The sequence below is a fragment of the Plantactinospora alkalitolerans genome, from assembly GCF_015690345.1.
GTDB lineage: Bacteria > Actinomycetota > Actinomycetes > Mycobacteriales > Micromonosporaceae > Plantactinospora > Plantactinospora alkalitolerans.
Window position 1 is genome coordinate 1 of record NZ_JADPUN010000224.1, and the last position, 53,516, is coordinate 53,516.

Sequence of the window (53,516 nt, forward strand, 5' to 3'; positions counted from 1 at the left end):
GGATCTGGTCCGAGCGGCGTTCGATACGGCCGGCGATGGTGTTGACCTGGGTGGCTGTGGCGTGGGGTCGCTCGGCTGATTGGCGGGTCACGACTTTGACTCCTTGGCAGGGGTTGTGGGGGATGCGGCCGTCGGCGACGGCTTCGCGCATGAGGAGGCCGAACAGGGACATGACGCTGGCGGCGCTGCTGTCGGCGAGGTGGGTTTTCAGTTGTTTGACGAAGACCTTGACGGCTTGGCGGGTGATCTTGGTTAGGGGTGTGTCGCCGAAGCGGGGGAGGACGTGGTTGCGGAGGTGGCTGCGGTAGGCGGCCCATTTGGCGTCACCGGCGATGTGGCCGGCTTCCCAGATCTGCACCCATTCGGCGAGGGTGATTCGTCCGAGGGTGGGGTCGAGGTAGGTGGCGAGGGCCTGGTCGAGGTCGACCTGCTTACGCCGGATGTCAGCGGCCCTCTGGGTGGGGTGGACGGAGTCGGTGGCGACGGTGCCGTCGGGTAGTCGTAGCCGGACCCGGTAGTTGGTGCCTCGTTGTTCTATCCATGCCATGGGCTGCTCCCGCCTGATGTGTGGTCATCGCGGTGTGCATGGACGCTTCGCTGCGGCGGTAGTGGCAAGTCGCGGTCCCGAACGGTGGTCGTGGGTTTGCGGCGGGGTCGTCGGCCGGTGGCGGGTTGGGCGGCGTTGGTGATGATCGCGGCGAGGTCGGCGGGGGAGAAGCGCAGGTGTTTGCCAAGGAAGGTGCACGGCACCTGACGGGCGGCGGCCTTCTTTCGTAGCCAGGACTCGCGTACCTGTAGACGCTGTGCCGCCTCGGCGGGGGTGTAGAGCAGCGGCTGACTGTCCCCGCTCACGCTGACGGCCTGGTTGGGATAGCCGGAGTGTCGTGGTTGTGATGGCGTAGCCATGAAGTGGTCTCCAAGAGGTATGGATGTGATGGAACCGGGTGGGCCTCTGGGCCAGGGAGGCATGACACGACGACGGCCGACGCCCAAGGCGTCGGCCGTCGTTTGCCGATAGCAGGTGGTGCATGTGCCGGGAGGAGCGATCGTTACTTGCGGCGGGGTGAGGTTCGGTCTCCGGTCGCGTTGCACGACGGGTTGGAGCATCGGACTACGGATCAGAAGGTTAGGGGTTCGAATCCCTTCGGGCGCGCAGAGCAAGGGGAAGCCCCCTACCCAGCCGAAACGGCAGGGTTGGGAGCTTTTTCGTGTCCGCCAGAATCAGCCTTCGAGCGGGGCGTGACGCAGCCAGGACACGTAGACGATGGTGTCTCCCGAGGGGCGTAGCGCAAGCTTGCGGATGACCCACCACTGGTCCAGCCGCAGCACGGCGAGCGTTATGACCACGAGGATCGGGCAGCGATGGCGAGTCCGCGCTCCGCGGCAGTGTTCGTCAGTGCTTCACCGTTGACATAGAGCCGGTGGGAGAGGTGAGCCAACGTCGCGACGACATCGTCGATGAGCTGTTGGTTGCTGAGCGTGACCGCGAGTCTAGGGTCAGCAGGCCGAGGCCGTCGCGCTGCGGCCTACTTTCTTCACATCGACCTTTCTTCACATCGACTTTGTTGACATCGACGTTTCCGAAGATCGAGGATGATCGCAGCATGTACGTCACGTCAGGTCGTTTCAGTTGGCGCTGACGAATACGGGGGTGCGATCGTCAGTGCGAATGTTCATGTCGGCGCGGCCGGCGGAAGTCGTCGTAGCTCGTAGCCGCCGGGGTGGCCTTCCGTGACCGGGGCGCCGGCATCGATCGTCGACCTGCTCGGACGTGGGGTTGCGGGCTCCGGTCGCCTCGTCAGCGTGGCACCAGGGCGTGCGGACAGGATCCTGACCTTCGCCGACCTGGACGCAGCATCCGGCCTCGGTGCATCGGCGCTCGGAGCCGTAGGTGACCGAGCCCGGGCTGGTCGGAACGTCGTTCTCGCGTGCAACGACCCACTCGCCTTCGTCACCGCCTTCTTCAGCGCGGCGAAGAACGGTGACGTCCCGGTGCCCGGGCCGAGCAGGCCGCTGTCCAGCCAGGCCCACCTTCGGCGCCTGCTCGGCATCGTCGAAGCCTCCCGGGCGAGCATCGTGGTCACCGACGAGCCTTCCCCGACGGAGTTGCGGGAGCGCCTGGAGGGGACCGGGGTCGTTGTCGTCCCGGCGGTCGACCTGAACCACGCCACCCGCCCGTACCGGACACCCCGGCCCAACGACACCGCGTACGTGCAGTACACGTCAGGGTCGGTGGCGGCCCCGAAACCGATCATGATCCGGCAACGGCAGGCGCTCGCCCAGCTCGCCCAGGCTGCTGCGGCCTACGCGGAGGACCGGTCCAGCGTCAGCGTCAACTGGGTACCGCTGTACCACGACATGGGCCTGGTCACCAGCGTGCTTCGCCCGCTCTGGTCCGACTACACCTCCGTCGTGCTGGACCCGATGGACTTCGTTCGCGATCCGGGGTACTGGCTGGCCGAGATGACCAGGTGGCGGGCCACTCACACATCGGCACCCGACTTCGGTTACGCGCTCTGCGCGACGCGGGTCGCCGCTCCCGAGCGCTTCAATCTGACGTCGCTGCGGGTGGCGCGTAGCGCTGGCGAGATGGTTCGGGCGAGGACCATCGCGGCCTTCACGGAGGCGTTCCGCCCCTCTGGGTACGACCCGATCGCGTTCAAGCCCTCGTATGGCATGGCTGAGGCGACGTTGACCGTTACCACGTGCCCCCGGGACGAACCGCCTCGTCTGGTGCGGATCTCCCGCCGGGCCTTCCGAGACGGAGTCGTCGGCGATCCGCAGGGGGAGGACGACGTCCTGGAATTCGTGTCGAGCGGGCGTCCTCTGGCCGGCACGACGGTGACCGTCGTCGCCCCCTCCGGCGAGGTCTTGCCGGAGGGGGCGATCGGCGAGGTCGTCGTCTCAGGACCGCAGCTGGTCTCCGACGACTTCGCCACTGGTGACCTGGGCTTCCTTGTGGACGGCGAACTCGTCCTGATCGGTCGTAGCCACGAACGGTTCCAGATACATGGTGAGAACTTCTACAGCGGCGAGATCGAGACGCTGGTCACGGAGCACGAGCCGAGGGTGCGAGGGGGACGCGTCGCGGCGTTCGTCGCGTCAACGGACGGTGCCGGGCCCGCGGGTCTCGTCCTTCTCGCCGAGCTGCGCCGGGAGTATTCGACGGCGCCCGCGGAGCAGGCCGGCGCGATCGCCAAGCACATCCGCCGGGTGCTCAGCCGGGAGTTCGGTCTGAGCGTCCAACACGTCGGCTTGTTTCCCCCGAAGTCGCTACCGGTCACCACGAGCGGCAAGCTCTGTCGCGACCGGTGTCGCCTGGAGTTCGAGCGGGCCGGCGACGGTGCCTTCGCTCCGGTGACCGGTTGACCGCGGTCGGCTAGGGCCGGAGGTGGTCCAGCTTCGGCCAGGTCAGCGCGGCTGACGCCCACGTGCTGCCGGCCCCGAACGAGGTCAGCAGCACCTTCTTGCCCGGTGCCAGCAGCCCGGCCTGCATCGCGTCGGCCAGGGCCAGCGGGATCGACGCGGCAGCGGTGTTGCCGACCCGGTCGAGGTTGACGTAGCAGCGGTTCTCGGGGAGGCCCAGATTGGTGGCGACGGCGCGGAGAATACGCAGATTCGCCTGATGGCCGACGAGCAGGTCCAGTTCCGCTGAGTCCCAGCCGACCGTTCGCAGGATGTCCGACGAGGAGGCGGTCATCCGTCGTACGGCGTGCCGGAAGACCGCTCGGCCGTCCATGCGCAGGTAGTCCCGGTCGCCGTCCAGGGGAAGCGGATGACGGGATCCGCCGGCCGACTTGATGATCAGGTCGGCCTGATTTCCGTTGCTGCCCAGGTCGAACGCCAGGACCTGACCGTCGTCGCCGAACGAACCCGCCCTCAGCACTACCGCGCCGGCGCCATCACCGAACAGCGGGGCGACGACCTGGTCCTGCGGGTTCACGAGCGTGGTGAAGGTGTCTGCCGCTATGAGCAGGACGCTCTCTGCCAGACCGGAAACGATCATGGACGTGGACACGGACAGGCCGTAGACGAACCCGGAGCACACCGCGTTGACATCGAACGCCGGCACGTTGGGCAGGCCCAGTCGGGCGGCAACCGAGGGAGCGGTCGCCGGGCACGGAAAGTCTGGGGTGGTGGTGGCGAGGACCACCACGTCGACAGCCGGATGTCCGGCCATGTCGAGCGCTCGGCTCCCGGCCGACACCGCCAGATCCGAGGTCGCCGCGTCCGCGTCGTTGACGTGCCGGGCGGTGATGCCGGTCCGTGAAGTGATCCATTCGTCCGAGACGCCGAGCCGGCGCTCCAGGTCGGCGTTGGTGAGCCGGCCGGGCGGGACCCAACCTCCGATGCCCGCGAGCACCGCCGTTCGCGATGCCCGCCCTCCCCGCTGGGTGGTGAACTGCATGCTCTCTCCTGTCCGTACCCGCCGGAGCGGGCGTCCGCCCGGCCTGCGTTGATGGGCTCGGATCGCTCACCCTTCGCCGAACGACTCACCGCATGTCGGGTCGACGCCCGCCATGGCGACGAGCAGTTCCTCGAGCCGAAAGGCGAACGCCGCACTCTGCTGGCGGCTCAGATAGTGGGTGTCCACCCAGAACGACAGTTTCGCGACCGGCCAGACCTCCCACACGTGCATATAGAAGGTCATCTGTTCGGCCTCGGCGGAGTCGCACCAGCCGAACTCGGACTGGCGCAGGAGCGCCGGATAGTCGGCGGGCTCGTGGGTGACCTTCTCGTAGGGCAGGGTCGGACGGTGGTAGTTGAAGGTACGGCCCAGTTCGGGAGCGGAGGACCGACCGGAACTCACTTCCTCGATCAGCGCCGTCGCCGCTGTCGGGTCGAGTTGACCGTAACGCGCTGCGGCCAGCAAGGACGCGTGCGTACGGGCCAGGACCGTGGCATGGTCGCCGTGTAGATCCAGGTACAGGGGCACCGGCTGCGACAGGTGTCCCACCGTGGTTCGCAGCCGTGAGTGATTCCGATTCGTCACCACCACGAAGAGGCCGCTCTTGCGACCGCCGTCGTGCTCGGCCAGTGTGTGGGCGGCAGCGGTCAACAGCACCGACGAGGGCGCGACCCGGTACGTGGCCGCGACGGCTCGGGTGGCATGCGCCGTCGCGGCCGAGTTGAAGGCGGCATGCCAGAACCGCGGTGCCGTCGTCGATCGCGGCGGGGAGCGGTCCAGCGCCGGCATGGACTCCAGTTGCCGGCGCCAGAAGGACAGGGCCCGCTGTCGGGCCTCGCGACCGCGTTCGCTGCGCTCGTGCCGGCCCTCGTCCAACGGTTGCCACCCCCCGTCCTCGTCATCGGCGTGCTCACCGCGAAGTTGTCGGGAAAGTTCGTCGTGGAGTACGTGCAGACTCCACCCGTCGACTGCGGGCAGCGACGTGACCAGGACGAGGTGACCGGCTCCCGAGATCGTCCGTACGACCGCGGCGCGGACCTGAAGTTCCCGGTCACATCGGAACGGCCGCTCCCGCAGCCTCGCCGTGATCTCGCTGGTCATTACCGACAACTGGGTGTCCGAGACCAGCACGATTTCGACGTCGATCGAACCGGCGGGATGGGCGTACGCCCACAGCTGCGCGTCCCGGTCACGCTCGTAGGTGGTCCGTAGCGCCTCGTGCCGGACCACCGTCACCCGCAGGGCCGCCAGTACCTCGTCGTCGCCGACGGTGGGAGGGATGTCGACGACCAGCGGCAGATTCAGATGCGGCCCGTAGCGGAACTCGAGGTCGGCTAGGACCTGCCAGGCAGCGAGTTGGCCGCTGGGGACCATGCCGTTCCTGGCCGACGCGCCCTGGAAGGTGAGCAGCCGCGCGTCACGGAGGGGGGACACGACTATTCGCCGCCTGACAGCGCCGGGGCCAGTTCCTGCACGAGTCCCCACAGACCTCCCGGGGTCTCGGTCGCCGGGCTGTTGAGCAGGTCGTCCGGCACGACGACCTCGAACTCGTCCTCCAGTTCCGTGAGGAGAGCCACGACCCCCAGCGAGTCGAGGCCAAGCTCCGTCAGCTCCGCGTCGGGCGAGAGCGGCGAGTCGGCGGGCAGGCAGAGGTGGCGCCGGACGAGAGCCTCGAAACTGACAGGCCAATGAGACTGGTTCACTTCTGCTCCAGATGTGTGACGGGTGGGGTTCGCCGAGGACGGGTGGTCGCGAGGTCCGGCCGAGGCCGGGGGCCCTTCATGCCGGGGACACCGAACTCAGCCGGTGCGCGAGGTCTCTGAGGGTCGACGCTTCGAACACGTCGTCCAATCCGACCGGGACGCCGGTCTCGTCTGCCAACCGCTCGGCGAACAGGACCGCCGTGAGGGAGTCCGCGCCCAGGTCGAACAGGTCGTCCGTGGGTGCGACAGCGGTGTGGAAGACCGCCGCCGCGACGGTCAGAACCGTCTGCAGGTGATCTTTCTCGGGCACGTGTTCAACTCCTACGTGTCTCGTAGCCGGTGACCGGGGTCGGCCCCCGTTGCTCGGCAGTGGTCCGCCGTCGATGCGGCATCAGTCACCTACCTGTCGCGTCGGAAAGGAGAGGCCCAGGCCGGCCGGCGGCCGCTCAACCAGCGGAGTGTTGCGGGCACAGATCCGGAGCGTGCCGGCGGTGAGGCTGCCGGTCGGCGACCACTCACCCGGCCGGGCGATCCCCCACGGCACCAGACTGGCCAGCAGCAGCGGGTCGAACGGGACCCACCGGTCGTGCAACTCCAGCTCCAACCAGGTGTGTGGTACCGAGTAGGGAGTTGCCAGCAGCAGGCCGAACGACGTACGAGCCGGGACACCGGCACGTTGTGCCGCCGCGCACAGGTACCGCGCGGCTAACTCGCAGTCAGCGAGCCCCGCCCGGTCGACGAAGGCGAGATCCTTCCAGAGGGTCGGCGGAAGCAGGTGGTGGCGTACGCCGGCCATCCGGGCGAAGACCGCGCGCAGTGCGTCGGGAACCTCGACCGGCGAGTGGTGGACCCGCTGCCGTAGCAGCGCCGTCGGCCCGTGCGGAGTTCTCCCCACATTCTCGGCCAGCGACCGAACCCGGGGGTGGAACTCGTGGTCCCCCCGGCAGCGTTCACCTGCACAGGCGCACCGTGTCACCATCTTGACCTCGTACGTGGCCGGGCTTCCGGAGGCGCAGCGTTCCAGCGACCTGCGCCACCGGCGCATGGCGAGGTAGTCCGGAGACGGCAGGCGGAGTGCCACCGTTGCGCTGATCAGGTCGAGCCGCTCGAAGAGCAACTCCGTGCCGTGGCGGCGGTGCGGGAGGCCGAGCCCGGCGAGGAAGGCCAGCAGATCGGGGGTCAGCGCGTAACGCAGCGCACCGGCGGCGGGAAACGAGAAGGTGCGGAGCTGGTCGGGAATCCGACGAGCCGCATCGACCAGGTCGGCCGCGGCGGCCTGGAAGGCGGGACCACCGGAACCGTCCAGTGGTGGAGGCCGGTCGGGAGTCATGTTCGGGTCGGTGCGGGCGTCCAGTCCGGTCACGCCGCCGGTGCCCATGGGGGACCTCACCAGATGCCCTCCGCCCGTTCGACGACCGTCCCGCTGACCCCGGTGACGGCGCTCAGGTGGCACATCGGCACGTCCCCCGCCGTCACCTCGATGAGAAGCCGTTCGGCACCGAGGAGCACCTCGGCCACATCGGCCCGGGACAGGTAAGCGGTATCGACCCAGACCAGCAGGTCCACCTCGGTCAGGAAGCGCTGCGCCAGCACGAACATCCCGGGGCTCTCGTCGTCCGCGGCGGGCGTCCAGCGGAGCACCGTTCCGACGGCGAGCCCTCGCAGTGCGATCGCGTCGACGGTTGGGGTGGCGGGTGTCGGACCGGGGCTCGCGGCGAAGTCGAAGACCACCGGTAGGGTCCCCGAGGCACCGACGCAGGGGTCGTCTCCGTGGGTGAGCGCGGCCACAGCTGCCGGGTCGGGCTGGCCGTACCGGGCCGCGCGGAGCATCCGCTGGGCCGTCGTCGACACCACCTTTCCGAACGTCTCTTGGGACACGTCCAGGTACACCGGGGCGATCTGGGCGTACCGGCCAAGAGATCGCCGCGTCTGCGCCAGGTGCCGGTTGTCGGTGAGCAGGGAGACACCGATCCCGGGCTGGCCGAGCCGGAGCCCGATCATCACGGCCAGCCCGCCGAGCAGGACGGTCTGAATCGGCACGCCCCACTTCACGGCGACCTGTTGGGCCGCCTGCGCCAAGGCTGAGGAGGTGAAGTGAACTGCCCAGCGCCGCGGTGCCTCGACGACCGGGCGGTAGCGCGGTGGCGGCGTCGCCCGTACGTGGTCGAGCTGCTCACGCCAGAACGCCAGGCTGGCCGCGGCAACGGACTTGGATTGCTCGCCCGACTCGTAGGCGACCTGGTCGAGGGGCTGCCACTCCGGTGTCACCAGGTCCTCGTGGGGAACGTCGGCGTCGTTGAGCCGAGTGTGCAGCCACCGCCAGAGCTTGGTGAGGCTCCAGACGTCGGCGGCGATGTTGGACAGCCCGACCACCAGCACCGTCGGGCGTCCGTCCGACATGATCAGACCGAAGCAGATCGGCGGCGCCGAACGCAGGTCAAACTGGGTCGCCGCCAGTTCCTGCGCCAGTGCCGCGGCGGCCTGCTTGGGCGGCTGCCCGTCCGTCTGGCGCAGCCGCAGGTCGAAGGCCCCCTCGCCGAGCACCTGCTGCTCGGGCTCTCCGATCCCGTCGAGCCGGTACGTCGTCCGCAGCGTCTCGAAGCGGGTGACCGCGTCGGTGGTCACCCCGATGACCTGGTCCACCGTGTATTCCGAGCCGATGTCGACCTGCAGGGTGAGGGTCGTGCGATTCTCGTGTGGGGCGAGATCCCGGATGATGTCCCAGCACCAGCGTTGCCCCCGGGACAACGGTCCGTCTCGGACCGGAAGTCCTGCGAAACGGATGAGGAGAGACGTTCGGAGCTGGCCTGTCATGTGCAGGTCCTTTCGCGCGTGCGTCATTCAGCTGCCCGCGCTCTCGTAGCGACGTAGCCCGCGGCGGAACACCCAGATGGCGATGAACACGCAGGCCACCGCGACTGCGGGCGTGAGGAGGCCGATCGTGGCGTCGACACCATCGGCCAGGTAACTGACCGGGTAGTAGCTGGTGAAGGCGAAAGGCACGACCGTCGTCAGCACCACGCGAAGGCCGACCGGATAGATGCCCAGGGGATACCTGGCCAGCTCACCGACCTGATGCATCGCATAGGCGACCACCGGGTTGCGTCCCTGCAACCAGAAGGACGCTGCGTTGGTCGCCAGATTCATCGCGAGCTTCACCACGACGGCGCTGCCCGCCAGCAGGACGAGGATCAACCCCTGCAGCGGCGACCACTGGAGAGGGGCGTAGCACAGCGCCACGACGATCATCGCCGTGCCCAGTACGAGGTTGCCGAGTCCGTTGAAACCGACCGCTGAACTCATCAGTTGGAGGGCCACCGGATAGGGCCGGACGAGCAGGTAGTCCAACTCGCCGGAGTTCACCATCGCGGCCAGGCGCCAGGTGCCCTCGAACAGCAACGAACCAATACCCTCGGCGACGGTCACCATCGCGTACATCAGCGCGACCAGCCAGAAGGACCAACCGTCAAGGTGTGGCACCCGGGCGAAGAGGGCCGCCAGGAAGATCAGTCCCACCCCCTGGCTGAGGACTGCCGCGAAGATCATGACGAGGAAGTCGGCCTTGTACTGGGCCGCGGCGCGCAGCTGCGCACCGAGCAGTCGGACGTACAGGCGGGCGGTCCGCATCCACTCTCCGGTCATGTCAACCTCCGTGCACCGTGAGCTGACGGACCGCGGTGGCCCACGTCGCCCTGGCCAGGAGCCAGAGCAGTAGGGCCCAGACCACCTGCAACAGCAGGCCGCGCACGGCGGCGAGCCCGTGCAGGTCCCCGGCCAGGATCAGTGCCGGGGTCGAGGTGATACCCGCGAAGGGCAGGTACTCGGCCACGGTCCCGAACCACGATGGCAGGAACGACAGCGGGATCAGTGCACCGGAAAGCAGGTTGACCACCGCGACGCGGGCCCAGTTGATCCCCAGGTAATTCTGTGTCCAGAAGCAGGCGAGGCCGGTGATGTAGACGACCAGGAACTTCAGCGGTACGACCGCTGCCAGGCTCAGCACGAACAGCAGTAGGTGGACGGGGTCGGGCCAGAAGATCGTCCCGAGCAGCGTGATCACCCCGCACCACCCGAGCGCCGCCACCAGCAGCTCGATCCAGACGCCGCCGACGGTCTCGGCCAGTCGGGCCTTCTGGTAGTCGATAGGTCGGGTCAGGTCCACCGCCACCATTCCGCTCTGGATCCGGGCCGCCATCCCGAAGTCCGTGTACAGCGAGACGAGCGCGCCGCAGCTGAAGGCCACCAGCAGGTAGGACTTCATCTGTGGCCAGGTCAGACCGTTGACCTGGCCGGCACCGATGACCGCGTGCCAGATGGCCAGCAGTGCCAGCAGCTGGAAGATCAGCCCGAACATGCTGAACACGAAGGTCAGCCGGTAGGTCAGCACACTCCGGGCGGAGGCGCGCGCGAGCGCGAGGTACGGTCTCATGCGTCCACGCCCTGCGGGGGCAGCACCAGCAGCTCACCCCGGTAGACCCTCCGGACCACGTCCTCGATCTGCGGCTCCTGTAGCCGAAAGTCGACGACGTCGACCTGTCGGGTCAGCGCGTCGAGCACCTCGGTGGCTCGGTGGGCGAACCGGTCGAAGACCACCACCAGTTCCCGGGTCGAGGCGCCCTGCTCGACCTGCGCCTCCGGCAGGCCGGCCCGCAGCGCGGCCAGATCGACCGGTGCGTCGACCTGCACCGACAGCTGCCGTTGCCGGGCGTACGCGTCCTTCGCCCGACCGAGGTCGCCGTCGAAGATGATCCGTCCGTCATCGATGATGATCAAACGTCGACACACGTCCTCGATGTCACGCAGGTCGTGGCTCGTCATCAGGATCGTGGTACCGGCCGCCACCCGCTGCCGCAGGAACATCCGGACGCTGTCCTTGGCGGCGATGTCGAGCCCGATCGTCGGCTCGTCCAGATAGACGATGGCCGGCCCGTGCAGGAAGGTGGCTGCCAGGTCGGCGCGCATGCGCTGGCCGAGGGAGAGCCGCCGGGCCACCACCGGCAACAACTTGCCCAGGCCGAGCACCTCGTCGAACTCGTCGAGCCGTTCGGTGAACTGTGTCCGCGACACGCCGTACAGGTCGCGCAGCACCTCCAGCGAGTCCCGGACGGTCAGGTCCCACCACAGTTGGGAGCGTTGGCCGAACAGCACCCCGATCTGCCGGGCGTTGACGAGCCGGTCCCGGTGGGGATCCACGCCGGCCACCCGTACGGTGCCGGAGCTGGGTATCAGGATCCCGGCCAGCAGCTTCACGGTCGTGGACTTGCCGGCTCCGTTCGCCCCGACGTACGCGACCGCCTCGCCTCGGCCGATCGTGAGATCGACCGAGTTCACGGCAGCACGGTTCGTGTGGCGCGGACGTACCAGATGGCGGAGGGAGCCGCTGAGGCCCGGCGCCTTGTCGGGGCTCCGGAAGACCTTGGTGAGCCCGGCCGCGCGGATGACCGGCTCGGACGCGCTACTCATGACAGGATCGAATCGGGGCTCGCGTCCGCCGGTGACGGACGTCTGACGGTGTCGTCCTGGCTGCGCGCCGGGCGGTCCGGTCGTCCGATCGGATCCACCGGGCGCCAGCTCAGAAACCGCCGCTCTGCGAAGAACCACTTGCCGTCCTCGCGTACCTGCGGGCGGGGATGGAACATGTGCAGCAGTGGATCGTCATACCGATCCAGGGAGCCCATGAACTCGACCCGGAAGGCGAAGTCGAGATCCTCACCGCCCCAGCCCTCGAAGCGCTCGTCCATTCCCCGCACCCGCATGAACAACGGCATGCGGAGCCAGACACAGTGGCCGGGTGGCCGTCTCAGGTAGACGCCACGGACGCGATCGAGGTCGACCGCCTCGCCCAGCAGGCAGCGATGCCGGACGGCGTAGTCGGTCGAGGCAGGATCCAGGCAGAGTGCGTCCAGGTACGGCCAGTGCGCCTGGCTGCCGCGGCGGTGAAACCGATCGAGGTTGCGCCGAACGAAGTCCCGGTCGACAAGCACGTCGCTGTCCAGGATGCAAAGTATTTCGGCGTCTCCCGCCTCGGCCACCACCCCAACGTTGACCGCCCAGGACTTGTTGAACCGGCGCGTCGAGTGCACATGGAGGTAGCGGTCGACGAAGGGTCGGATGACGTCCTCGTGGCGGGCGTGGCTGTCGAGTTCCACCACGACGCACCGGTAGTTCTCCCGCGGCATGGACTGGTCGGCCAGGGCGCTCAGGCAGGCCAGCAGGTTGCGCAGCCGGGGCAGGGCCGGATCGGAGTCCCGGAAGGGAATGACCACGAGTACCTGCGCGTCGCTGGCTCCGGTCGGTGCGGGGGTGCCCTGCGCCGGAACGAGGTCCGCCGCGGCGATCGGAGCGGCCTCCACGGGCTCGTGGCCGACGTGCATGGCGAGCCGGCTGTACGCGTCGGCGCGTACCGCCGAGGCGGCCAGTTCGGGCCATGGCGGCGCACCGCCCTCAATCCGGCTGGCCACCGTGGCGGTGAGCAGGTCCAGCGTGGCGGGGGTGGCGACGCCTCCGGCGATGGCGTCCAGGCCGGCCGTGACCTCCGGGTCGCCGACCGCGCGCAGCGACTCGGCCACCGCGCAGTGGTCCTCGCGGGCGAACTCCCAGAAGACGTCCGCCGCGGTCTGCGCGAACTCGTCGTGGGCCAGCACGGCGCTGTCCACGGCGGCTCGCGCGACGACCTTCGGGTCCGCTCGCCAGCGGCGAACGGGTGCGTCGGATGCGGTCATCGTCAGGACCCCTCTCCCGTCGGGTTCGATTGAGGCACGGCGCGGAGGCGGAGCCGCTCGACGCCGACGCGCAGCTCGACGAAGCCACCCCCGGCCGGATGTGCGACCTCGATGGCGGCCAGTGAGCTGGTGACCACGCGGGCTCCGTGCGTCGCCAGTTCTGCCGTTCCGATGCCGACGCAGAAAGCCGGCGCGGCGACCGCGGCTGTCACCCCGACCACCGAATCCTCGAACACGACGGTCTGGCTGGGTCCGAGGTCGAGCAGCCGCGCCGCCAGTCGGTAGCCGTCGGGGTGCGGCTTGCCCCGGGTGACGTCGCCCCAGGCGACCAGGGCAGCGAAACATCCATCGAGCCCCAGGGCTCGTACCGCCTCGGTGGCGCGCTCCCGCGACGCCCCGGTGACCAGGACCGTCGGCACGGCAGCGGCGGCGAGCGTCCGGACGAAGGCAGCGGCTCCGCTGATCGGTACGACCGGCAGGCTGCTGTCCGCCTTGTGAACGGCCGCGAGTAGTCCATCCCGTTCCAGCGGATCGAGGCCGGGAAACAACTGCGCCACGGTGTGCTCGGCCGAACAGCCGACCACCGACGTCCGGATCTCCTCGGCGGACAGGACGCGGCCGTGCTGCCCGCAGACGTCACGCCAGAGCTGCACCACCTCTGCCTGTGTGTCGACGAGGACGCCGTCGAGGTCGAACAGGGCGGCGCGGAGCGTGGTCATCGTCCTGCCACCAGGTCGTGCCGTGCTCTCGCCGCCATGCCGCCGGCAACCATTGCGTGGAAGACGGCGGTGGCCATCACGGCAGGGTTGGCGGACCTCGCGATCAGCGTGTTGACCAGCACGGCGGATGCGCCCAGCTCCATCGCCTGGGCGACGTGGGCAGGAGAGCCCATGCCGCCTTCGAGGACCACGGGGACGGGCAGCCCGTCCAGGCACTCACGGACCGCGTCGACGTCGGCCACACCTGCGTAGCTACCGACCGGCGAGGCCAACAGCCGAATGGCGGGGCAGCCCGCGTCCGCGAGCAGGCTCGCCGTGCGGAGATCCGGCTGCACTAACGGCAGGGGAACGAAACCGTCGGCCAACAGCTCCTTCGTGGCCTGGATCGTCGACTCGGCGCAGGGCAGGTTCTGCGCGTTGCGGACGTCCAGCTTGATGATGTCCAGTCCCATCGACGCCCGTAGGCGCTGTGCGGTCTCGACGGCCGCATCGACGGACCGGGCGAACGAGGTGGTGCCCACCCAGAGATAGCTGTCCAGGTCGAGCTGGCCGTCCAGGTCGGAGAGCATCAGACTGGACCGGGTCTGTTCGAGGTCGTAGGTGGTGATGAACACGTCGGCGTGTGCTGCCCTCAACACCTCGCCGACGACCTCCGCCGAGGTGTAGAGCTCGATGCCCACGAGCAGCCGGGATTGGAACTCCCGGCTGCCGATGCGCAGCCACGGATCCCTACCGAACGTCTCGGTGACCAAGTGGTGTGTCATTGTTTCTCCCCGTCTGCTGGCCGTCGCCGGCTCCGCCGTTGTGCCGGGCACCCGGCCTCTGTCTGGCCGTGCCCGCTTCTATCCGTTGCGTCCGAGGCTCGATCGCCCGCCGCGGGTGGACGCGGCCGGGTGCGGCGCGGATGCCGCTCAGCCATCGGTGCGCCGAAGCTTGCCGCTCGCGGTGCGGACGAAGGTGCCCGACGGCCGGATCTCCAGCTCGACGTGGTGGGATCCGAGAGCTTCGACCACGGCCTGTACCTCCTGCCGCAGCGCGGAGGTACCCGAGGCCGTGCACTCGATCCGCACGACGAGCGTGTCGGTGCGGTGCCGGTGCGCCGTGGCGACGACATCGGTGACGGTGGGAAGCTCCCGCACCGCGGCTTCGACCCTGGCGTTCAGCTCGCGGTACCGGTCGTCCAAGCGGCCGAGGATGAATAGGTAGCCGTCCTCGCTCAGGTAACCGAGGTCGCCGGTCCGGACGAGGCCGGGCGTCCTGTCGAGCCGGTCCACCCGTCGCGGCCACACCTGCACCTCGCCGGGCTCGCCCGCCCGCGCCTGCTGGTCGCCGGCCGTGATCTGTACCTTCACCCCGGGCAGCGGCCGGCCCACCGATCCGGGCCTGCGGAGCCAGTCCGATGTCGAGATCTCGCTGACAATCCCGGCCGATGTCCCGTAAAACTCGTGCAGGACCGGCCCGAACAGGTCGATGGCGGACCGCTTGATGTCGGGCGGGCAGGATGCCCCGCCGTGCAGTACGACCTTGAGGCTTCGCGCCGGTGCCACCCGCCGGTCGACAAGTTCCACCAGCCGGTCCGGGCTCAGGAAGGTGCTGTCCGCCGCGTAGCGGTCCACCAGGCCCGCGAAACCGTTGACGGACCAGCTGTCCTGAGCCACGACAGCGCTGCCGGCCTGCAGTGCGTACAGGGCCGGACCCAGCGTGCCCAGGTGGGCGGTCAGGTTCGTCATCACGTGCGGGCCGTGGCGCATCCCGGCCGCATAGCGATCGAGGACGGCGACCCCCCGGTACGGGTACCACGGACGGGCGCGCCGCACCGCGGTCGGCGCCCCGGTGGTGCCGGACGTGGCGAGGACCAGGTATCCGCCGGATCTGGGCGGCGGATCGTCGCCCCGCCTGCCGTTCAGCTCGGATGTGCCGACCTGTGGCACGGCGATCCCGATGTCGCCGTCCGTTCCGTCGGCGACGTGCAGGCGCGTGTCGACCTGGCCGAGCAGCCCTCGGCCACCGTCGTTCGAGATGTGCCACGGCTCGACCGGAAAGAAGCCGAACCCGTATCGCAGGGTCGCCAACGCCAGCGCGAAGAACTCCGGGCCGACCGGCAGGCTGGTGGAGACCACCGCCCCGTCCGGGACGCCCAGGTCGCTGATTGCCGGGCCGTAGCGGTCCGCGAGGTCCACCAGTTCGCCGAAGGTCTGGCTCCGGTCGCCTCGGACGACGGCGACTCGAGCGTGATCCGCGTCGGCGGTGTGCCAGGGACTCCATGCGTACGGTCGCGCCACGCCACCCTCCCATCAATCGATTATCTTCGATGTATTGGCCTGCACTGCCCCCTTGAACGACTCCAAGGGGGCGGTGCCCGCGTTCAGTCGGGCGGATCGAGGAGCATGGTCTTCGATCCACTGCTCCGAACCAACGTCATTGTTGGAACTCCAGCCGGGGGAACAGCGCCGGTGGCTTGGTGACCGCGCGCCCAGTGAGGTCGGCCAGCCAGTCGTCCGCGTCCGGCACGGCGCGCAGACTGCCACCGAGTGCCTCGACGATGGCCTTTCCCGGAGCCGGCAGGAACGGTGTCACCAGCGCCCCCAGTTGCTGCACGGCACCGGCCAGGTGGTGCAGGGTCGTGTCCAGTTGCGCGGCGGCCGAATCGTCGCGGTCGGCGAGCTTGGCAAGCTGCCACGGAGCCCGTTCGTCCACATAGGCATTGGTCCGCCGGACCAGGTCCCAGATCCTGGCCAGTGCCTGCCGGTGGTCGTAGCCGGCCATCGCCTCGACGCTGCCGGCCCGACTGGCCGTGACCTGCTCGGCCAGTGCGGCCTCGCTTGGTCCCGCCGGCGCGGTGGGCGCCGGTATCACACCGTCCCGGTAACGCAGCGTCATGCTGGTCGCCCGACTCACCAGATTCCCGAGTCCGTTCGCGAGATCGGAGTTGTACCTCGCGACCAGCCGCTCCTCGCTGAAGTCGCCGTCGGTGAAGGGCGCGAAGTCGGCGAGGAGGAAGTACCGGACGGCGTCGACGCCGTACCGGGCGACCAGGTCCGCCGGGTCCACCACGTTGCCGAGGGTCTTGCTGAGTTTCTGCCCGCCGGCCGTGATGTATCCGTGCACCATCACGTCGCTGGGGATCGGCAGGCCGGCGGACATCAGCATGGCAGGCCAGTACACGGCGTGGAACCGAACGACACCCTTGCCCACCACGTGCACGCGTCGCCGGGCGCCGGCCCAGTAACGCTCGTACTCCACCGAGCCCCGAGTCCAGCCGAGGGCATTGATGTAGTTCGTCAGGGCGTCGATCCACACGTACATCACCTGGTCCGGATCGCCCGGCACCGGGATCCCCCAGCCGCGTGCCCGTGCGTTCGACCGCGAGATGCTGATGTCCTCCAGGCCGCCGCGCACGAAGCTGACCACCTCGTTGAGTCGGGTGGGCGGCACCACTCGAAGCGCACCGGACTCCAGCGCCGCGAGCAGTGGCTCCTGGTATCGCGAGAGCCGGAAGAAGTAGTTGTTCTCTCTGACCAGCTCCGGTGCGACGAGATGCTCCGGGCATTTTCCGCCCACCAGTTCACCGGGACTGTAGAACTGTTCGCAACCTACGCAGTACAGCCCTTCGTACTCCTTGGCGTAGATGTCTCCCTGAGCTGCCATGCGCTCCCAGATCAGTCGGGCGCCGTCAAGGTGGTCCTTGTCGACGCTCGTCCGGATGAAATGGGAGGGGCTAATTCCGAGGGCATCTATCATCTCCTCGAAATAGATCACGTTCCGGTCCACGAGATCTCTCGTGCTGATGCCCTCCCGCTCGGCCGCGAGAACATTCTTCAGGCTGTTCTCGTCCGAGCCGGTTAGGAAGAAGACGTCGGTTCCGTTCGCGGCCATGTGTCGGGAGAATGCGTCGGTCTGCACATATTCCAACGCATGCCCCAGGTGTGGGTGAGCATTGACGTACGGGATTGTCGTCGAAATAAAGGCGCTGTCGGTCATCTACTCCACTCTTCCCTTCCGGTTCGCAACGCCCACGATACCCTTCAGGACGGTCGGTTCACGGACGCCGTCGACCGACACCAAGGCGACGTCTTCCTCTCCGCAGATCGCCCGAAAGCGGGGATCAGTCAGAGCAGCCAGATCAGACAACCGGTAGTCGACAGCCCACTTGTACCTTCGGGATCCGCGGTGGCAGAGCGACCGCAGCTCAGGCCGGTCCAGCGCGGGATGGGCCACGATTAGGTGATCGCCCTCGGGAAGGCTCCGTACGTGACGGACGAGCTCCTCCGTCTTGGTCTCCGGCGAACGGGGCGTCAGGTGCCACAGTGAGTCCAATGCCAGCATCCGGCCAGGCCCAGGAATCGGATCCCGGCAGGCGAGCTCGAACTCGGCAGCTACCTGCGACAGCGCCTGGGTGTCTAAGACGCCGATGTGCGAGTCCAGGTGCGTGACCGGCACTCCCCAGTCCAACGCGGCGACGATCTGCGCCCGCAGTTCACTGACGACCTCGCTCCGTCGTGCCGTGCGGGCCAGTTCGGCCAGCCCCGGCTGCAGTCCACCGTCCTCATCGCACAGCGAAGCCGCTGGCGTGAGCGGCCGCCACCGCACCGACTCCCACTCACACATCAGTGCCAGATGTACGCCGAGCGGCAGTCCCGCCTCGACGGCCACCCGTATCCCGCGCTCGGCGTCGCCGGCCGGGACGATGACGGATGCCTGGGTGACCGCTCCCGCCTCGAACGCGGTCAGGATGCCGTCGGTGATGGCGGCGCACGCGCCGAGGTCGTCCGCCTGGACGACGAGCCGTCGCGCCGGCATCAGAACATTCTCCCGTATCCGCACGACAGGCACTGGTCCAGTGCGAATTCACCGCGCACGTTGGCGCGGTGCACGGCCATCCGCTCCGGCATGTTCCAGGCTTCCTCGATCGTCACGTCGCGAATGTTGCCGAAGGTCTTCTTGCCGAGGTAGTCCTCGCAGCACAGCATGAGATCGCCGTGTGCGTTGATGTGCAGCTCGTTCATGACCACCCCGCAGGCGGAGCGCCGCGTGTAACTTATCGGAATGATTCCGGCTCGGTTCGACGCCTGTGCCTGAATATCTTGAGCCGTCTTGTACCTGATCTTCGGGTGTTGCCCACCGAAACGGTCGAGCGTCTGTCGTACACCGGCCGGCATGGTATCGCCGTGCTGGGTGATGACAAAGGCGTCGACCGAGCGGTTCAGTCGATCGAAGAGGTCCGGGTTGAGAAAGTCGCCATTTGTGTAGAGCGCGATGCGGGCCAGTGGCATCGCCGCCCGGGCGAGGTCGAGCAGGTCCGGCATCCGCGGGTCAGCGAGCGGCTCGCCGTAGCGGTGCGGGGAGAACTGCATACAGAAGTTGTTCCCACCGAGGTCTGTCACGACCTTCTCGAAGAGTTCGGTCGGCATGCGGACCTCGTTGGCTCGGCTGCCGCGTTCGTAGATGCTATTCGGGCAGTAAGAACACCGGCGGTTACAGTAGGTCGTGGTCTCTACCTCGACGAACATCGGCTGGTGGTCAGCGAAGACCCCCATCGTATTCCCCTCCCCGTAGTCCCCATCGCGAGCTAATAGATCCGAGCCACGTCCGACAGCAGGGCGAGCCGGCCGGCCCGCCCACAATCCCCACAGGGGCCCAGGTCGGCCGGTACGACCCACCCGTGGACCGTGGGCCGGTGAGTTACCGCGCAGGGCGGACACAACCGAGCCGACGCCGAGGAGCGGGCGAGCCCTCGCTGCCACCGGGCGTCGCTGCGGGACCGGAGCCGGTCGTCATGGTCCCGGAGACGGTCGATCAGCACGTCCTCCCGCACCTCGCCGGCGCGATCCCGGCGCAGCGGCAGACGACCGACGAGCAGAGGGCTGCCGTCGTCGGCGTAACTGACCACCACGGGAACGGACCGGCGGTGCAACCGACGTTCGGCACGCCGGCGGCCCGAGTGGCCGCCCACGACGACGACCTCGGCACGTAGACCAGAGGTCGCAGTCGTCATCCGGTCCGAACCCCGGGGAACGATCACACCCACCTGGCGGGGGGCGAGAGTCGACGGCAGCGCCAGGCCACGGTGGTCGCGGTGATGCATCGCCGCCACGGCGAGGATCTTCCCGGTGAAGCCGACGTCCACCACCTCACTGGTGGTTCCGAGCGTGCTGCGGTAGTGCTCGGCAAGGGCGTAGATGGTGGCGAGGACGGTGAGCCGGCCATCCGGTAGGCAGGAGAGAACCAGCAGGGTCCGCTTGCCGTACGGGGCCGACACCGGCGGTGCGATGCTGAGCACCGGCAGGCCGGCGTTCCGGATCACCGCCTCGGTCGCCCGCCGCCAGCGGTCCATGGCGTCGGGCAGTTCGTCCGGCTCCACGAGCTGGTTGGCCTGCACGGCCGGCCAGATGTGGCAGTCGCGGAAGACCGGCGTGGCGCCCCCGGTCAGGGTGCGGACCAGACCGCCGACCGCCACCACCGCGCGCCGCGTTCCGGCCGCGGCGAGCCGTGACACGTTGAGGTGGAGGTTGTCCGGCCGGAATACCGTGGGCTCGGACAGTCCGGGCACCTGGGCCGCGTAGGTATTGGTGTAGTCGCCGAACACCGCGCGGTATCCGGCCGTGGGAAGCAGGAAAGGGTGCTCGACCACGTCGGCCTCGGTGAACCGCCGTACCTGGGCGGTGAAGTGGTCGACGAGCAGACCGGCCGAGGTCAACCCGGAGCCACGCCAGACCGGGATGCCCTTGGCGATGGGACGTGCGGTGATCATCGCCGCGTCGGCCAGTGCGTGCAGGTGCGCGGTTTCAGCCATGCGCGTCCGCCACTTCGGCAGCGAGCCGTAGACACCAGCGGTCCCAGAGGCCCGTCACATCGCACTCGAACCCCGACACGGTCCCCCGCAGGGCCTCGGTCAGGCCGGTCGCCAGGTCGTCGAGCGCCTCCTGATCCGTGCCGAACGCCTGCGCGAGGACCAGGCGGTGGGTCTGCCGCCCGTTGACCAGGCCCCAGCCCAGCGAATAGCAGCGGGTCAGGCCGAAGCGGAGCCAGGGCCGGGCGACGAGGCTGAAGCAGGTGCTCATCGAACGCAGGGACCAGCTCTCTCCAGAGTCGGTCGTCACTTTGGTCGCATACTGATGATCCGTCGCGTTGTCGGCCGGCAACGCGGGGAGGGCCAGCAGTCGCTCGAAGGCGTAGCCGTCGAGAATCTCGGTCACCGGGTCAGCCGACGGCGGCATCGGTCAACTCCAGGGTGCGGGCGTCGGCGTCGACTGTGGCGTGGACGCCGATCGGCAGGGTCAGCATCGGATCGGTGTGGCCCAGGTCGACGTCGGCAACCACCGGTAGCCGCGTTCCGAGCGTTCGGCGGAGCAGCGCGCGCAACCGTTCGGGGCACCCTTCCGCTGCCCGGAATGGGCGACCGAAGAGCACGGCGGCGGCTGTCGTGAACACGCCGATCATCTCCAGATGAGTCAGCAGCCGTTCGATTTCGTCGATGTTCGCGCCGGCCGTCTCCAGGAACACCACCGCGTCGGTGAAGTCGGGCAGGTAGGGCGTGCCGGCCAGGGCACTGATCGTCTCGAGGTTGCCGCCGACGAGTGGCCCGCTGCCGCGACCGCCGCTCAGCCAGGACCAGCCACCGCTCGGCCGCATCTCCCGGGCACGGTTGTCGTCGACGTCCCAGGCGTGGAACTCGTCGGTCCAGGCGTCCGGTGCCACCAGCCGGCCGGCGGGCCGGGACCGGCCGACCACCGACCACAGGCGTTCCGCGGTGTAGGGCAGCACCATCGGGAACTCCCCGAGTTCCGGCAACAGGGTCGGCCCGTGGAAGGTCACCACCTGCGCCTGCGCGTAACATCCGAGCAGGATGGCGGTGATGTCGCTGTATCCGCAGATCACCTTGGGCCGCTCACGTAGTGCGGCGAAGTCCAGGTGGGGCAGGGTCGCGTTGCTGAGGTGTCCGCCGATGCCGACGAACACCGCCCGTACTGTCGGGTCGTTGATGAAGCCGTTCAACTCCGCGGCCCGGGCCTCGACGCCGCGCTCGGCCGGATCCGCCGTCCGCGCCATCGGACCCACGACAACCTCGAAGCCCAGCTCCCGCAACGCGGCCACACCTCGCGCCAGCCGACCAGGGGTCCGGGACGGTCCGGACGGCGTGGCGACGGCGACCACGTCGCCGGCCCGCAGTCGCGGTGGTAGCCGCAACTCCTGCTTCATCGTGCGTCCCTTCCGCGCCTCATCGGCACCGCAGCACCCATGTCTCGCGTTGGGTTGTGGCGCTGACCGGCTTGTCGCTGTAGTCGTCGACGACCTCTTCGACGGTGAATCCGGCAGCCCCGGCGGCCGCCCTCACCTCCGAATGGTCGAACCAGCGCTGCACGTGCCGTTCGGTCCGGCGCCGATATGCCTCGGCATCGGCCACGAAGATCGAGATCAGGAATTCGGTGGTGCGGGCCTGCCGATCGGTGCGGTTGCGCCAGACGTACGCGAAGTCGCCGAGGTCGTCGCCGTAGTGGCTGTCGCCGAAGACGTCCTCCAGCTTGTGCCGGGTGTTCAGGTCGAACACGAACAGCCCGCCCGGCCGTAGCGTCTCGCCCACCCGGACGAACGCACGAGTCAGCTCGTCGGCGCCGGCCAGGTAGTTCAGGCTGTCGAAGGAACACACCGCCACGTCGAAAGCCGCCGGTTCACCGAGCGTGGCCGCGGGCAACACCGCCCGGTCGAAGCGAACCGTGGGGACCTCCGCGCGGGCGACGGCCAGCATCGCCTCGGAACCGTCCAACCCGACGACGTCGTGACCGTGGGTGGCGAAGAGGCGGGCCAGGCGGCCGGTACCGCAGCAGATGTCAAGCACCCGCGCAGGGCCCTCGGTCGGCAGCCGCTCCAGCGTGAACCGGGCCCAACCGGCGTAGTCATTGTTCGCCGTCCAACGATCGTAGACGTCGGCCAGGCCGTGGTAGAAGGTTGTCATCATCCACCCGCCGGCTTGCTGACCTTGATGAGCAGGTTGATGCCGCGCTCCGACCAGGCCGGGTCCGCCGAGGCGGAGAGCTCCGTCTCGAGCGCGGCCTGAAAGAACTCGGGGTCCTGCAGAGAGCGGGAAATCTTGCTCTCGCCGGTGTACGGGTACCCGAAGTCCTCCGGTCCGGGGTGGGCAACGCACGTCACACCGAACGTGCGGTGCACCTCCAGGCCGGCGGTGTGCGCCAGGTCCGTCAGTTCCTGAGCGGTGTAGACCCGCAGCGGTGGGACGCTGGGTGACCACTGCACGACCCGCTTCTGGTAGAGGTTGCGGATCTCCTGGGCCGTGGTGGTGCCGTCGCTGAGTTTGGACGTGAGCGCGGTGGAGAGTGAGTGGCTCATCAGCAGTCCGACGCCGCCCGGCTTGAGCACCCGCGCGAGCGTGCGGAAGACCTGCTCAGGATCTTCCAGGAAGCTCAGCACGCCGTACGTGGAAATGATCGCGTCGAAACCGTCCGTGGGTAGCTCTGGGGCGTCGTGCAGGTCGGCCAGGACGAGATCCACGGAGGTGGAGCCGGCGTTGGCGAGGTTGCGTTCGGCCTGCGCCAGCATGGTCTCGGACTTGTCGGCCACCGTGACCCGCACACCCAGTTCGCCGGCGAGCCAGAGCGCGAATCGACCGGTCCCGCCCCCGGCGTCGAGGACCCGGTCGCCGGGCTCGACGTCTAGGTGCCGACGGATGAGTTCCTTGATCAGTTCATCGGAGAGCGACCAGTAACGTGCCTCGTAGAATCCTTCGACGTTTTCGGCGTACGGCGTGAAGAACTGCTCGAACTGCTGCTCGGTCATCAATGCCATGTCAGGCCTCCTCGGTGCGTCGAAGTCGTTGGTTCAGCAGGGCTGAGGGAGGTGCGGTCAACGTGCGGAGGTACTCGCCGTAGGGGAGGTCGGTCGGCATCGGCCGCAGCTCGACCTCCTCGGGGATCTCGGTGATGCCGGCGTCGGCCCAGTCGGCCGTCAGTTCCGGCCAGTCCGGCGTGCGCGGCCACCCGTGCGGGTGCGCGAACTCGGCCCGCATCGGCTCACTGGTCAACTGGTAGCGGACGTCGCCCGAGAGGCGCACGCTGTGGGAGGTGTTGTGACCTCCCGCGTGCACCATCAACGAGTGGAAGAGCACTACGTCGCCGAGCTGGTAGTCCGTGGTGGCCCAGCGTGGATCGTCCGGTCGAACGGGCAGGTACAGGGGGCGGGCGCCCCCCGCTGCGGGATCGGTGGGCAGGAACCCGTCCAGGTGAGAGCCGGGTATCAGGCGAAGACCCTGACAGTCCGGCGTGGTGGGGGTGAACGGGATCCAGGCCGTCAGCACGTCGGTGGCGACGTGCAGCACCACGAAGTCCTGGTGGGCGCGGGTGAACATCCGGCTGGCGACGCTGGGAGGTGACACCCGTAGCACCCGCGCCGGGTGACAGAACACCTCGCCGTCGAGGACCTCCGACACCAGCCGCAGGATTCGCGGATGGAGAGCGACGCGGTGGAATTGCTCGACCCGCTGCACCGCCGGGTACACCGTGGCGAACGAATCACTGGTGAAGGCTAGATCGGGTCGGGCGGCCGTCAGGGTCACCGGATCGGTGACCCAGCCGACGTCGACCAGCGCCTTGCCGATCAGCTCCTGAGTACGGACGATCGGGTCGACGTCGAGGAAGCCCGGCAGATAGACGTATCCGTCCTCTACCAGATGTTTCCGGACGGCGTCGGCATCGCCGACCAGGTCGGCGGAACGGCGCAACTCACGCATCCCGAACGCTCCTGGATCGGGTCATGGATTGATCGCCTTGCCGTTCTCACGAGGCAGGAGCTGCATGTCGCGGATGTCGTCGTGACGCAGCAACCACATGAAGAAGCGCTCGACGCCCAGGCCGAAGCCCGCCGTCTCCAGCGGCACGGTCTCCTTCATCCGGACGTACCAGTCGTACGCCTCGCTGTCGACCTGGTGCAGGCGCAGGGCGGCCAGCACCTGATCGCGGTTGGTGTGGCGCTGTCCGGCGCCGACGACCTCCCCGGGACCGAACAGCAGGTCGGCGTTCACCGCCCGCCCGTGCTCGTCCTGCGCCTGGTAGAACGGAACGGCCAGATGGTCGTAGTGGGTGACCCAGAGGAACTGACCACAGCGGGCCATCAACTCCTGCTCGCCCTCGCGGGTCAGCGAGCGCCACCCCCCATGTCTGACGATCCAGCGTGGATCGTGGCCGAGCAGGTCGGCGGCCTCGTCGAAGGTGAGACGTCGGAAGGGTCGGGCGTCGTGGAGCAGCCGGTTGAGGTGGTCGAGATCGCCGGTGATCCGGCTGATCGTCGCGCTACACGTCGAGGCCAGCGCCTGCGCCAGATACCGCAGGTAGGCCTCGACCACGGTGAGGACGTTGTCGAGGTCGCCTGGCAGTTCGGCCTCCGCGTGCATGAACTGGGCGAGGTGCGTCCGGTCGGTGCTCTCGCCCCGGAAGGACGGCATCACGTAGTAGGCCCCAGCCGGAGCGAACCGGCACAGGTACTCCAAGCCGAACTGCATTGAGTCGGCCAGGTAGGTCCGCACGCCGAACATGTCCACGGCGACCGGGAGCGAGTCACTGCCGAGACCCATCGGTGACGACACGGAAGAGGTGGTGAGTGGAAGGAAACCGAATCTCGCCCGGCGTGCGGACCAGAATGCCACCGTCGCGCTCGTGAAGGCATCCTGCAGTTGGGCTAGACAGTGGTACCAAGGGCTCTCGACGGCCTCCAGGAAGTGCGTTTCCGGGCGCCGCCACGATCCGGGTGCGCAGACGGTGCTCCGAGCCGCGCTGATCGAATTCTCCAAATCGAGTGGCTGGTTCCTGATCATTCGTCCCCCATGTACTTGTTTATTGGAACTGACGGACGTCAACCCCAGTTGGTGTCGCCGCGTCGGATTCCGGTGGGCGGTGCACACTCGTTCTGCATCGGAACGCACTCCTGACTCATTCGCTCGCTGTGATGAGCGACGCTCGGTCGTCGGCGACCGCCGCGCTCTGAGAGAAGAGAACCAGGGGGCGCTTTCGTTTCCTTGTCCTGCGGCTTAGGCGGCGCCACACCGTTTCCTTCGCCGCGCAATTGGCTTGCGAAAGGGTGATCACGGTGGCAATGCTCACCGGGCACGACCGTCAGCAGCCGCGTTTCGGCAGGTGGGAAAACGGGCAGTCCTGCAGAGATGCCCCGGGACGGTGCCTACGTGCCCGTCCCGGGGCATCCTCAACCGGCCGGTTAAGGGATCCGATACTGCTGCGATAAGGCCGGCGCCGACGCCGTTATGGGCGGACGACGCGCTGCTGAGCGGTGCCCTCGCCTGCCGTCAGTCCAGGCCGGGGTTCGGCAGCCGGGTCACCACGTGCATGCTCCAACGCCGGTGCCCCGCAGAACCGATCAGGGCGCCCTGATCACCGGCGAGCCCGGCCAACCGCGTCGCGAGGTCCGAGATCAGTGAATGCCACCCGGGGTGCCGCTCGGCCGCTGGTCGGTACAGCGAGACCACCAGTTCGCCAGCCGGAGCGACCAGTGCGAGCGCCTCGGCGAGAGCCCGATCCGGATCATCCAGGTAGTACAGCACCTCGCTGAGCACCACGACGGCGAACTGGCCGCGCACGGGTAGTTGTGCCAGGTTGGCGCAGACGAACCGCCGGTTCGGTCCGCCCGTCGGCGGTAGGGCGCTGTGCGCCCAGTCGACGCCGACGTAACGTCCGGTGAACCCTGCCGTTTCCAGATGGCGTGCCAGGAGCCCTTCGCCGCAGCCCAGATCCAGGACCTCCGTCGCGCCGGCGGTCAGGATGCGGGCCACGATCGCCTGGTAGCGAGCCGCCTCGTCGGGCTCACCGAGGTAGCGCCAGCGCCCCCGGCGGTACTCCTCGTTCCACTCCCGTCGGCCGACGGTCGGTACGCCACCGGCCGGGGAACCACCACTCATCGGAGCACCGCCGGAGCGACCGGTGCGGGGGTCCCGACGGCGATCTCGGACAGCACCCCATCGGCGGCGGCCAGGGCGAAGTCGATCTGCTCCTCCTGGTGTGCGGCACAGACGAAGTTCACGTCGCGGCGCATCAGCACCCCCCGCCGGGCCATGCCGGCGAGGAATGCCTCGGCGGTCCGGGCATGCTCGGTGGGATCGGCGGAGAACCGCAGGCAGGGCATCGGATCGTAGCCGAATACGAAGTTCGGCATACCTCGCCTCCGCGCCGCCGCGTTCAAGCCGGTCCGCAACCGGCGGCCCAGGCGGGCGATCCGGCCGTAGTAGTCGTCCGTCGTGTACTCCTGCAGCGTCGCCTTCATCACCTCGAGTGAGAGAGCCTCGCCCGCGAACGTGCTGGACACCCGCTGCGTGGCGAAGGCCGACATGATGTGACGCGGACCGGCGACCGCCGCCAGGGGCATTCCGGCGGCCAGGCCCTTGGAGAAGCAGAGAAGGTCCGCGGCCACCCCGCGCAGTTGACCGAGCCCGCCCGGAGCGAGTCGGAATCCGGTGACCACCTCGTCCAGGATCAGTAGCGTGCCGGTCCGGTCGCACAGCTGCCGAACTCGTTGTAGTAGCGCAGCGTCCAGTTGCCGGTGGTAGGGGGTGGACACCATGACGGCCGCAAGCTGGTCGCCTCGCCGGTCGAGGTCGGCGCAGAACTGTTCCTCCGCGTCGGGGGAATCCAGGTGGGTCCGGCGGGTCAGGGCGGCGACGGACGGCGGTATCCCCGGTGCCGATCCCATCAGCTGATCGTGCCAACCGTGATAACCGACGAGCAGCACCGCATCACGGCCGGTCAGTGACCGGGCCAGCCGGATCGCTGCGGAGCACGCCTCCGCTCCGGTCTTCAGGAAACGCACCATGTCGACGCCGGGCACCTGGGCCGTGAACGACTCGGCCGCACTGACCTCCGCCGGAGTCGGCAACGACAGCAGGACGCCACGGCCGGCGCGTTCACGCAGCGTGTTCGAGACCGCGGGATGGTTGTGTCCGAGCGTCGCAGCCCCCAGCGCGCAGACGAAATCGACGTACGCCTGGCCGTCCACGTCCCAGACGACCGCGCCGTCACCCCGTTCGAGGTACGTCGGATAGGCGCCGGGCGCGAAGTTCTCCGGCCGTTTGTGATATGTGTGCGTCATGCCCGGCGTGACGGCCATGGCGCGGTCGGCGAGCTGCTGCGACCGGGCCAGGCGCAGCGGGCCGCCGGGCTGGGGTCGCACCGCCGGCACAGCGTGGGCGGTACGTTGCTCGGGCGATATCGCGCGGTGGAGCCGGCGGGCGCGCATCCATTCCCGCCCGATGTCGTGGGCTACGATGTCCCGCGTCCACAGCACATTGTGCCGCTCGTACGAGCCCTCCGCCACGATTTGGTCGCGGACCCGTTCGTCCGGACATCGGGCCGGGTCGGTGCCCGCGAGCGCCCGAGCCACCGTGGCGGACCACCGTGATCGTCGGTGTACGTGAGGGGCGAGCGGCATGAAGTACGCCGCCCAACTGGCCGGCTGCAACCGCAGCAACTCGCAGCGGGCGCCCCGCACCGGTGTGGCTTCCTCGGGAGAGTCGAAGGTCCCACCCCGCGCGGTGTGCGAGTTGCCGAAGACGATCTGGGTGCTGTCCTGTTCGTACAGGTCGGCGACGAGACCGTCGAGGTCCAGTGGTGCCCGAAACTCCCAGTCGTCCTCCAGGTGCACGCCGATTGGCGCGGTGGCCGAGGCGAGCAGCACCGACAACGCGCCGGACAACCCGACGGGTCGGGCAAAGCGCTCGACACGGCTCGCCGCCACCTGCGGATAGCGCTCCGGCAGCGTCCGTACGAATTCGCACGTCGCGGCGATCTCGCCCTCGTCCACCCCGTAGGCCGGGTCCACCGTGAGAAACACGTGGAACGAGCCCGTGAAGGAGACGTTACGGAAGAAACTTGTATAGGTGCGAACCAGGGTGTCCCGGCCCACGGAAGTGGTGGTGAGGTCGATCCGATCGGTACGGGATGACGACTCGGGTGCATCCGGCACTAGTGAACCCTCCTGACGTGCGGATCTGCTGGCAAGCGGTTGAGAGAGCGCGGGGCCGGACATCACCCGGAACCGGCGCGGAGGTGCTGACCGTCCGGTACGGCTCAGGACATCGCTGGAATGCTGCCGGCTGCCTCCAGACGGGCTCTGAGCGATGCGAGAACCTCCTGGACGCCGTGCGCGTTGCAGCCGTGGAGGGCCGAGATGCCGCGCTGCCAACTCGCCCGTGCCGAGTCCCCCGCCCCCTGCTCCGTCTGCATGTCGCCGTAGACGAGGAGGGTCCGAGCGACCCAGAGGGGAACGTCGACCTCACGGAAGAGACGCAGCGCTCGCTTGAACCAGTCCGCCGCCCGGGGCGGATCGGCGTTCTCCTGGTGCAACGTCCCGAGGAGGTAGCAGACCCGGGCGGTGGTGAGGCGGTCCCCGGTCACCTCGATCAGAGCGTACGCACGGCTCATCAGCGACATCGCCTCGGCATACCGGCCCCGCCGTGCCAACACCGCGCTGCGGCCCACCAGCGCGTGCACCTCACCGATCCGGTCGCCCACCGGGCGGGTCAGGTTCAGCACGCGTTGGTAGTGGATGTCCGCGGAGTCGAGGTCACCCTGCTCCCGGCACAGATCGCCCAGCCGGTGGCTCACCTGTGCCAACACCCGGCGGTGACCGGCCTCCTCAGCCAGGCTCCGGGCGACGCCGAGGCAGTGTTGCGCCTGCGCCGACTCGTCCCGGTCGAGGTGAATCTGGGCCATGCCGCTGAGGACGTGCGCCTCACCGATCTGGTCGCCGACCGCTCGCAGTACGACCAGCGAGTGCTCGTACTGGTCCTGCGCGGTGTTCAGGTCGCCGCGGACCCGGTTGACGAAGGCCAGGTTGCGGATGGCCAGCGCCTCGCCGTGTGCGTGGCCGAGACCGTGGAACAGCGACACGGCGGTGCCGAGGTGCTCGACAGCCTCCTCGAGGTCGCACTCGACGATGCTCAGCGCGCCGAGCGAGTAGAGCATCGCGGCCTGACCGAGCTGGTTGCCGGTGCGGCGCACTGCGGCCAGTGCCGTCTCGTGCGTCGTCCGCCAGTCGCCCAGGTAACCGTGCGCTTCGTACAGGGTCACCGCCAGCAGGGCAAGGTTCCAACAGTGGTCGTCGCTGCCGACCTCGGCAGCATGGCGGACCTCGGCGAGGATGGATTGCCGCTCCAGTTCGAACCAGCTGAGTGGGTTGACCACGAACCTGTCGGTGACCGCCGCCGGCATCGCCCATCTCGGCGCCGGCCCCTGGATCATGGTTCCGTAACCCCCGTACTCGCGGTGGTAGGCGTTCTCCGCGAGCCAGAGGCGGGCGGCGAAGACCCGATGGAGGGCGTCGAGTTGGGCGTCCTGCGGTTCGGCGGCATGTTTCTCACGGGCGAAGGTCCTGATGATGTCGTGCATCCGGAACCGGGTCTGCACCGTCTGGCCGTACGTGACGGGCTCCGCCTCCAGCAGCCGGCTGTCGGCGAGGTTCTCCAACAACTCCTCGGCCTCCTCGATCGGCACGTCCAGCAACGGAGCGGCGACCCAGCTGGGGAAATCGGCGGTACGCAGCGTGCTGAGCAGCTGGAACAGCCGCTTCGCGCGGTCGGTCAGCGCGTCGTACGTGACCGCGATGCTGGTACGCAGCCGCAGGCCGCCGTGCTGGAGTTCGTCGAGCCGGTGCTCCTCAAGAGCCAGTCGGTGGTTGAGCTGCTCGATTCGCCAGTGCGGCCGGGCGGCTAGTTTGGCTCCGGCGATCCGGATGGCGAGCGGTAGCTCCTCACATAGCGCCGCCAGTCGCCGCACCTGCGACGGTTCGGCCGCCACCCGGTGGTAACCCACTATGGCGGCGAGCAGGTCGGTGGCGTCCTGCTGTGAGAGCGACCCCAGCTCGTAGTGTCGTGCGCCGGTGAGGCCGGTCAGCCGCAGCCGGCTGGTCACCAGGACCGCACAACTCGCGCTGCCCGGCAGCAGTGGAATGACCTGCTGCTCGCTGGTGGCACCGTCGAGCAGGATAAGGATGCGGCGGCCGGCGATGCGGTTGCGGTAGACCTCGGCGCGCTCGTCCTGCCCGTCCGGAATGGCCGAGCCCACCACGCCGAGCGCTCGTAGAAAGCGCTCCAACAGGTCAGCCGGGGTCACGGGGTTCATCCCCGCGCCGTCCAGGTTGACGTAGAGCTGGCCGTCGGTGTAGGCGTCGCAGATTCGGTGGGCGACGTGGATTGCGAGGCTGCTCTTCCCGGTGCCCGCCCGTCCGGATAGTGCGATGACGGTCCCCGGGCCGCCCCGCATCGTTTCGGTGAGCGTGCTGACGAGCCGCCCATGGCCGGTGAAGTCGGCGATGTCCGTGGGCAACAGGTGTGGCAGGTCCACCCGACGGTTCGAGACGTTCATGCGTTCGGAGTCGGATCCGGCCGTGGTCTGGAGGATCTCCGGGGCGGTCGGGACGACGTTGACCACCTCGCCGGGCGGGTCGCCGGAGAGGATGACGGACTCCAGCCGGCGCAGCTCCTCGCCGGGCTCGATGCCCAGCTCCTCAATGAACATCCGGCGGGTCGCCCGGTATGTCTCGAGCGCCTCCGCCTTGCGACCGCCATGGTAGAGCGACAGCATGAGGTGCCCGCGTAGCCGCTCCCGCAGCGGGTGTTCGGCCACCAGCCCCATCAGTTCGCCGATCAGACTGCGGTACTGACCGAGGGCGAGCTTGAGGTCGATGCTGTCCTCCAGGGTCGCCATGCGGCACTCGTCGAGCCGGGCGGCGGACGTCTGGATCACCGGGCTGTTGATGCCGGCGAGCGGGGAACCGCGCCACAGGGACAGCGCGGTGTTGTAGGCGGCGGCCGCCTCGTCGAGTCGCTGCTCCGCCACGGCTCTGCGGGCCCGTTCCTCGCAGCGGTTGAATTCGTGCAGGTCGAACTGGGCATTGCCCAGGTACAGGGCATAACCGGGTGGCCGGGTGACGATCGAAGTGGTCACGCCCGTCGCAGCGAGAATCCGTCGCAGACTCGAGATGCATATCTGGATCTGTCCTCGCGCGGTCGCCGGCGGCCTGTCGTGCCACACCGCGTCGATGAGCCGGTCGACGGCGACGACCCGCTCGGCCTCCAGCAGCAACATCGCGAGCACGATCTGTTGCCGCGCCGCGATCGCCGGCGACCCGCCCACCGACCCCCGGATCTCCAGGGGCCCCAGAATGGCCAACTGCATCTTGCTCATCTCCCCGTTTGACTTTCCGTGGCTGCGCACTGGCCGGCCCACCCTGGCCAGCCGCCTTCGCGGTGCACGACCAGCGCGCTGCCGAACGACGGGCGGCCAGGCATGCCGCCCCCGTGGTCGGCAGGCGGCTCAGGTGGCGATTCGGAGCGACGTCACTCGAGACATGCTCGGTGAACGGACCCACACGGCAGCCACGCCGGGCCAGTTTCTGCCGAACGCCTCGTCGACACTGTCGAGGCCGGCGCGCAGGATCTCCCGCGCCGCCCGCGCGCCCAGGCAGTAGTGCAGGCCCCTGCCAAAGGTGAGGTGGCTACGACGGGGCCGTACCTGGGACACCAGGTCCGGATCGTCGTACGCTTCGGTGTCCCGGTTCGCCGAGGCCAACACCAGGATGACCCGAGCGCCCCGCGGAATGACGTCTTCGCCGACCTTGATGTCCGCCAGCGCAGTCCGGGGCGCGAAGTGGAACGGGCAGGCCAGTCTCAACACCTCGTCGACCACCGCCGGTGGGTCGTGCCGGAAGGCCGTGAGGAACTGGGGGTCGTCCGTACCCAGCGTCATGCCGTGGGCCAGGGCCGTGCAGGTCGGTTCCAGGCCCCCGGTGAGCATTTGGGTGAAGACCGCCAGCAGATCCTCCGGGTCCGCGGTCCCGCTCTTCAGCAGATCGACGAAGCGGCGCGCCAGCGGACCGGAACCGTCCCGGAGGTACGTCGTCACGAAATAACTCCGCAGGTCGCGCAGGGCGCGGTCGGCGGTTGCCACGACGTCGGCACGGTACCGGTCCAGAGCGAGGTAACCGACCAGTTCACGTCCCCAGGCGGCCACCGGGTCCTGGTGCTCGGCGGCGATACCGAGCAGCCGGGAGACCGCTGCGGTCACATAGGGTTCGACGAAGCTCGTGACGAGTTCGGCACCGGGCTCGTGGATCGCCGTGGCGTGCTGCGCCGCCAGTCCGGTCAACTGCGCCTGCCACTCGCGCAGCGCGGCGGCGTTCAAACTGTGGGTGAAGGCGGATCGCAGAGTGGCCACGGTGGGACCGTCGTCAAAGACCAACCAGCGGCGGAACAGCTCCTCCAGGGCGGTCACGGTGGCGAGTTCGGCCGGGTCGAGGTCGCTCGTCGCCGCTTCCGACGAGCGCGGCCCCAACCGGTTGTCCAGCAGCAGCCGTGACACCTCGGCGTAGCGTGGCACGAACCAGATTCCGGTCTCCGGATCGTGGTGTACCGGGCCTGCAGCCCGTAGTAGGGCGAAGGTTCCCGGTGGGTCGTCGGCGATGTCGCGAAACAGGTGGGCGGAGAGCGACACCCCACTCACGTGATCGCCAGCTCCGATGGGACCCGGTGGGGGTGGCGCGGCGGTTGCGGACTGCTACTCGACGCCGGTGTCCCCGGCCTGATTCCCCCGTTAGAGAACTGCATCAATGTAAGATAGCTCGACTGATCATCCGGGCGCTACCCGTCCGACGGCGACGGGAGGGACCTCGTGGAGGTCGGTGTTTCCCCACCAGCAGAGGGGCGTCGGCTGCTCCGCGCCGAGGCCAGCCGGCGGCCGTGGCAGGCGCTGCCGGCCGGGTTCCAGACTGCCGTGGCCGACCTGTTGGGCGCGACCGTGGCGATGTCGAGCACTGAGTCCGGTGGCTTCTCCGGCGGCGTGGCGGCGCGGGTCGGCTGCACCGATGGCAGGCGGGCCTTCGTGAAGGCCGTCCCGATCGAGGACGATGCCGGCGCCGTCGCTCTCTATCGGAGGGAAGCCGTGATGGCCGCCGCCTTACCGTCCCACCTGCCCGCACCCCGCCTGCTCGGTTGTGTCGAGGCGGACGGTTGGCTGGGACTGGCGTTCGAGGAAATCGACGGGCATTGCGTCGCCCTGCCGTGGCGGGACGCGGAGCTCCGACTGGTGAGCGCCGCGGTGGATGAGTTGTCCGGGTTGGGCACGCCATGCCCCGTGGCGGCGGCCGAGCCCTGGGGCGGCGCGCCGGACGGTTGGGAGTCCTGGCGGTCGATCGCGGTGGACCCCGGGGCGGTCACGCTGCCGACGTGGTGCCGGGGCCGGCTGAACGATCTCGTGTCGCTGGAGGACCGGCTGGCGGAGGCGGTCGATGGTGACACCCTGTTGCATTCGGATCTGCGCTCCGACAACATCATGCTCACCGCGGACGGGATCCGTATGGTCGACTGGGCGTGGGCCGCCCGCGGGCAGCCCTGGATCGATCAGTTGATCTTCTGTCTCTGTGCTGCGGTGCAGGGAGCCGATGCACCGGATTCGATGTTCCTCGCCAGTCGGTGGGGTCGCCGGGCCGACGCCGCCGCGGTGGACTCCGTCCTTGCCGCCCTGGCTGGCCGCTTTCTGTTGGCCGCGGCGTCGGATGCGCCGGCCCCCTGCGGCCTGCGGGCATTTCAGCGGGAGGAGGCGCGGGTGAGCCTCGAATGGCTAAGCTCTCGCACCAAGTGGGGCTGATCGATGTCAGGCGGTCGCCCAAGAGCGCTGCTCCACACATCCACGCGTTCACCACGGGGGAAGGACGACAGGCCATGACCGATCAGGCAGTCACCACGGGACAGCCGGCCATCGACCACGACGAGCTGTCCGAGGTGGTCGCCCGGCTTCGTGATCCGCGGTGCCCAGCCACCGGGACGTTGACGTTCGGTGGATTTACCATCGAATACGTCTCGCCGCAGGCGTGCGCGTCTACCATCGAGCTTCTCTTCGATCAGCGGATCTACGACGTCGGCCCGTTGCGCGGCCCCGAGCGCATCATTGACGGTGGAGGGTGGATCGGACTGAGCACCTTGCGGTTCCGTTCGCTCTACCCGGATGCCCACATCACCGTGTTCGAGCCCGATCCGGAGCTTTTTGCCATCCTGTGCCGCAACATCGAGCGGAACGGGCTCACCAACGTGCAGCCGGTCCAGGCGGCGCTGGCGGGCCGCGCCGAGCAACGCGCGTTCATGGCGTCCGGAAGCGACAACGGCAGTCTCGTGGCCGCGCCGTGGTCAAGTACGTCGATCCAAGTACCCACAATTCCGGTCAGCGGCTATGTCGACCCTTCCGTATCTCTGCTCAAGCTGAACATCGAGGGCGCGGAGGCCGATGTCATCGCGGAGCTGGGCAGCCGGCTCGCGTCGGTCGACCAGGTGCTGATCGAGTACCACGGGTTCGCCGAACTGCCACAGAGCCTGCACGAAATTCTCGCGCGGCTGGATCAGAACGGGCACACGTACATCGTCAGCCACTTCAACGCCACGAACCGGTCGTGTGTGCCGCCGCTGCGCCTGGACCGGAACTACAGGTACTTCCTGCTGATCTATTCCCGCCGGCTGTCGGACTGACGGGCGCGCTACGGGATCGACCAGGGGACGGTGTCGGCGGTCAGGATGCGTAGACCGGTGACGCTCCAGATCGCCACCGAGTGGCTGACCACGAGGACCGGTCCTCGACCGACCTGTCGGCGCAGCGCCGCGTCGACCCGGGTGCGCAGGTCGACGACGTCCTCGAAGTTAGGTCCGTCGTGCTCGTCCGGTCGGACACCGGTCCACATCGCATACAACGCGCGGTCGACGACCTCCATCGGATGAGATCGTCCGCTGACATCGACACACCACTCGCGCAGATCGATCTCGACCTCGAGCGTGAGTCCCAGTTCGACCGCCACCAGATGGGCGGACTGCATGGCCCGGGTCAGTGGCGAGCTGACCACCCGCCGGATGCCGAGTCCGGATATGGCCCTGGCCTGCCGCTCCACCTCGTCGATACCGTGGGAGGTCAGTGGTGCCAGGTCGGTGGCATCGGCTCGGGAACCGGCCGGCGTCGTCGGCCACGCCGTCTCGCCGTGCCGCATCAGCAGCGCTCCGGATCCCGGCTGCCATGCCGGCGGCGCCCGCCGGGCCACCGGCGGTGCCGGAACGGATTCGGCGGTCTGCCGGACGCCCTCGGGAGCCAGCGACGGTATCGCGCCCGGGGATCCGGCAGTACGGCCGCCAACCGTGGCAGCACCTCGCCCGTCGTGAAGGCTCATATCCTCATCCCTAGCTGTCGCCGTCGCATCAAGGGAACGCGATGGCGCTATCGTCACGCCTTCGCCTCGCTTTGCGTACGCCAGCCTTCCGGTTGCCCGGTGGTGCATGAACGGAACGGGGGCGCGAATCGTGGCCCAACGCTGTACCTGCCGAAAATGTCATCCGGGCAGGTCAGGCCGCATGTTCGTACTCGTGCAGGATGCCGCCGAGGCGGTCACGACGACGGATGTTCAGGCGGTCGAGCCTGTGCGGGTCGGTGATTGGTTCGGGTAGCGGTGTGAGTGGTCGGACGTTGGCGATTCCCTGATGCGGGCGGTGCTCGTTGTAGAAGATCTCGTACTCGCGCAGCGCATGCGGTAGGTGCCGCTGGTTAAGGATCAGTGTCCGGTCGAGGAGTTCGCGGCGGCGGGTCCGTACCCAGCGTTCCATGATCGCGTTCATCCGGGGTATCCGGACGCCGGTGCGTACCACGGTGATGCCGGTGTCGGCGAGAATCGTGTCGAACGCGGCCGGATACTTGCCGTCCCTGTCGCGGATCAGGTACTTCACCGGGCAGCCCGCGTCTTCGAGGTCCATGACCAGGTTGCGGGCGATCTGGGCCACCCACGCCGCGGTCGGGTGCGCAGTCGCACCGAGGATCCGGACCCGGCGGGTGGCATGGTCGATGACCGCGAGGATGTAGAGGCGGGCCCCGGTCAGCGTGGTCGTCTCGAAGAAGTCGGCGGCGATGACGGCCTGTGCCTGGGTGCGCAGGAACGTGGCCCACGTGCTGGTGGTGCGCTCGGGTGCCGGATCGACACCCGCCTGGTGGAGGATTTCCCAGACGGTGGACGCGGCGGCCTTGACGCCCAGCACGAGCAGTTCGCCGTGGGTCCTGCGGTATCCCCAGGTGCTGTTCTCCCGGGCCAGGCGCAGGACCAGCCGGCGGACCGACCGGGCGGTTCGTGGCCGTCCGGCCTGGTCGGGCCGGGAACGCCGGGCGTGCCGGCGAGCGGTCAGATCCCGGTGCCAGCGCAGGACCGTGTCCGGGCTTACCAGTAGCCGCAGGTGGTTCAGTACGCCGCGCGGTAGCGGGTGTAGTAGGACTGCCAGCCACGCCCGGTCGGCTGGGGTGAACCGGACCCGGTCACTGTGCAGTTGTCGTTGCAGGACCATGATCTGGTGCCGCAGTGCGAGGATCTCTGTGTCCTTGTCGCGGTCACTCGTCGGCAGCAGCCGTAGTAGGGCGAGCGCATTGGTCACGCCGAGGTACGCCAGTCGAAGCAGTACACCTCATCGTCGCGCGGTGCTCGACGCAGACGGAACATCGCGATCCAGCCGAGAGGTTCCGCGTCTCCACCGGCGGCTTTCACATCGATCATGAAGATGGCTGTGGCCAGGACGGATGAGATTGTCGGCATCCACACCGCCGTCCCGATGGCAGCGCCCGACGATCATCCGTAGCCGGTGGTCGCCGCCGGGGTGCCAGACCCCGTGGTCACCCCACCCGACGGCGCAGACAGAGGAGTTTTCCGCCCGCGTCCACGCCGACGATCTCCCAACCACGACTCTCCAAGAGCTCTGCGGCGGACAGCAGCACATCCACCCTGGCCAGATCGCTGGGATGGATGTTCGTGTCGGCGTAGAACGACGACAGCGCGATAACCAGGTAGATCAGCGAAAACGGGTAGCTGTCGAGCGACACCCGACCGGAGAGAACATCATCAGCCTCGAAGATCCGAGGCGGGCGCGGCAACATCAAACCAATATGCCATCACTTCTCAACAGCACAGCAGTGCCCGGAAATCTCGGACTTGTCGCAACCGCATGGTTCCTACCAAACAGGCCGCCCTCAAGGTCCTCTACCTGGCCGTGGTCAGCCTCGACCCGACCCCGTCGCAGGCCTGGCTCGCGGCCCACCTGGACAATCCGTTCCGCGACTGGGTGGAGGACTCCAAGGCATTCGGGCAGGCCGCCTGCGTGGCATATACCCGTGCCTGGCACGCCGTCGGAGCCATCGCTCCCGAGGCATCTGATCGGCTGGACGCCGCGGAACGCGTGCTACGCGGATTCGTGGCTGATCTCAACGCGATCAACGACAAGTACGGCCTGATCGACACGCTGAACCGCGAGCACGCGTGGGACGTCTTCTGCGACCTGGCCAAACGCCTCCATGTTCCTGAAGCCCAAGCAGATAGGTGGTTCGAGGACGGGCGGCGATTCTGAAGGCATGATCGCCTCGATCAAGGCCGACCTTGTACTCTCCACCGCGTCGGGCCAACCCGCGACCAGTCACACGCATGCTCATCGGCATGAGCCCGAGCCCGACACGTCAAGCGGCGTACGGGAAGTGATGAGGCGCCGGTACGCGAGGCGCACGATCGGGCGGCAGATCCGGACGTCGATCGACATGAAGGCCGGCCACGGAATGTGACGGCTCCGGCTGGCGGTGGCGTCGCGTGGTCGGCAGCGGCCAGAGATAGCCAGGGCGCGTCTCGTGTCCGCAGGGTTGGTTCGTGTTCCGGAAGTAGGTTGTGGGCGTGGCCGGCTTTGGTCGTCAGGTGTTCCGCTACCGGCTGGACTTCGGTGGCGGTGAGCGCGAGGTCCTGTCGTTGTTGGAGGCGGACTGGGTGGTCCGGCATGGATTGAATCCGGAGGCGGTGATGGCAATCGTCCGTGAGGGCGCCGACTCGCACAGGCTGGCGGTGGCCGATGTTCGGGAGAACGGCGCGTTCCTTCGCCTGCTGTCGAGGGTCATCTTCGAGAACATCGGCCGGTGCGACGGCGTTCGGCGCCAAGCGGCGGTGCAGGGCAACGGCCACGTCTACCTGCTCGATACACGGATAGGCGATCCGAGCGGACGGGTGCCGCCCGATGACATCATCGGTGAGGTCGAGGTCCGTTACGGACGGCCCGTGGCAGGCTCGTATCGCCACAACCGCGACACCGACTACTCACGGTAGCAGGATGGTTCGGCCTACCCGAGGTCATCGAAGCGGCGCTGCAGCACCGGCTACACGCCAGGAGCACTGACGAGCGCATCTGAACGGCAGGACGCCGTCGCAGGCAACAGACGGGCTGCACGAAACCGCGCCAGACCGCCGCAAGGTAGGAGATGTTGACGGTGGCGCTACCCGAGGCTGGTCATGCTGTGTAGGCGCTCGGAATGCGGCATGAGCGAGTGTCTCGACTGGCGGGCAGGAACCTGCGTTGGAGGTGCGAGCGAGTACCAAGGTGGGTGAGCGGCGAGTGGCCCCTGCCCGGCGCATGCCGCAACTCCCGCCGTGCGCCCACGCCGTCGGCCAGCGGGTCGCCGAGCGGCTTGGTTTCACCGTAGACATGCGCCCGGGTACTCGGTGCCTGCCAGCATGGTGGATCCTGGTTGACGTGGACCACGATCTGTTGACCGCTGTAGCGCCTCGCGAGAAGCGGAGGTCGGCGTTGCATGAGTGACTACGACGTGTTTCTCGCTGACTGCCCCGCCCGCACGACGCTGGATCTGGTGGCTGACACCTGGTCGGTCGTCGTGGTGTTCGGCCTGGGACGCGGTCCGCAACGCTACAGCGATCTCCACGACCGAATCGGCGGGATCAGCAAGAAGATGCTCACCCAGACACTGCGCAAGCTGGAGCACAACAACCTTGTGGAGCGACGAGTCTTGGCTACCGCGCCTGCGGGCGTGGAGTACCGACTGACCCAGCTCGGGCAGAGCCTGCTCGGGCCGGTGTCGGTGCTCGCCCGGTGGGCTGAGGAGCACGCCGACGAGCTTGTTGACGACGACAGCTTCTGACCAGGCAGGGAACCGGATGGTGCCCTACGTCCGCCTAGCGTTGCCGTCATGAGAATTGGTGTTCTTGGTGCCGGGGTGATGGCCGACGCGCTCGGCGCTCGGTGGGCCGCCGCCGGCCACGAGTTGATGGTCGCGGGTCGGACGGCGGGCAAGGCCGAGGCATTGGCCCGGAAGTGGGGCTGCCGCGCCGGAGGCTTCAGGGAAGTGGCCGAGTTCGGCGATGTCGCTCTGATCGCAGTCCTTTACCAAGGCATGCCGGCCACCCTGGCCGAGATTGGCGAAGCGCTGCGCGGCAAACCGATCGTCGACTGCAACAACCCGGTCGAGATCGAGCACTTCACTCTGGTCACCGAACCCGGTCGGTCGATGGCACAGGACATCGAGCTGGCGACCGGCGGACACGTCGTCAAGGCGTTCAACCTCTGTGAGGCGCGCGTGTGGCAGATGGATCCGCCGATGTTCGACAACCGTCGTCTGGTGGTGCCCTACTGTGGTGACCACTCCGCCGCGCTGGACATGACGCGACATCTCATCGCCGACCTCGGCGGTGAACCGGTGCCGATCGGCGGCCTCCGGCATGCTCACCACCTTGAGGCGATGGCTGCGGTCGTGATTTCGTTGCTGTTCGGCGGACGTGATCCGTACACCGTCTTCAACCTCGTTGACCGCGCCGCCGTCAGTATCGACGCGTAGCTGAATCCGCCGGGACATCGCTGGCCGACAGCCGAAGAGCTGTCGGCCAGCCCGTCGAGATGCGTCTCCACGAACGCACTGTCATCGGCATGTCAGTGCGCCTCGAGCCGGCCTTCGCGGGGATGCGCTGGGGGAGCAGACTGGGAGCAGGGCCGTGCTCCCAATGGCGCTGAACGGCGTCCAACAGCCTTGACCTGCACGTATCATCCCCTGCCCGACCTGCGGCCCTCGCGTCACTGCTGGTCAGAGCGTTGCGGACCGTTCGTTGGCACGGAAGAGGTCACTGGTTCAAACCCAGTATCGCCCACCAGTTATATAAGCAGGTCAAATGGTTCGTTACCGGATCTTCGGTAACGAACCATTTCATAGTTGCTCCTTACGGTGGGAGCAAATTGGGAGCACATGATCATCTACGGCGGCCAGGCCGAGCGATGGATGATGTCGTACGGGAAGGCCTGCCTCAGGCCCGGTCCGGTGAAGGCGCCGTCGGGGCTGCTTCGCCGACGTGGGCCGCGCTTGCCGCGGCCCGGTTCTCGCGGCGCTCACCGGGTGACAGGTGGTTCGTCGACGAGACGTACGTGAGGGTGAACGGCGTCTGGCGGTACGTGTATCGGGCGGTAGACCAGTACGGGCAGGTCATCGACGTGCTGGTATCGGCTCGCCGTGACGCTGGCGCCGCCCGGCGGTTCTTTCAGCGGGCGCTGTCGACGTTGAAGGTGACACCCAACGAAATCGTCACCGACGCCGCCTCGGTCTACCCTGCCGTGCTCGACGAGCTGATTCCGTCCGCGTGGCACCACGTCGAGCGGTACGCGAACAATCCGGTCGAAGCTGATCACAGCCAGTTGAAACACCGGTTGAGACCGATGCGCGGGCTACGAACGGACCAGACAACACAGGTGATCATCGCCGGACACGCCTTCATGCAGAACCTCCGCCGTGGCCACTACGAACTCGCCATCGACACCCCACCCGCTCTGCGGGTCGCAGCAGCGTTCGCCGAACTCGCCCAGGCGATCTGACCGCCCCTCCGGCACGAGCCTGACGCGTTTCCGATGCCGCAACGCAACGGCGCCCGTGGGGCCGGCTACAGCATCTCGGCGCACGCCGGGCGCAACTGTTGGTGGAGACTGGGCGGCAGGTCCAGCAGATGCGGGCCTGGGTACGACCGAGACCGTCAAGGTCGGAGTCCACGAGCTCAACGTGTTCGGGAAAACTACATCCTGGCCGTCGATAAGGGCATGATCACTCCATAGTCTGGTTGCTGGGCGTGCAGTAAGGAGCGGGCGAAATCAATAGATCTCGCCCGCTCCTTCTTGTGGCGCATTCAGCACGTCTCGAGAGTGCCTATGCTGGCTACCGCACCTTCAACTTCTGATAGTTGGCGGCGTAGGGCTGGTAGGTCGGGTTGCCGGAGTAGGCAACGTGGACCTGGTAGGACCCGGGCTGCAGATCGCCGGTCTGCAGTTCGACGACGACTTTACCGTCCGTCAGTGGCACGACGTGCACCGTGCCGCCGAAGGTGACGGTGACCTCGCCGGTCGGGGTCGGAGCGTGGTGCTTCGGCCCGCCCGCCGGCCCAACCGGGTGATGCTTCGGGCCGCCTGCCGGCTCAACAGTCACGTTCAACCGGAACGCTCGCCCGCGGACAACCGACGGCGGCGCGGCTGTCGCATGGACCTTGACGGCGGCCGGGCCGGAGGGCACCTCGAACGACGCCGTACCTTCCGACGCCTTCAGGTAGTCGAAGCCGAGGTACTCGGCCTTGACCGTCCGGGCACCCGCAGGCAAACCCGTCGGCAGCGTGACCGTGGCCGCGCCGTCGTTCAGTTGGGCGAGTTTCGACCACGAGCCGATGCTGAACCGCACCTGACCGCCGGTCTCGAACCTGTCAGCTGCCGTGACCGTCGCGGTGGCCGTAGTCGTCTGGGCCCCGCGCGCGTACGGCTCGACAGCCACCTCGGTGGTGGTCGTGACGTCGCTGTTCGGGATCCCGCGGATGTCGTTCCACTCGCGGACGGTCAGCGGGATCACGGTGCCGTGACGCGGACGGACGACACCCGCGTTGGTCATCGTGATCGCCTTGGCGTTCCAGGTCGGAGCCTCGATGTTCTCGTGGCACGCGGCCTGGTAACCCCCACCGTTCGTGTACCGGTCACCCCAGAGGTAGAACTGGTCGGGGCAGGCGGTGTCACCGGGGTTGGCCTTGAAGACGACCGGTCCCTCGTACCCCTGGTTGGCGGCCCACGTCGAGCGCCCCAGAGCCGGCGCGACCAACGTCCAGCTGTCGATGTTGCTGTCCAGGAAGTCGGTGTGCTTCTCCGAGAAGATGTCCGAGCCCTGGTTGCCGGCCTCGTTCTTGGTCACCCGGTAGTAGTTGTCACCGACCCGGATCGCGGTCGTGTCGATCCGCGACAGCGGAGCCGGGTTCTGCCAGACCTGGGGAGCGGAGAACGTCTGGAAGTCTCGCGTCGCGGCGTACCACATCTGCGCGTTCCCCTGACCGGTGCGGTTCACGGGGTCGTTCCACAGTGACTGGGCCCAGAACACGACGTAGGCGCCGATCTCCTCGTCCCACAGCGACTCTGGTGCGAAGGCGTTGCCCGCGTCGCTGGGCGCAATCTTCACGTGCCGCTGAGGGGTCCAGTTCACCAGATCGTGCGACTCGAACACCTCGATGTACTGGGTGTCGTTGATGGCGTATCCACCCTGGTCGTACCAGTTCAGGTCGGTGGCGATCATGTAAAATGTGTCGCCGTCGGGTGAGCGGACGATGTGCGGGTCACGAAGCCCCTGGTCGCCCAGCTGGGAGATGAGTGAGGGTCGACCTCCGGTCAGACCAGTCCAGTCCAGAGCGGTGTTTCCGTTGGATGTGGCGAACATGATCTGCTCGCCGTCGGCAATTCCCTCACCCTTGAAGTACCCCATGAAGTACCGCTCGTACTCCTCGGAACGCGGCATGGCGGTGATGGTCACCGGGAACGACTTCTTCTGCTTGGCCCTACCCTTGGTGATGGTCGCCGTCAGGGTGGCGGCAACATCCTTATGGCCGAAGGCGGGGCGGCTGACCTCACCCGTCGGGGTGACGAGGCCGGTGGTCGACTTCCAGGTAATCGTGGATCCGAACTCGCCCTTGGCAGCGAGGTCGAGGTTTCCGCGTACGTCGTCGGTGGCGTCCAGGGCCAGGTCGAAGGTGTCACGGTCGACCGCCTGCGCGTTGTCGAACTCGGCCTTCACCACGACCGGGATCTCCCGGGTGGTGACCTCTTGGGCACCCTTGCGGACAGTCGCCGTGAGCGTGACTGTCGCGTCGGGCTGCCCCTGCGCGGGCCGGGTGATCCTGCCGGTCACCGCAACCTTGCGTGCGCTGGCGAGGGCTGGCGGGGTGTAGACCTCGACGACCGACGGGTCCGAACTCATCCAGGTGATGGCCGAGCCCGCCACGGAGCCCACCTTGGGCAGAACGATGTCGTGTACGACCGCACTGGTCAGGCCGAGGTCGATGGCGGCGGCGTCGGCGCGATTGCCGTCGGAGACGGTCCTCTCCGCCAGGGCGAGTCTCTCGTCGAGACTCACTGCCCGGTCGTACACGCGGAAGTCCCGGAGGGTTCCGCGGAAGGAGTAGTGGCCCGACGTCTGCGAGCGACCGAGGAAGTTGCAGTTGGTGCCCGCGGCGTTCACCGACGGTGCGGTGGTCAGGTTCGGCGACGTCGCGTGCAGCACGCCGTCGAGGTAGATACTGCCCGTCCAGCTCGTTCCGTTCGAGTTCAGTGACTGGGTGTAGGTGACATGCGTCCACGCTCCCTCGAGCATGCGGACCCGGTTCTGTTGAAGGTTTGTCGGACCCACCGCGACGCGGAACCGCTGGGTGTTCGACGCGAAGATGGAGCCCTCGGCGCCGGTGTCGACGTCGCACGAGCCGGATTTACGGCCAAAACCCCACATCTGGTGCTCGCCGACGTTCGCCGGGTCAACCCACACGTCATAGTCGACGGTGAGGTTGGACATGCCGGCGGTGATGTCGTTCGGCAGCGCCACGTACGCGCCGTCGAGGGCGCTCTCGTAGGAAGCGGGGTTGAACCTGACTCCTTCGCCGGTCAAGGTCGCCTTCTCGGGATTCACGAGCGTGGCGTTCGCCGCCGAGCCCGCGCTACCCGAGTTGACCAGCGTCGTCCCACTGGTCTCGTCGAGGGCGAAGTGGTGCACCAGACCCTCGTTGAGCTGCTCATCCGCAGCGTACGAGGGCGTCGCCGCGAACGAGGAGAGAAGTGCACCCAGTGCCAGGACCGCGACACCTCTACTCCTCCGACTCAACCCGAGACGTGGCCTCCGCTGTCGCAGTTTCAAATTGATCCTCCTTGACCGGTATCAGGTCTCCTCTAAAGTGGATGAGGTTTGTTAACGCTAACTACGGCGTGCTGCCAGGTCAACGACGTGTGTCGCGGCCCGAGGCAACGGATCCGTCATAGTCATGACTAGCCATGTTGTCGAGCGCGATGCGTCGACGACGGACTTTGACCAGGAGGCTGGGGGTGCTCTGACGGCCGCGCTCGCCTGTCCGGGAGCGCTACGTCAGCCACTCGCCGTCGACCATCAGATCCCGTCCTGCGATCTCGTTGACCTCGCGCCAGGCCTGGATCAGTTCCGGCCGGATGCGGAAGTACGGGTAGTTGCGCTGCCCGCGGGGTCGAACCCGGTCTCGGCCACGAACGCGTCCGCCACCTCGTCGGTGATCTCATCGACGACAACCCCGGATCCTTCGATCAGGACCACGTCGCGGGTCAGCCCGATCGTGAGCCGGACCCGGCCGCTGGCACGGAGATTGCGGGCCGTGGGGTTGGTGGCTGCCGTCGAGATCAACAGGGTATAGGCACCCTGTTGCCTAATTCTGGTTAGGCGGCGAGGGCGAGTTGTGGGAGGTGGGTCGTGCGGGTTCGGTCGAGGGTTTGCCGGTCCACCAGGCGCTGAGTCGTGTGAGGTTGATGGCGGTGGCGGCGAAGGCGTGTTCGAGGTGGACCTTGTCGAGGCCGGTGTAGCGGGCCTTGCGGATCCCGGTCAACGTGAGGGTTTGGTTGATGGTTCCTTCGATACCGGCCCGCGCGGTAGCTGGCTTCCAGTCGTCGGTGGTTTGCTCGGCGCGGGCGTACCTCAGAGCCTCGTGTAGGTGTCGGGGGCGGAGGGTGAGTTGCCGGCGGCGTTGTTTCGAGGTGGTGCATCGGGTCCGGACCGGGCAGGGTATGCAGGTGCTGGCGGGGAAGGTGACCACCATGACGTCCTCACCACGCTGGCGGGTTTCGTTCCACATCGTCGAGGTGGCGTTGCGCGGGCAGACGGCGTGTCTGCGGTCGAAGTCGATGGTGAACGCGTCGCGGTGGAAGCCGGTCTTGGCGCGGGCTTGGTGGGACGGTCGGCGCGTACCGGGGTCACCAGCCGCACCCCGTACCCGGTGCGGCAGGTGAGGATGTGTGGGGCGGAGGGGTAGCCGGCGTCCATCAGATGTTCGGCGGGAGGTAGATCCCGGTCAGCCAGGTCGCGGTGGATCGGCAGGGTCATGGCGGAGTCCGCGATAGCGGCGTGGGTGGTGACCACGATGGTGATCAGGTTCGGTGGTTGGCCATCGTCGTCACCGCTGACGGTGGGGGTGTTGTCGCAGGTCTCGCTGATATGGATTTTGTAGCCCGACCAGCCGTGGCCGCGTTCTCTGCGTGGCGGGCATCGGTGTCGTACGGAGAGACGAGCATGGTTCTGCCCGGCGGGAGGGCGTGTGTGGTGGCGTCCCGCCAGATCACCCCCGGCCCGCTCTCGTCGCGGATGTACTGCTGCACCCACACCCGGCGCAGGACCTCGACCGCCCGGATCTGCCACAACCAGTCCGGAGTACGTTTGCCGGCGAGGGCTCGTAGCAGCCACCACCCGTCGTTGCCGACCTGGACCGCGAGGTCGCGGCGTTTGGTCTGCTCGCTGGGTAGTCGCCATTCATCGATCCGGGCCGCGTACGGTTTCACCACGTCCGCGTCGACCTGACCGGCCAGCCAGCTCGGTGCCGCCGCGGCCAGGGCCTCCAACCCGGCCCGCAGCGTTTCGCCGACCATTTCCAGTCGGTTGACATCGCGTACCGCGGCCAGCACATGGGTGGCATCGATGCGCTGCCGGCGGCTCTGTTGCGTTGCCGGTTGCGGGCCTGGGGCAGTGTTGACGTGTGAAGCGATCGTGCCTGCGTCCTGCGTGGTCGCCGCCAGGGTCGGCGTTCGCCGGGTTCCGGTTTCCGGCTGGGGTGATCGTGGTCGCGGTCCGCTGGTACCTGCGGTTCAACCTGTCCTACCGGGATGTGGAGGAACTGCTGGTCGAGCGGGGTGTCGAGGTCGACCACGTCACCGTATACCGGTAGGTGCAACGGTTCACCCCGCTGCTGGCCGACGCCGCCGGGTTCCGCCGGCACTCGCCTGGTGACCGGTGGTTCGTTGACGAGACCTACGTCAAGATCAGTGGCGTGTGGCGGTACGTGTACCGTGCCGTCGATTAGTACGGGCAGGTCATCGACGTCCTTGTCTTGGCTCGTCGGGACGCCGCCGCGGCTCGGCGGTTCTTCCAGCGGGCACTGCGGATGCTGAAGGTGACACCCGTCGAGGTGGTCACCGATGCCGCCCCGGTCTACCCGGCGGTCCTCGACGACCTCGTCCCGTCGGCCCGGCACCACGTCGAACAGTACGCCAACAACCCGATCGAGGCCGACCACGGCCAGCTCAAGCACCGATTACGACCGATGCGCGGGTTACGGACAGACCGGACCGCGCAAGTGATCATCGCCGGGCACGCCTTCATGCAGAACCTGCGACGCGGACACTACGAGCTCGGACACGAAGCGCCACCGACGCTCTGCGTCGCCGCAGCGTTCACCGAACTCGCCCGAACGATCTCAATCCCGACCGGCATCCGGGGTTCGACATGTCTACCGACTTGAGAACGCGACAGCCCCTCAGCGTGCATACCGCCGAGGACCTGGCCGCCGTGGCCGCCGAACTCAACAACCGACCCCGCAAGATCCTCGGCTGAGACACCCCCGCCCAGCGGTTCACCCGGTTGCTCGCCGAAGCCGCATGAACAGGTATCCGCTTCTGTCGAGGTGATTCTGACGGCTTTTGGTGGCCCCACCCCGACGGCTTAGGTTCTAACGGTCGTCGCAACACCTGACCTGTTCAGGAGTTGCCGTGCCCAAACCACGTCGTCCGCGTAAGCCAGCAGGTGCCGGTCCGGAGCAAGGGAAGCGTGATCACTACCTTCGCCTCATGGCGCAGGGCATGAACAACTCGGCGGCCTGCCGGGAAGTCGGGATCAACCGTCGCACTGGCACCCGCTGGCGCTACGGCCGAACCGTCACCAGCGTGGACGGCGAGTCCAGGATCTACCCGCCGCTCGCTGCACCGAAGCAGGCCGTCTCGGCCCGCTACCTGTCCGAGAACGAGCGCATCACCATCGCCGATGAGCACCGGGCCGGCAGATCGATCCGGGCAATCGCCGCACTGCTGGAGCGGGCGCCGTCCACGATCAGCCGGGAGATCAGCCGCAACAGCGACCCGGTAGCCGGCGACTACCACCCCTTCGCCGCCCACCAGCGTGCGGCGGCCCGTCGCCCACGACCCAAACCGGCGAAGTTACATACCAACACCGAGCTGCGCGGCCTGGTCCAAGAGTTGCTGGATCAGCGGTGGAGCCCGGAGCAGATCTGCCGGACCCTGTCGTTGAAGCATCCCGACCGGCCAGAGCTGCGGCTGACTCACGAAACGATCTACCAGGCGGTGTACCGGCCCGATCGAGGCGGCCTGACGCGGAGTCGCTCGCCATTGCTGCGCACCGGCCGCGCTTACCGCAAGCGCCGTCGTAGCCGCGAGCAGCGGATCCCACGGTTCACCGACCGCTCGAAGAGCATTCACGACCGGCCCGCCACCGCCGACGACCGCGGCATGCCAGGGCACTGGGAAGGCGACCTGATCATGGGCGCCCACAACCGGACGGCCATCGGGACCCTGGTCGAGCGCAGTAGCCGCTACGTCGTCCTCGTCCACGTCCCGCAAGGCCGCAACGCCGCACACTTTCGCGACCGGCTCATCACCGTGTTCTCCACCCTCCCGGCAGGGCTGCGACAGTCGCTGGCCTGGGATCAGGGCGTCGAAATGGGCCGGCATGCCGAGTTCACTGTCGCCACGAGCACTCCGGTCTACTTTTGCGACCCGGCTAGCCCGTGGCAGCGCGGCTCCAATGAGAACACCAACGGCCTGCTCCGCCAGTACTTCCCCAAGAGCAGCGACCTCAGCGTGCATACCGCCGAGGACCTGACCGCCGTGGCCGCCGAACTCAACAACCGACCCCGCAAGATCCTCGGCTGGGACACCCCCGCCCAGCGGTTCACCCGATTGCTCGCCGAAGCCGCATGATCAGGTATCCGCTTCTGCCGAATTGCGGGTACTCCAGCAAGAACGGCGGTGGCCGGAAGGCCCCGACTTCCGCCGTCGTGCGCCTACCGTCGGGCCTGGTTCACGACGACGGCTCGCTCAGGATCAGTCAGTACGCGTACTTCGCGTTGAAGAGCGAGACGACGCTGGCGGAGTCGATGACCCATCATCTCGGCGCCTGGGAGGCCGTACGCCCGGGCAGTACCAGATCCAGGCGTCCACAGACGGCACGACCTGTGCACCGTCCACACTGCTTACGACGGCCACGGTGGTACCGACATCGTCGCGTTCCCCGCGACCAGTGCCCGCTACGTGAAGATGCACGCACCGCTGCGCGGCACCCAGTACGGAGTCTCGCTCTGGGAGTTCGAGGTCCGGGCCGGCTGAAGCGGGCCTGTGGGCCGGGTGGAGACCCCGTCCCCCCGGCCCGCCCCTCCAGCCCGGTGTTATCTGCGGTTGAGCACCGCCGCGCGCTGCACCGCCGCCGGGATGAACTCCCGCACGACCGCCTCGGCGCCGCTGGACTCCTCCCAGCCGACGTCGACCAGCACCACCAGGGCCTGACCAACCCGCGCGACCAGTACGTACGTGAAGTGGTACACCTCGGCGTAGTCGACCCAGGTGCGCTGAGTGAGCAACACGGACTCGTCCCCGGCCACCCCAGTCGCGAGTACGGTCCACCGCTCGGCGTGCGGGTCGCCGGCCGGGCAGGCCGCGACGGCTCGGCGCAGCTCCCGCAGGTACCGGTGGGCGCCGTTGCCGCGGTAGTACGAGACGTGCTCCATGATGACCTCCGGCCCGCCGTCCACGCCGATGAGGGCTTGGACGCCGCGCTCGGCGCTGCGCAGCGCGGTGCTGCGGTAGGGGCCGTCCGCGCACGGCTGCGGCGGCTGCAGCGACGTCCAGTAGCCGCCTTCGGTCGGGGTCAGCTCGCCCCCGCCCAGGTCCTCGGGCTGCAGCAGCGCGGCGTCGGGGATGGCCGTCGGCGGGCGCCGGGACAGGTCGATGGTGTGGCTCCCGCCGGCGGCGTACGCCGACAGGGCGGTGGCGCTGCCGGCCGCGGCCGGGGCAGCAGTGGCCGGCACGGCGCCGGAGACGGCCAGGACCCCGGCGAGCGCAGCGGCGGTGGTGCCGCGCCCGACCGGGCTCCAGCGGCTCTGCTGGCTCTGACGGGACGGCGGTGGCGGTGACGGCTGATACATGACGGGCTCCGCTCCTCGATGGACTGTCAACTTGTTGGTCCACCGCGGATCCGTTTTTGTTTGCCGCTGTCGCCAGGCCGACAGCTCGCGGCGCCGAAACTGTCACCGTCACGGTGACGCTAATCCGAACGCCCGCGAAGCCGGGTCAGACGTGCCGTCGAACACGCGCGTCGACTGGCAGACCGTCAACACGACCCGTATGGCCCGGATCCTTGATCGCGTGCGCCGATCTGCCGAGATGAGTGCGCTGTTCGGGACGTTGCGATAGGGGGGTTGCCCGGCGATGCAGTGGCCGTTGGTGCTCCCTCCGGCCACCGGAGAGTGCTCGTGTGGCTTGTTCGGGTCTGCCGGTTCGCGGGGCGCGGCCCGGGACTGCAAGCGGGCGATGTAAGCGCCCCGGCCGGCGCGGCACCAGCGCCGTTGCACCATAGTCAGATAATCTTTATATTGACGGTCATGTCGAGGGCCATGCGAGAACCGACGTTCTGGATCCTGACCGCGCTGGTTGATCAACCACGGCACGGGTACGGCGTGATCCAGACGGCCGAGGCGCTCTCCGAAGGCCAGGTCAGGTTGCAGGCCGGCACCCTCTACGCGGCGCTGGACCGGTTAGCCGCCCAAGGACTGGTCGCGATTGACAGAGAGGAGACCGTTGAAGGGCGTCCTCGGCGCTACTACCGCCTCACTGACGACGGCGCGGCGGCACTCGCTGAGGAGACAGCGCGATTGGCCCGCAACGTTCGCACCGCATCGCGGCTGCTGAACGCCTCGCGGCCTGGCCCGGCGTTCGCATGAGCCGCCGCCTCGCCACCCCATATCGCCTGCTGCTGCGCGTCTACCCGAAGGGCTCACGTCGCGGAGAACTGGCAGACACGCTGCTCATGGCCGCCGAGGCCGGACACGTCCGGCCTGGCCCTATTGAGACGCTCAACCTACTTCGGCAAGGCATGCGGGCCCGACTCGGTCGCCCACTTAGCAGAGGTGTGGTCGTGCTGGCTATCTTCGCCTCAATTTTCTCCGGCTTTCTGAGCGCGTCGCTGGCGAACCGTATTGGTTGGGAGGCGGCGCCGGCGCTTCCAACCGGCGCAGCGTGGACTCAGCTCGCCCAGATGCTCACCCCAGGCTTATCGGCACAATCGTACGGAAGGTCGGACGACCCCTTCCGCAACAACGGTGGTGAGACCGATGCGGCGTCGGTCAGCTACCTCACCGATCGAACGCCTGCGACCGAGGACGTCGATGCCTATCTAGCCGGCCTGCAGCAACGCCTGGAGGCGGCCGGTTGGACCGTCACCGACACCTACTCGACCAGCCCGACCGACATCGAAACCGGCGCCCGGCAAAACAACTCGCAGGCGTTGATCGCACGCAACGGCGCACTCGTGCTGCGGTTCGAGGACTACTTCGACGCAGCGTACGCCGAAGGCGGGCTCAGGGTCTCGATCTACCGGGCGGAACCGCGCTGGCTCACCGGTTCGACGCTCGCCGTCGGCCTGCTCGGCATGCTGGCTGGATGGCTGCTAGCCGGCTGGGCCAGCCGCCGTCTCGAGCACCGTCCGTTGGCAGCCTTTCTCGCTGCCACCACCGCCATCGGCGGTCTCGTCTTGCTGATCCCCGCCTGGCTGCTCGGTAGTCTGCAATACCTGGGCATACTGTCAGGCACGGCCGTGCCTGACTCGCCGTTCTGGCATGGCCTGGTGCCCACCGACGATTTTGGCGGCATGGCGTACCCCGCCGGGGCGGCGATAACAGCAGCCATCGCCGTGGCTGCGCTCTGCCCGCCCCGGCCTGCACCCGCCACCGACCCCGGCTCAGCAGGCACGGCGAAGACATGACAAAACGTAGCTGCCATCGGACTGTCCCGACGCCGCTCCCCCACAACCGTCCTCGGACCATCGCAATAGTCCACCTTCGGCCAGCTCGCCGACATAATAGGCCGGGCTCCAACTCCGGCAACACAGACGTAGCGCATCGATTCACCGCACAGTAGACCTGACGCCGACCCCGCCCGGTCTACTACAAAACCAGCGCTGTCACCGCATTCGCAATCTGACCCACGAGGCCAACCTCGACCAAGATCAGGCGTACTGGTCTGCCGCAATCCGTGCGTCTGGCGGGCCGGCGGTGGTCCGTCGCTGAAGGCGCTGTGGCGGCATCGCTAAGCTCAGCCTCGTAGTTGCTCACCTGGAGTGTTGCGACGACCGCCAGAATCCGCCCGGCCCATAGTGGCCCCACCGGGCTGGACGGCAGCCGTTGTGACGGCTTGAAGTGGCCCCACCGCGGGCGCAGTGGGTTCCCTGCCGGGTCACGCAATGTGATGGCGGCTGCCCTCTGAGATCTCGTCCCCGCGGCCTTGGCGGATGCTCTGTGCCGCGAATGCGGTTGCAGCGCCCCGTAGGATTCCGACCATGAGTTGCTTCGCCGCTTGGCGTACCCGCCACTGAGGGTCGGCTCGCCGCCGTTCCGGCCGCTGGCTGGCCGTCTGATGCCTGGTTTGTTGGCTTTCAGAACCTCAGCTCGAGAGGCACACTCACATGCGTATCCGCTCGTTTCTTCAGCATGACCTGACCCGGCTCACCGAACTGACCATCGAGACGTTCGGGCCGTTCTATGAAGACTCCTTCCGCCCTCTCGTGGGCGAGGTCGTCTTCGCCAACCAGCACGGTAAGTGGCGCGACGACTACGTCAAGCAGGTTGCCGAGCTCCACGACCCCGCCCAGCACCGGTACGTCGCGGTCGCCGAGATCGACGGTGCCATCGCCGGCTACGTGGCCTGGGCAGTAGAGCCCGAACGCCGAAATGCCAGCGTCACGATCCTCGCCGTGTCCGCGGAGCACCGGCGGCTCGGCGCGGGCACCGTGCTGTGCGAGCATGCGTTCGCCGCGATGCGGGACTTCGGCGCCGAGGTCGTAACGATCGGCACGGGCGGGGACGGATTCCATGCGCCCGCCCGAGCCCTGTACGAAGCACTGGGCTTCACGCCGCTGCCGGTCGCCGTCTACTACCGGGAACTCTGATCTGATCCGGGGCGGGTGGCGGCGACGCACCCCGCCCCGGTCACAGCAGCCCAACGAGCCGTGCCAGCCGTTTGTGTTAGGCGGGGATCGGGTGGTGTTGCTTCTGTCTGGCGTGGGCGAGGCGGTAGGAGTCGGTGCCGGTCTCGATGATGTTGCCGCCGAAGGTGAGGCGGTCGACGATCGCGGCGCAGAGCCGCGGGTCGATGAAGGTCTTGGTCCAGCCGGAGAACGACTCGTTCGACGCGATCGCCACGGAGGCTTTCTCCTCCCGCTCGGTTAGGACCTGGAACAGCAGCTCAGCGCCGCGCCGGTCGAGTTCCATATAGCCCACCTCGTCGATCTATGAGGACATCCTCATAGATCGACGAGGTCGGCTACCAGCCCCTCGAACGGGCCCAGGCCAACCTCGTCTTCCAGGTCATCTCGAAGCGATACGAGAAGGGCTCCACCCTGCTCACCTCGAACAAGAGTTTCGGCGAATGGGGCCAGGTCTTCGCCCGAGTTCGGTCATTTCGTTAGTGCCTGAGGTCCGCTCGGGGTGAGGGCGTCGATGATGGCCTGCCGTTCGGGGTCGATCTGGGGTGGGAACGTCTGCGTGGCGTCGTTGATCGCGAGGGTCGCCG

General features: G+C 68.0%; 50 protein-coding genes and 4 pseudogenes. 14 read left to right on the forward strand and 40 right to left on the reverse strand.

Annotated features, from left to right (window positions below):
* The 3 genes from I0C86_RS25040 to I0C86_RS44565 form a co-directional block, all read right to left on the reverse strand.
* Window positions 1-547 (reverse strand): phage integrase central domain-containing protein (locus tag I0C86_RS25040; RefSeq protein ID WP_196203727.1); only part of this gene is annotated, 547 nt, incomplete at its 3' end.
* Entirely contained in the window at window positions 535-906 is a 372-nt protein-coding gene (locus I0C86_RS25045; protein ID WP_196203728.1) for a helix-turn-helix domain-containing protein, read from the reverse strand. The genes I0C86_RS25040 and I0C86_RS25045, both read right to left, overlap by 13 nt.
* A 315-nt stretch (window positions 907-1,221) precedes the next feature.
* The gene (locus tag I0C86_RS44565; RefSeq protein WP_255527815.1) at window positions 1,222-1,347 is read right to left on the reverse strand and encodes a hypothetical protein; all 126 of its coding nucleotides are present in this window, start codon (window positions 1,345-1,347) and stop codon (window positions 1,222-1,224) included.
* A 456-nt stretch (window positions 1,348-1,803) separates the two neighbouring features.
* On the opposite strand from I0C86_RS44565, the gene I0C86_RS25050 reads away from it, so the two are divergent.
* Window positions 1,804-3,369: an AMP-binding protein gene (locus tag I0C86_RS25050; protein ID WP_196203729.1), complete on the forward strand. Its 1,566-nt coding sequence runs from the start codon at window positions 1,804-1,806 to the stop codon at window positions 3,367-3,369.
* A gap of 10 nt (window positions 3,370-3,379) precedes the next feature.
* Here I0C86_RS25050 and I0C86_RS25055 read toward each other — a convergent pair whose 3' ends face one another.
* The 27 genes from I0C86_RS25055 to I0C86_RS45155 form a co-directional block, all read right to left on the reverse strand.
* Window positions 3,380-4,408: a beta-ketoacyl-ACP synthase III gene (locus I0C86_RS25055; RefSeq protein WP_196203730.1), complete on the reverse strand. Its 1,029-nt coding sequence runs from the start codon at window positions 4,406-4,408 to the stop codon at window positions 3,380-3,382.
* Window positions 4,409-4,474: 66 nt separating this feature from the next.
* Window positions 4,475-5,842, reverse strand: coding sequence for a condensation domain-containing protein (locus I0C86_RS25060; RefSeq protein ID WP_196203731.1), 1,368 nt, complete (start codon window positions 5,840-5,842; stop codon window positions 4,475-4,477).
* A gap of 2 nt (window positions 5,843-5,844) precedes the next feature.
* Window positions 5,845-6,111 (reverse strand): acyl carrier protein, encoded by a 267-nt coding sequence (locus I0C86_RS25065; protein WP_196203732.1) that lies wholly within the window; start codon window positions 6,109-6,111, stop codon window positions 5,845-5,847.
* A 76-nt stretch (window positions 6,112-6,187) separates the two neighbouring features.
* Window positions 6,188-6,421, reverse strand: a complete 234-nt coding sequence (locus I0C86_RS25070; protein ID WP_196203733.1) for an acyl carrier protein — start codon at window positions 6,419-6,421, stop codon at window positions 6,188-6,190.
* Between the two features lie 81 nt (window positions 6,422-6,502).
* Window positions 6,503-7,501: a transglutaminase domain-containing protein gene (locus I0C86_RS45145; RefSeq protein ID WP_196203734.1), complete on the reverse strand. Its 999-nt coding sequence runs from the start codon at window positions 7,499-7,501 to the stop codon at window positions 6,503-6,505.
* Entirely contained in the window at window positions 7,498-8,859 is a 1,362-nt protein-coding gene (locus tag I0C86_RS25080) for a condensation domain-containing protein (RefSeq protein WP_196203735.1), read from the reverse strand. Before I0C86_RS25080 ends, I0C86_RS45145 begins: the two co-directional genes overlap by 4 nt.
* A 93-nt stretch (window positions 8,860-8,952) precedes the next feature.
* Window positions 8,953-9,753, reverse strand: coding sequence for an ABC transporter permease (locus I0C86_RS25085; protein WP_230394743.1), 801 nt, complete (start codon window positions 9,751-9,753; stop codon window positions 8,953-8,955).
* Window position 9,754: 1 nt separating this feature from the next.
* Window positions 9,755-10,540 (reverse strand): ABC transporter permease, encoded by a 786-nt coding sequence (locus tag I0C86_RS25090; protein ID WP_196203736.1) that lies wholly within the window; start codon window positions 10,538-10,540, stop codon window positions 9,755-9,757.
* Complete coding sequence (locus I0C86_RS25095; protein WP_196203737.1) at window positions 10,537-11,574, reverse strand: ABC transporter ATP-binding protein; 1,038 nt, start codon at window positions 11,572-11,574, stop codon at window positions 10,537-10,539. Before I0C86_RS25095 ends, I0C86_RS25090 begins: the two co-directional genes overlap by 4 nt.
* On the reverse strand, window positions 11,571-12,833 hold the full coding sequence (locus I0C86_RS25100) for a glycosyltransferase family 2 protein (RefSeq protein WP_196203738.1): 1,263 nt from the start codon (window positions 12,831-12,833) through the stop codon (window positions 11,571-11,573). The genes I0C86_RS25095 and I0C86_RS25100 overlap by 4 nt, the downstream gene beginning before the upstream one ends.
* 2 nt (window positions 12,834-12,835) lie before the next feature.
* Window positions 12,836-13,552 carry an HAD family hydrolase gene (locus I0C86_RS25105; protein WP_196203739.1) on the reverse strand — a complete coding sequence of 239 codons (717 nt, stop codon included), beginning with the start codon at window positions 13,550-13,552 and terminating at the stop codon, window positions 12,836-12,838.
* Window positions 13,549-14,316, reverse strand: coding sequence for a beta/alpha barrel domain-containing protein (locus I0C86_RS25110; protein ID WP_196203740.1), 768 nt, complete (start codon window positions 14,314-14,316; stop codon window positions 13,549-13,551). Before I0C86_RS25110 ends, I0C86_RS25105 begins: the two co-directional genes overlap by 4 nt.
* A 147-nt stretch (window positions 14,317-14,463) precedes the next feature.
* Window positions 14,464-15,834 carry a class I adenylate-forming enzyme family protein gene (locus I0C86_RS25115; RefSeq protein WP_196203741.1) on the reverse strand — a complete coding sequence of 457 codons (1,371 nt, stop codon included), beginning with the start codon at window positions 15,832-15,834 and terminating at the stop codon, window positions 14,464-14,466.
* A 136-nt stretch (window positions 15,835-15,970) separates the two neighbouring features.
* Window positions 15,971-17,533 carry a methionine--tRNA ligase gene (gene metG, locus I0C86_RS25120; protein ID WP_196203742.1) on the reverse strand — a complete coding sequence of 521 codons (1,563 nt, stop codon included), beginning with the start codon at window positions 17,531-17,533 and terminating at the stop codon, window positions 15,971-15,973.
* The gene (locus I0C86_RS25125; RefSeq protein WP_196203743.1) at window positions 17,534-18,352 is read right to left on the reverse strand and encodes a carbohydrate deacetylase; all 819 of its coding nucleotides are present in this window, start codon (window positions 18,350-18,352) and stop codon (window positions 17,534-17,536) included.
* Window positions 18,352-19,089, reverse strand: coding sequence for a radical SAM/SPASM domain-containing protein (locus I0C86_RS25130; RefSeq protein WP_196203744.1), 738 nt, complete (start codon window positions 19,087-19,089; stop codon window positions 18,352-18,354). The genes I0C86_RS25125 and I0C86_RS25130 overlap by 1 nt, the downstream gene beginning before the upstream one ends.
* Before the next feature lie 32 nt (window positions 19,090-19,121).
* Complete coding sequence (locus I0C86_RS25135; protein WP_196203745.1) at window positions 19,122-20,345, reverse strand: hypothetical protein; 1,224 nt, start codon at window positions 20,343-20,345, stop codon at window positions 19,122-19,124.
* Window positions 20,338-20,748: a hypothetical protein gene (locus I0C86_RS25140; protein ID WP_196203746.1), complete on the reverse strand. Its 411-nt coding sequence runs from the start codon at window positions 20,746-20,748 to the stop codon at window positions 20,338-20,340. Before I0C86_RS25140 ends, I0C86_RS25135 begins: the two co-directional genes overlap by 8 nt.
* A gap of 4 nt (window positions 20,749-20,752) precedes the next feature.
* Window positions 20,753-21,751 carry a S66 family peptidase gene (locus I0C86_RS25145; RefSeq protein ID WP_196203747.1) on the reverse strand — a complete coding sequence of 333 codons (999 nt, stop codon included), beginning with the start codon at window positions 21,749-21,751 and terminating at the stop codon, window positions 20,753-20,755.
* Between the two features lie 19 nt (window positions 21,752-21,770).
* A complete protein-coding gene (locus I0C86_RS25150) occupies window positions 21,771-22,508 on the reverse strand; it encodes a class I SAM-dependent DNA methyltransferase (RefSeq protein ID WP_196203748.1) in 738 nt (245 codons plus the stop codon).
* Entirely contained in the window at window positions 22,505-23,353 is an 849-nt protein-coding gene (locus I0C86_RS25155; RefSeq protein WP_196203749.1) for a class I SAM-dependent methyltransferase, read from the reverse strand. The genes I0C86_RS25150 and I0C86_RS25155 overlap by 4 nt, the downstream gene beginning before the upstream one ends.
* Window position 23,354: 1 nt before the next feature.
* Entirely contained in the window at window positions 23,355-24,293 is a 939-nt protein-coding gene (locus I0C86_RS25160; RefSeq protein ID WP_196203750.1) for a phytanoyl-CoA dioxygenase family protein, read from the reverse strand.
* Between the two features lie 21 nt (window positions 24,294-24,314).
* On the reverse strand, window positions 24,315-25,145 hold the full coding sequence (locus I0C86_RS25165) for an amino acid--tRNA ligase-related protein (protein ID WP_323373836.1): 831 nt from the start codon (window positions 25,143-25,145) through the stop codon (window positions 24,315-24,317).
* Between the two features lie 714 nt (window positions 25,146-25,859).
* Window positions 25,860-26,468, reverse strand: a complete 609-nt coding sequence (locus tag I0C86_RS25170; RefSeq protein ID WP_196203752.1) for a class I SAM-dependent methyltransferase — start codon at window positions 26,466-26,468, stop codon at window positions 25,860-25,862.
* The gene (locus I0C86_RS45150) at window positions 26,465-28,525 is read right to left on the reverse strand and encodes an aspartate aminotransferase family protein (protein ID WP_323373837.1); all 2,061 of its coding nucleotides are present in this window, start codon (window positions 28,523-28,525) and stop codon (window positions 26,465-26,467) included. Before I0C86_RS45150 ends, I0C86_RS25170 begins: the two co-directional genes overlap by 4 nt.
* A 104-nt stretch (window positions 28,526-28,629) precedes the next feature.
* Window positions 28,630-31,746 (reverse strand): AfsR/SARP family transcriptional regulator, encoded by a 3,117-nt coding sequence (locus tag I0C86_RS25180; RefSeq protein ID WP_196203753.1) that lies wholly within the window; start codon window positions 31,744-31,746, stop codon window positions 28,630-28,632.
* 129 nt (window positions 31,747-31,875) lie between these two features.
* Window positions 31,876-33,060: a cytochrome P450 gene (locus I0C86_RS45155; protein WP_196203754.1), complete on the reverse strand. Its 1,185-nt coding sequence runs from the start codon at window positions 33,058-33,060 to the stop codon at window positions 31,876-31,878.
* A 270-nt stretch (window positions 33,061-33,330) separates the two neighbouring features.
* On the opposite strand from I0C86_RS45155, the gene I0C86_RS25190 reads away from it, so the two are divergent.
* The gene (locus I0C86_RS25190; protein WP_196203755.1) at window positions 33,331-34,203 is read left to right on the forward strand and encodes a phosphotransferase; all 873 of its coding nucleotides are present in this window, start codon (window positions 33,331-33,333) and stop codon (window positions 34,201-34,203) included.
* Between the two features lie 74 nt (window positions 34,204-34,277).
* On the forward strand, window positions 34,278-35,075 hold the full coding sequence (locus I0C86_RS25195; protein ID WP_196203756.1) for an FkbM family methyltransferase: 798 nt from the start codon (window positions 34,278-34,280) through the stop codon (window positions 35,073-35,075).
* 8 nt (window positions 35,076-35,083) lie between these two features.
* Here I0C86_RS25195 and I0C86_RS25200 read toward each other — a convergent pair whose 3' ends face one another.
* The 4 genes from I0C86_RS25200 to I0C86_RS25210 form a co-directional block, all read right to left on the reverse strand.
* Complete coding sequence (locus tag I0C86_RS25200) at window positions 35,084-35,761, reverse strand: histidine phosphatase family protein (RefSeq protein WP_196203757.1); 678 nt, start codon at window positions 35,759-35,761, stop codon at window positions 35,084-35,086.
* A 172-nt stretch (window positions 35,762-35,933) separates the two neighbouring features.
* The gene (locus I0C86_RS25205) at window positions 35,934-37,004 is read right to left on the reverse strand and encodes an integrase core domain-containing protein (protein ID WP_323373838.1); all 1,071 of its coding nucleotides are present in this window, start codon (window positions 37,002-37,004) and stop codon (window positions 35,934-35,936) included.
* Window positions 37,001-37,123, reverse strand: coding sequence for a hypothetical protein (locus I0C86_RS44570; RefSeq protein WP_255527816.1), 123 nt, complete (start codon window positions 37,121-37,123; stop codon window positions 37,001-37,003). Before I0C86_RS44570 ends, I0C86_RS25205 begins: the two co-directional genes overlap by 4 nt.
* 116 nt (window positions 37,124-37,239) lie before the next feature.
* Complete coding sequence (locus I0C86_RS25210) at window positions 37,240-37,500, reverse strand: hypothetical protein (RefSeq protein WP_196203758.1); 261 nt, start codon at window positions 37,498-37,500, stop codon at window positions 37,240-37,242.
* A 68-nt stretch (window positions 37,501-37,568) separates the two neighbouring features.
* On the opposite strand from I0C86_RS25210, the gene I0C86_RS25215 reads away from it, so the two are divergent.
* The 5 genes and pseudogenes from I0C86_RS25215 to I0C86_RS25235 all read left to right on the forward strand — a co-directional run.
* A complete protein-coding gene (locus tag I0C86_RS25215; protein WP_196203759.1) occupies window positions 37,569-37,967 on the forward strand; it encodes a hypothetical protein in 399 nt (132 codons plus the stop codon).
* A gap of 314 nt (window positions 37,968-38,281) precedes the next feature.
* On the forward strand, window positions 38,282-38,704 hold the full coding sequence (locus I0C86_RS25220; protein ID WP_196203760.1) for a hypothetical protein: 423 nt from the start codon (window positions 38,282-38,284) through the stop codon (window positions 38,702-38,704).
* A 482-nt stretch (window positions 38,705-39,186) separates the two neighbouring features.
* Complete coding sequence (locus I0C86_RS25225) at window positions 39,187-39,531, forward strand: winged helix-turn-helix transcriptional regulator (protein WP_196203761.1); 345 nt, start codon at window positions 39,187-39,189, stop codon at window positions 39,529-39,531.
* Between the two features lie 48 nt (window positions 39,532-39,579).
* On the forward strand, window positions 39,580-40,224 hold the full coding sequence (locus I0C86_RS25230) for an NADPH-dependent F420 reductase (protein WP_196203762.1): 645 nt from the start codon (window positions 39,580-39,582) through the stop codon (window positions 40,222-40,224).
* Between the two features lie 521 nt (window positions 40,225-40,745).
* Window positions 40,746-41,246 (forward strand): annotated as a pseudogene (locus I0C86_RS25235) (IS6 family transposase); the annotation flags it as partial.
* 334 nt (window positions 41,247-41,580) lie between these two features.
* Here I0C86_RS25235 and I0C86_RS25240 read toward each other — a convergent pair.
* From I0C86_RS25240 to I0C86_RS25255, 4 genes are all read right to left on the reverse strand, one after another.
* Entirely contained in the window at window positions 41,581-44,571 is a 2,991-nt protein-coding gene (locus I0C86_RS25240) for an immunoglobulin-like domain-containing protein (protein WP_196203764.1), read from the reverse strand.
* 291 nt (window positions 44,572-44,862) lie between these two features.
* The gene (locus I0C86_RS25245; RefSeq protein ID WP_196203765.1) at window positions 44,863-45,084 is read right to left on the reverse strand and encodes a hypothetical protein; all 222 of its coding nucleotides are present in this window, start codon (window positions 45,082-45,084) and stop codon (window positions 44,863-44,865) included.
* Window positions 45,085-45,106: 22 nt separating this feature from the next.
* On the reverse strand, window positions 45,107-45,679 hold the full coding sequence (locus tag I0C86_RS25250; RefSeq protein WP_255527819.1) for a transposase: 573 nt from the start codon (window positions 45,677-45,679) through the stop codon (window positions 45,107-45,109).
* 142 nt (window positions 45,680-45,821) lie between these two features.
* Window positions 45,822-46,316 (reverse strand): hypothetical protein, encoded by a 495-nt coding sequence (locus I0C86_RS25255; RefSeq protein WP_196203767.1) that lies wholly within the window; start codon window positions 46,314-46,316, stop codon window positions 45,822-45,824.
* Window positions 46,317-46,438: 122 nt separating this feature from the next.
* Between I0C86_RS25255 and I0C86_RS25260 the strand changes: the two are divergent.
* Window positions 46,439-47,185: pseudogene (locus I0C86_RS25260) on the forward strand (IS6 family transposase).
* Between the two features lie 337 nt (window positions 47,186-47,522).
* Window positions 47,523-48,656: an IS30 family transposase gene (locus I0C86_RS25265; protein ID WP_407676351.1), complete on the forward strand. Its 1,134-nt coding sequence runs from the start codon at window positions 47,523-47,525 to the stop codon at window positions 48,654-48,656.
* Window positions 48,657-49,120: 464 nt separating this feature from the next.
* On the opposite strand, the gene I0C86_RS25270 is transcribed toward I0C86_RS25265, so the two are convergent.
* On the reverse strand, window positions 49,121-49,876 hold the full coding sequence (locus I0C86_RS25270) for a hypothetical protein (protein WP_196203768.1): 756 nt from the start codon (window positions 49,874-49,876) through the stop codon (window positions 49,121-49,123).
* A gap of 456 nt (window positions 49,877-50,332) precedes the next feature.
* Here I0C86_RS25270 and I0C86_RS25275 point away from each other — a divergent pair, with 456 nt between their 5' ends.
* The 3 genes from I0C86_RS25275 (at window position 50,333) to I0C86_RS25285 (ending at window position 52,893) form a co-directional block, all read left to right on the forward strand.
* A complete protein-coding gene (locus I0C86_RS25275; RefSeq protein ID WP_230394746.1) occupies window positions 50,333-50,671 on the forward strand; it encodes a PadR family transcriptional regulator in 339 nt (112 codons plus the stop codon).
* Window positions 50,672-50,865: 194 nt separating this feature from the next.
* Entirely contained in the window at window positions 50,866-51,711 is an 846-nt protein-coding gene (locus I0C86_RS25280) for a hypothetical protein (RefSeq protein WP_196203769.1), read from the forward strand.
* A gap of 699 nt (window positions 51,712-52,410) precedes the next feature.
* A complete protein-coding gene (locus I0C86_RS25285) occupies window positions 52,411-52,893 on the forward strand; it encodes a GNAT family N-acetyltransferase (protein ID WP_196203770.1) in 483 nt (160 codons plus the stop codon).
* A gap of 76 nt (window positions 52,894-52,969) precedes the next feature.
* Here I0C86_RS25285 and I0C86_RS25290 read toward each other — a convergent pair.
* A pseudogene (locus I0C86_RS25290) lies at window positions 52,970-53,233 on the reverse strand (ATP-binding protein); the annotation flags it as partial.
* A gap of 20 nt (window positions 53,234-53,253) precedes the next feature.
* Here I0C86_RS25290 and I0C86_RS25295 point away from each other — a divergent pair.
* Window positions 53,254-53,388 (forward strand): annotated as a pseudogene (locus I0C86_RS25295) (ATP-binding protein); the annotation flags it as partial.
* Window positions 53,389-53,516: the final 128 nt, after the last annotated feature.

Bases quoted from the DNA above. Each gene is read 5' to 3' on its own strand.
- I0C86_RS25275 (WP_230394746.1), top strand. From the start codon at position 50,333: ATGTCGAGGGCCATGCGAGAACCGACGTTCTGGATCCTGACCGCGCTG.
- I0C86_RS25155 (WP_196203749.1), bottom strand. From the start codon at position 23,353: ATGGCATTGATGACCGAGCAGCAGTTCGAGCAGTTCTTCACGCCGTAC.
- I0C86_RS25170 (WP_196203752.1), bottom strand. From the start codon at position 26,468: ATGAGTGGTGGTTCCCCGGCCGGTGGCGTACCGACCGTCGGCCGACGG.
- I0C86_RS25135 (WP_196203745.1), bottom strand. From the start codon at position 20,345: ATGGCTGAAACCGCGCACCTGCACGCACTGGCCGACGCGGCGATGATC.
- I0C86_RS44570 (WP_255527816.1), bottom strand. From the start codon at position 37,123: ATGATCGATGTGAAAGCCGCCGGTGGAGACGCGGAACCTCTCGGCTGG.
- I0C86_RS25160 (WP_196203750.1), bottom strand. From the start codon at position 24,293: ATGCGTGAGTTGCGCCGTTCCGCCGACCTGGTCGGCGATGCCGACGCC.
- I0C86_RS25270 (WP_196203768.1), bottom strand. From the start codon at position 49,876: ATGTATCAGCCGTCACCGCCACCGCCGTCCCGTCAGAGCCAGCAGAGC.
- I0C86_RS25105 (WP_196203739.1), bottom strand. From the start codon at position 13,552: ATGACCACGCTCCGCGCCGCCCTGTTCGACCTCGACGGCGTCCTCGTC.
- I0C86_RS25045 (WP_196203728.1), bottom strand. From the start codon at position 906: ATGGCTACGCCATCACAACCACGACACTCCGGCTATCCCAACCAGGCC.
- I0C86_RS25225 (WP_196203761.1), top strand. From the start codon at position 39,187: ATGAGTGACTACGACGTGTTTCTCGCTGACTGCCCCGCCCGCACGACG.
- I0C86_RS25195 (WP_196203756.1), top strand. From the start codon at position 34,278: ATGACCGATCAGGCAGTCACCACGGGACAGCCGGCCATCGACCACGAC.
- I0C86_RS25180 (WP_196203753.1), bottom strand. From the start codon at position 31,746: ATGAGCAAGATGCAGTTGGCCATTCTGGGGCCCCTGGAGATCCGGGGG.
- I0C86_RS25090 (WP_196203736.1), bottom strand. From the start codon at position 10,540: ATGAGACCGTACCTCGCGCTCGCGCGCGCCTCCGCCCGGAGTGTGCTG.
- I0C86_RS25285 (WP_196203770.1), top strand. From the start codon at position 52,411: ATGCGTATCCGCTCGTTTCTTCAGCATGACCTGACCCGGCTCACCGAA.
- I0C86_RS25215 (WP_196203759.1), top strand. From the start codon at position 37,569: ATGGTTCCTACCAAACAGGCCGCCCTCAAGGTCCTCTACCTGGCCGTG.
- I0C86_RS25095 (WP_196203737.1), bottom strand. From the start codon at position 11,574: ATGAGTAGCGCGTCCGAGCCGGTCATCCGCGCGGCCGGGCTCACCAAG.
- I0C86_RS25210 (WP_196203758.1), bottom strand. From the start codon at position 37,500: ATGTTGCCGCGCCCGCCTCGGATCTTCGAGGCTGATGATGTTCTCTCC.
- I0C86_RS25230 (WP_196203762.1), top strand. From the start codon at position 39,580: ATGAGAATTGGTGTTCTTGGTGCCGGGGTGATGGCCGACGCGCTCGGC.
- I0C86_RS25255 (WP_196203767.1), bottom strand. From the start codon at position 46,316: ATGGTCGGCGAAACGCTGCGGGCCGGGTTGGAGGCCCTGGCCGCGGCG.
- I0C86_RS25055 (WP_196203730.1), bottom strand. From the start codon at position 4,408: ATGCAGTTCACCACCCAGCGGGGAGGGCGGGCATCGCGAACGGCGGTG.
- I0C86_RS25265 (WP_407676351.1), top strand. From the start codon at position 47,523: ATGAACAACTCGGCGGCCTGCCGGGAAGTCGGGATCAACCGTCGCACT.
- I0C86_RS25200 (WP_196203757.1), bottom strand. From the start codon at position 35,761: ATGAGCCTTCACGACGGGCGAGGTGCTGCCACGGTTGGCGGCCGTACT.
- I0C86_RS25145 (WP_196203747.1), bottom strand. From the start codon at position 21,751: ATGAAGCAGGAGTTGCGGCTACCACCGCGACTGCGGGCCGGCGACGTG.
- I0C86_RS25110 (WP_196203740.1), bottom strand. From the start codon at position 14,316: ATGACACACCACTTGGTCACCGAGACGTTCGGTAGGGATCCGTGGCTG.
- I0C86_RS25130 (WP_196203744.1), bottom strand. From the start codon at position 19,089: ATGGGGGTCTTCGCTGACCACCAGCCGATGTTCGTCGAGGTAGAGACC.
- metG (WP_196203742.1), bottom strand. From the start codon at position 17,533: ATGACCGACAGCGCCTTTATTTCGACGACAATCCCGTACGTCAATGCT.
- I0C86_RS25085 (WP_230394743.1), bottom strand. From the start codon at position 9,753: ATGACCGGAGAGTGGATGCGGACCGCCCGCCTGTACGTCCGACTGCTC.
- I0C86_RS25100 (WP_196203738.1), bottom strand. From the start codon at position 12,833: ATGACCGCATCCGACGCACCCGTTCGCCGCTGGCGAGCGGACCCGAAG.
- I0C86_RS25150 (WP_196203748.1), bottom strand. From the start codon at position 22,508: ATGATGACAACCTTCTACCACGGCCTGGCCGACGTCTACGATCGTTGG.
- I0C86_RS25125 (WP_196203743.1), bottom strand. From the start codon at position 18,352: ATGCCGGCGCGACGGCTCGTCGTCCAGGCGGACGACCTCGGCGCGTGC.